The organism is Cobetia sp. BMC6 (assembly GCF_029991385.1).
Taxonomy (GTDB): Bacteria; Pseudomonadota; Gammaproteobacteria; order Pseudomonadales; family Halomonadaceae; genus Cobetia.
The window spans coordinates 1-57,103 of sequence record NZ_JAKUMF010000002.1 but is presented as its reverse complement, the minus strand read 5'-3'; the positions used below and the strand labels follow the sequence as shown (position 1 = coordinate 57,103).

Annotated in this window: 50 protein-coding genes and 2 rRNA genes (1 of these 52 cut by a window edge); 27 read left to right on the top strand and 25 right to left on the bottom strand. The window is 63.3% G+C overall.

Annotation, left to right across the window (positions count from 1 at the left end):
- The 4 genes from MKZ40_RS04450 to MKZ40_RS04435 all read left to right on the top strand — a co-directional run.
- Positions 1-1,006: the 3' portion of a sn-glycerol-3-phosphate import ATP-binding protein UgpC gene (locus tag MKZ40_RS04450; protein ID WP_175090579.1), read on the top strand. It extends 110 nt beyond the left edge of the window; the window shows 1,006 of its 1,116 coding nt (coding positions 111-1,116); its start codon lies off the left edge, out of view; it ends in the stop codon at positions 1,004-1,006.
- 213 nt (positions 1,007-1,219) lie between these two features.
- Positions 1,220-2,047, top strand: coding sequence for a glycerophosphoryl diester phosphodiesterase (locus MKZ40_RS04445; RefSeq protein WP_175090580.1), 828 nt, complete (start codon positions 1,220-1,222; stop codon positions 2,045-2,047).
- Positions 2,044-2,865: a DeoR/GlpR family DNA-binding transcription regulator gene (locus MKZ40_RS04440; RefSeq protein ID WP_175090581.1), complete on the top strand. Its 822-nt coding sequence runs from the start codon at positions 2,044-2,046 to the stop codon at positions 2,863-2,865. Before MKZ40_RS04445 ends, MKZ40_RS04440 begins: the two co-directional genes overlap by 4 nt.
- A 105-nt stretch (positions 2,866-2,970) precedes the next feature.
- On the top strand, positions 2,971-3,789 hold the full coding sequence (locus MKZ40_RS04435; RefSeq protein ID WP_175090582.1) for an HAD-IIB family hydrolase: 819 nt from the start codon (positions 2,971-2,973) through the stop codon (positions 3,787-3,789).
- 154 nt (positions 3,790-3,943) lie between these two features.
- Here MKZ40_RS04435 and trpC read toward each other — a convergent pair whose 3' ends face one another.
- From trpC to MKZ40_RS04410, 5 genes are all read right to left on the bottom strand, one after another.
- A complete protein-coding gene (gene trpC / locus MKZ40_RS04430; RefSeq protein WP_175090583.1) occupies positions 3,944-4,768 on the bottom strand; it encodes an indole-3-glycerol phosphate synthase TrpC in 825 nt (274 codons plus the stop codon).
- Positions 4,768-5,814: an anthranilate phosphoribosyltransferase gene (gene trpD / locus MKZ40_RS04425; RefSeq protein ID WP_175090584.1), complete on the bottom strand. Its 1,047-nt coding sequence runs from the start codon at positions 5,812-5,814 to the stop codon at positions 4,768-4,770. The genes trpC and trpD overlap by 1 nt, the downstream gene beginning before the upstream one ends.
- Positions 5,815-5,891: 77 nt before the next feature.
- On the bottom strand, positions 5,892-6,527 hold the full coding sequence (locus tag MKZ40_RS04420) for an aminodeoxychorismate/anthranilate synthase component II (protein ID WP_254627205.1): 636 nt from the start codon (positions 6,525-6,527) through the stop codon (positions 5,892-5,894).
- Between the two features lie 323 nt (positions 6,528-6,850).
- The gene (gene trpE / locus MKZ40_RS04415) at positions 6,851-8,338 is read right to left on the bottom strand and encodes an anthranilate synthase component I (RefSeq protein ID WP_175090614.1); all 1,488 of its coding nucleotides are present in this window, start codon (positions 8,336-8,338) and stop codon (positions 6,851-6,853) included.
- Positions 8,339-8,446: 108 nt separating this feature from the next.
- The gene (locus tag MKZ40_RS04410) at positions 8,447-9,094 is read right to left on the bottom strand and encodes a phosphoglycolate phosphatase (protein WP_175090615.1); all 648 of its coding nucleotides are present in this window, start codon (positions 9,092-9,094) and stop codon (positions 8,447-8,449) included.
- 466 nt (positions 9,095-9,560) lie between these two features.
- On the opposite strand from MKZ40_RS04410, the gene MKZ40_RS04405 reads away from it, so the two are divergent.
- The gene (locus MKZ40_RS04405) at positions 9,561-10,862 is read left to right on the top strand and encodes an NAD(P)/FAD-dependent oxidoreductase (RefSeq protein ID WP_175090585.1); all 1,302 of its coding nucleotides are present in this window, start codon (positions 9,561-9,563) and stop codon (positions 10,860-10,862) included.
- Positions 10,863-10,961: 99 nt separating this feature from the next.
- Here the strand turns inward: MKZ40_RS04405 and MKZ40_RS04400 are convergent, their stop codons facing one another.
- Entirely contained in the window at positions 10,962-11,297 is a 336-nt protein-coding gene (locus MKZ40_RS04400; RefSeq protein ID WP_348994684.1) for a GIY-YIG nuclease family protein, read from the bottom strand.
- Between the two features lie 4 nt (positions 11,298-11,301).
- Complete coding sequence (gene rpe / locus MKZ40_RS04395) at positions 11,302-12,009, bottom strand: ribulose-phosphate 3-epimerase (RefSeq protein ID WP_043335268.1); 708 nt, start codon at positions 12,007-12,009, stop codon at positions 11,302-11,304.
- A 350-nt stretch (positions 12,010-12,359) separates the two neighbouring features.
- Here rpe and ggt point away from each other — a divergent pair, with 350 nt between their 5' ends.
- The 3 genes from ggt (at position 12,360) to MKZ40_RS04380 (ending at position 16,371) form a co-directional block, all read left to right on the top strand.
- A complete protein-coding gene (ggt, locus tag MKZ40_RS04390) occupies positions 12,360-14,120 on the top strand; it encodes a gamma-glutamyltransferase (protein ID WP_175090587.1) in 1,761 nt (586 codons plus the stop codon).
- Between the two features lie 183 nt (positions 14,121-14,303).
- Positions 14,304-15,587: an MFS transporter gene (locus MKZ40_RS04385; RefSeq protein ID WP_282627796.1), complete on the top strand. Its 1,284-nt coding sequence runs from the start codon at positions 14,304-14,306 to the stop codon at positions 15,585-15,587.
- A gap of 178 nt (positions 15,588-15,765) precedes the next feature.
- Complete coding sequence (locus tag MKZ40_RS04380) at positions 15,766-16,371, top strand: YajG family lipoprotein (RefSeq protein WP_175090589.1); 606 nt, start codon at positions 15,766-15,768, stop codon at positions 16,369-16,371.
- A gap of 137 nt (positions 16,372-16,508) precedes the next feature.
- Here MKZ40_RS04380 and tmpT read toward each other — a convergent pair whose 3' ends face one another.
- Both tmpT and MKZ40_RS04370 read right to left on the bottom strand, forming a co-directional pair.
- Entirely contained in the window at positions 16,509-17,180 is a 672-nt protein-coding gene (tmpT, locus tag MKZ40_RS04375; protein WP_254627206.1) for a thiopurine S-methyltransferase, read from the bottom strand.
- Between the two features lie 40 nt (positions 17,181-17,220).
- Positions 17,221-17,919 (bottom strand): TIGR04211 family SH3 domain-containing protein, encoded by a 699-nt coding sequence (locus MKZ40_RS04370; RefSeq protein ID WP_175090590.1) that lies wholly within the window; start codon positions 17,917-17,919, stop codon positions 17,221-17,223.
- Positions 17,920-18,753: 834 nt separating this feature from the next.
- On the opposite strand from MKZ40_RS04370, the gene miaB reads away from it, so the two are divergent.
- The 6 genes from miaB to MKZ40_RS04340 all read left to right on the top strand — a co-directional run bounded on the left by miaB (position 18,754) and on the right by MKZ40_RS04340 (position 25,778).
- Entirely contained in the window at positions 18,754-20,103 is a 1,350-nt protein-coding gene (gene miaB, locus MKZ40_RS04365; RefSeq protein WP_175090591.1) for a tRNA (N6-isopentenyl adenosine(37)-C2)-methylthiotransferase MiaB, read from the top strand.
- Between the two features lie 261 nt (positions 20,104-20,364).
- Positions 20,365-21,474 carry a PhoH family protein gene (locus MKZ40_RS04360; RefSeq protein WP_175090592.1) on the top strand — a complete coding sequence of 370 codons (1,110 nt, stop codon included), beginning with the start codon at positions 20,365-20,367 and terminating at the stop codon, positions 21,472-21,474.
- Positions 21,475-21,587: 113 nt separating this feature from the next.
- Positions 21,588-22,265: an rRNA maturation RNase YbeY gene (ybeY, locus tag MKZ40_RS04355; RefSeq protein ID WP_348994694.1), complete on the top strand. Its 678-nt coding sequence runs from the start codon at positions 21,588-21,590 to the stop codon at positions 22,263-22,265.
- 128 nt (positions 22,266-22,393) lie between these two features.
- On the top strand, positions 22,394-23,302 hold the full coding sequence (locus MKZ40_RS04350; protein ID WP_175090593.1) for a transporter associated domain-containing protein: 909 nt from the start codon (positions 22,394-22,396) through the stop codon (positions 23,300-23,302).
- An 86-nt stretch (positions 23,303-23,388) separates the two neighbouring features.
- The gene (gene lnt / locus MKZ40_RS04345; protein WP_175090594.1) at positions 23,389-24,906 is read left to right on the top strand and encodes an apolipoprotein N-acyltransferase; all 1,518 of its coding nucleotides are present in this window, start codon (positions 23,389-23,391) and stop codon (positions 24,904-24,906) included.
- 119 nt (positions 24,907-25,025) lie between these two features.
- Positions 25,026-25,778 carry a YdcF family protein gene (locus MKZ40_RS04340; RefSeq protein WP_043335281.1) on the top strand — a complete coding sequence of 251 codons (753 nt, stop codon included), beginning with the start codon at positions 25,026-25,028 and terminating at the stop codon, positions 25,776-25,778.
- A gap of 128 nt (positions 25,779-25,906) precedes the next feature.
- Here the strand turns inward: MKZ40_RS04340 and MKZ40_RS04335 are convergent, their stop codons facing one another.
- The gene (locus MKZ40_RS04335; RefSeq protein WP_175090595.1) at positions 25,907-27,121 is read right to left on the bottom strand and encodes a tetratricopeptide repeat protein; all 1,215 of its coding nucleotides are present in this window, start codon (positions 27,119-27,121) and stop codon (positions 25,907-25,909) included.
- Entirely contained in the window at positions 27,121-27,801 is a 681-nt protein-coding gene (locus MKZ40_RS04330) for a hypothetical protein (RefSeq protein ID WP_348994683.1), read from the bottom strand. The genes MKZ40_RS04335 and MKZ40_RS04330 overlap by 1 nt, the downstream gene beginning before the upstream one ends.
- Before the next feature lie 11 nt (positions 27,802-27,812).
- Between MKZ40_RS04330 and MKZ40_RS04325 the strand changes: the two genes are divergently transcribed.
- The 5 genes from MKZ40_RS04325 to MKZ40_RS04305 all read left to right on the top strand — a co-directional run bounded on the left by MKZ40_RS04325 (position 27,813) and on the right by MKZ40_RS04305 (position 33,201).
- Positions 27,813-27,944, top strand: a complete 132-nt coding sequence (locus MKZ40_RS04325) for a hypothetical protein (protein WP_282627795.1) — start codon at positions 27,813-27,815, stop codon at positions 27,942-27,944.
- 176 nt (positions 27,945-28,120) lie between these two features.
- Positions 28,121-30,721, top strand: coding sequence for a leucine--tRNA ligase (gene leuS / locus MKZ40_RS04320; RefSeq protein ID WP_175090596.1), 2,601 nt, complete (start codon positions 28,121-28,123; stop codon positions 30,719-30,721).
- A 184-nt stretch (positions 30,722-30,905) separates the two neighbouring features.
- The gene (gene lptE / locus MKZ40_RS04315; RefSeq protein ID WP_175090597.1) at positions 30,906-31,451 is read left to right on the top strand and encodes an LPS assembly lipoprotein LptE; all 546 of its coding nucleotides are present in this window, start codon (positions 30,906-30,908) and stop codon (positions 31,449-31,451) included.
- Positions 31,452-31,770: 319 nt separating this feature from the next.
- Positions 31,771-32,829, top strand: coding sequence for a DNA polymerase III subunit delta (gene holA / locus MKZ40_RS04310; protein ID WP_043335288.1), 1,059 nt, complete (start codon positions 31,771-31,773; stop codon positions 32,827-32,829).
- Between the two features lie 21 nt (positions 32,830-32,850).
- A complete protein-coding gene (locus MKZ40_RS04305) occupies positions 32,851-33,201 on the top strand; it encodes a hypothetical protein (RefSeq protein WP_175090598.1) in 351 nt (116 codons plus the stop codon).
- A 174-nt stretch (positions 33,202-33,375) separates the two neighbouring features.
- Here the strand turns inward: MKZ40_RS04305 and MKZ40_RS04300 are convergent, their stop codons facing one another.
- The 3 genes from MKZ40_RS04300 to fadB all read right to left on the bottom strand — a co-directional run bounded on the left by MKZ40_RS04300 (position 33,376) and on the right by fadB (position 37,934).
- A complete protein-coding gene (locus MKZ40_RS04300) occupies positions 33,376-34,308 on the bottom strand; it encodes an amidohydrolase family protein (RefSeq protein WP_175090599.1) in 933 nt (310 codons plus the stop codon).
- A gap of 204 nt (positions 34,309-34,512) precedes the next feature.
- Positions 34,513-35,691 (bottom strand): acetyl-CoA C-acyltransferase FadA, encoded by a 1,179-nt coding sequence (fadA, locus tag MKZ40_RS04295; protein WP_175090600.1) that lies wholly within the window; start codon positions 35,689-35,691, stop codon positions 34,513-34,515.
- A gap of 92 nt (positions 35,692-35,783) precedes the next feature.
- Positions 35,784-37,934: a fatty acid oxidation complex subunit alpha FadB gene (gene fadB, locus MKZ40_RS04290; protein ID WP_175090601.1), complete on the bottom strand. Its 2,151-nt coding sequence runs from the start codon at positions 37,932-37,934 to the stop codon at positions 35,784-35,786.
- 426 nt (positions 37,935-38,360) lie between these two features.
- On the opposite strand from fadB, the gene MKZ40_RS04285 reads away from it, so the two are divergent.
- Both MKZ40_RS04285 and slyA read left to right on the top strand, forming a co-directional pair.
- Positions 38,361-39,473: a DUF5924 family protein gene (locus tag MKZ40_RS04285; protein WP_175090602.1), complete on the top strand. Its 1,113-nt coding sequence runs from the start codon at positions 38,361-38,363 to the stop codon at positions 39,471-39,473.
- 217 nt (positions 39,474-39,690) lie between these two features.
- The gene (gene slyA, locus MKZ40_RS04280) at positions 39,691-40,137 is read left to right on the top strand and encodes a transcriptional regulator SlyA (protein WP_043335305.1); all 447 of its coding nucleotides are present in this window, start codon (positions 39,691-39,693) and stop codon (positions 40,135-40,137) included.
- Between the two features lie 124 nt (positions 40,138-40,261).
- Here the strand turns inward: slyA and MKZ40_RS04275 are convergent, their stop codons facing one another.
- Positions 40,262-40,810, bottom strand: coding sequence for a preprotein translocase subunit YajC (locus MKZ40_RS04275; RefSeq protein WP_175090603.1), 549 nt, complete (start codon positions 40,808-40,810; stop codon positions 40,262-40,264).
- 209 nt (positions 40,811-41,019) lie between these two features.
- Between MKZ40_RS04275 and MKZ40_RS04270 the strand changes: the two genes are divergently transcribed.
- Positions 41,020-41,472 (top strand): universal stress protein, encoded by a 453-nt coding sequence (locus tag MKZ40_RS04270; protein ID WP_175090604.1) that lies wholly within the window; start codon positions 41,020-41,022, stop codon positions 41,470-41,472.
- Positions 41,473-41,681: 209 nt separating this feature from the next.
- Here the strand turns inward: MKZ40_RS04270 and MKZ40_RS04265 are convergent, their stop codons facing one another.
- The gene (locus MKZ40_RS04265) at positions 41,682-43,619 is read right to left on the bottom strand and encodes an ATP-binding cassette domain-containing protein (protein WP_175090605.1); all 1,938 of its coding nucleotides are present in this window, start codon (positions 43,617-43,619) and stop codon (positions 41,682-41,684) included.
- 326 nt (positions 43,620-43,945) lie between these two features.
- Between MKZ40_RS04265 and MKZ40_RS04260 the strand changes: the two genes are divergently transcribed.
- Together MKZ40_RS04260 and MKZ40_RS04255 are read left to right on the top strand one after the other, a co-directional pair.
- The gene (locus MKZ40_RS04260; RefSeq protein ID WP_175090606.1) at positions 43,946-44,896 is read left to right on the top strand and encodes a TatD family hydrolase; all 951 of its coding nucleotides are present in this window, start codon (positions 43,946-43,948) and stop codon (positions 44,894-44,896) included.
- 48 nt (positions 44,897-44,944) lie between these two features.
- Positions 44,945-45,511 carry a hypothetical protein gene (locus MKZ40_RS04255; protein WP_240916687.1) on the top strand — a complete coding sequence of 189 codons (567 nt, stop codon included), beginning with the start codon at positions 44,945-44,947 and terminating at the stop codon, positions 45,509-45,511.
- Between the two features lie 91 nt (positions 45,512-45,602).
- Here the strand turns inward: MKZ40_RS04255 and MKZ40_RS04250 are convergent, their stop codons facing one another.
- From MKZ40_RS04250 to MKZ40_RS04230, 5 genes are all read right to left on the bottom strand, one after another.
- A complete protein-coding gene (locus MKZ40_RS04250; RefSeq protein ID WP_175090607.1) occupies positions 45,603-47,180 on the bottom strand; it encodes a DEAD/DEAH box helicase in 1,578 nt (525 codons plus the stop codon).
- A 216-nt stretch (positions 47,181-47,396) separates the two neighbouring features.
- A complete protein-coding gene (locus MKZ40_RS04245) occupies positions 47,397-47,933 on the bottom strand; it encodes an HPP family protein (RefSeq protein ID WP_175090608.1) in 537 nt (178 codons plus the stop codon).
- Between the two features lie 113 nt (positions 47,934-48,046).
- The gene (locus tag MKZ40_RS04240; RefSeq protein WP_254627207.1) at positions 48,047-49,855 is read right to left on the bottom strand and encodes an iron ABC transporter permease; all 1,809 of its coding nucleotides are present in this window, start codon (positions 49,853-49,855) and stop codon (positions 48,047-48,049) included.
- Positions 49,856-49,996: 141 nt separating this feature from the next.
- Positions 49,997-51,043 (bottom strand): Fe(3+) ABC transporter substrate-binding protein, encoded by a 1,047-nt coding sequence (locus MKZ40_RS04235; RefSeq protein WP_254627208.1) that lies wholly within the window; start codon positions 51,041-51,043, stop codon positions 49,997-49,999.
- Positions 51,044-51,278: 235 nt separating this feature from the next.
- On the bottom strand, positions 51,279-51,851 hold the full coding sequence (locus MKZ40_RS04230) for an elongation factor P hydroxylase (protein WP_175090609.1): 573 nt from the start codon (positions 51,849-51,851) through the stop codon (positions 51,279-51,281).
- Between the two features lie 342 nt (positions 51,852-52,193).
- Between MKZ40_RS04230 and MKZ40_RS04225 the strand changes: the two genes are divergently transcribed.
- Positions 52,194-53,669, top strand: a complete 1,476-nt coding sequence (locus MKZ40_RS04225; protein WP_175090621.1) for an MATE family efflux transporter — start codon at positions 52,194-52,196, stop codon at positions 53,667-53,669.
- Positions 53,670-53,962: 293 nt separating this feature from the next.
- Positions 53,963-54,697: a hypothetical protein gene (locus tag MKZ40_RS04220; protein WP_175090610.1), complete on the top strand. Its 735-nt coding sequence runs from the start codon at positions 53,963-53,965 to the stop codon at positions 54,695-54,697.
- Between the two features lie 40 nt (positions 54,698-54,737).
- Here MKZ40_RS04220 and tusA read toward each other — a convergent pair whose 3' ends face one another.
- Complete coding sequence (tusA, locus tag MKZ40_RS04215; protein ID WP_054555155.1) at positions 54,738-54,983, bottom strand: sulfurtransferase TusA; 246 nt, start codon at positions 54,981-54,983, stop codon at positions 54,738-54,740.
- Positions 54,984-55,044: 61 nt separating this feature from the next.
- Here tusA and MKZ40_RS04210 point away from each other — a divergent pair, with 61 nt between their 5' ends.
- Entirely contained in the window at positions 55,045-55,329 is a 285-nt protein-coding gene (locus tag MKZ40_RS04210; RefSeq protein ID WP_175090611.1) for an antibiotic biosynthesis monooxygenase, read from the top strand.
- Between the two features lie 129 nt (positions 55,330-55,458).
- Here the strand turns inward: MKZ40_RS04210 and rlmM are convergent, their stop codons facing one another.
- The 3 genes from rlmM to MKZ40_RS04195 all read right to left on the bottom strand — a co-directional run.
- The gene (rlmM, locus tag MKZ40_RS04205; protein ID WP_175090612.1) at positions 55,459-56,532 is read right to left on the bottom strand and encodes a 23S rRNA (cytidine(2498)-2'-O)-methyltransferase RlmM; all 1,074 of its coding nucleotides are present in this window, start codon (positions 56,530-56,532) and stop codon (positions 55,459-55,461) included.
- Between the two features lie 210 nt (positions 56,533-56,742).
- A 5S ribosomal RNA gene (gene rrf / locus MKZ40_RS04200) occupies positions 56,743-56,858 on the bottom strand.
- Positions 56,859-56,996: 138 nt separating this feature from the next.
- Positions 56,997-57,103: ribosomal RNA gene (locus tag MKZ40_RS04195) — 23S ribosomal RNA — on the bottom strand; the annotation flags it as partial.

Genomic DNA, 57,103 nt, shown 5'->3' with positions numbered 1-57,103 from the left:
CCCGTCCGGCTGTGGCAAGTCGACCCTGCTGCGCACCCTGGCGGGTCTGGAAGACATCTCCGAGGGCGATCTGGAGATCAACGGCAAGCGCGTCAATGACCTGGAACCCGCCGAGCGCGATATCGCGATGGTGTTCCAGAACTACGCGCTCTACCCGCACATGAGCGTGTTCGACAACATGGCCTACGGCCTCAGGAATCGGCGCACGCCCAAGGACGAGATCCAGCAGCGCGTCAGCGAGGCCGCCGAGCTGCTGGGCCTGACCGAACTGCTCGATCGCCGCCCCAAGCAGCTCTCCGGCGGCCAGCGTCAACGTGTCGCCATGGGGCGCGCCATCGTGCGCAAGCCGCAGGTCTTCCTGTTCGATGAGCCACTCTCGAATCTGGACGCCAAGCTGCGCGTGCAGATGCGTCTCGAGATCCGCCGCCTGCAGAAGCGCCTCAAGGTCACTTCCGTCTACGTGACCCATGATCAGACCGAAGCCATGACCCTGGCGGATCGCCTGGTGGTGATGAACGGCGGCCATGTCGAGCAGTTCGGTACGCCGATGGCGCTCTATGATCAGCCCGCCAGTCAGTTCGTCGCCGGCTTCATCGGTTCCCCGGCGATGAACTTCCTGAGCGCCACCCAGGTACAGGCAGGCCTCGTACTGCCGTGTGGCGCAACCATTGCCCTGCAGGGCGAAGGCCTGACCATGGGGGATGAGCTGACCCTCGGCGTTCGTCCCGAGCACCTGCAGATGCTGGAGACAGACGATGCCCTGCCCGCAGGGGCCGCGGAGCTTGAGGCGCGCATCGAGCTGGTCGAACCGCTGGGTGCCGACACCCTCGCGTACTGCCGACTGCATGGCCAGAGCGAGCCGCTGGTAGTGAGACTGGATGGCGAGCACGCCGTCACGGAAGAACAGACGCTGCGCCTGGCCATCCTTCCGGCGCGTGCCCACCTGTTCGGCGCCGACGGCAAGCGGCTGGCAACCCGCGAGCAGGTGACAGCGGCCATCAAATGACCGCTGTCGTCGTAAAGCGCTGTCATCAAGCAGGCGCGGCCATCCCGTCGCGGGCCAACTGAACCCCTTGCCCTGATAACGTCATCATTGGATGGTAATGCTTGGGACCTGCCCTGATCAGTCTCGCGCCTGTGCCTCAGTGCCCCGTCTCGACTGATCGATGCCGCAGCTGCGTAGCGGGCAGACATGCCATTCTTTCTGTGAGGATTCACCATGGCTTCATCGTCACATTCAGCTGACTCATCACGCTCAACCGACAACGCTCTGTCCCTGCCCCTGGCGATCGCGCATCGCGGTCTGTCGGCCTATGCGCCGGAAAACACCCTGGCCGCCATTCAGGCAGCGCATGAGGCCGGCTTTCAATGGGTGGAGCTGGACGTGCAGTTGCTGGGCGACGGCACACCGGTCATCTGGCACGATGCCGGCGTGAATCGCTGCTCGGATGGGCGTGGCAAGCTCAAGAATCTCGATTGGGACAGCGTGCAGACCTTCGATGTCGGCAGCTGGTTCAATGCGTGCTTTGCCGGTGAGCGGATGGCCTCGCTCAAGCAGGCGCTGGAGCTGATCGCACGCCTGGACATGCGTCTGAATCTGGAGCTCAAGCTCAGTCCCGGCCACGATGCCCAGGCGCTGGTCGATGCCGCCATTCCGATGGCCAGCGCCCATCTACCCGCCTCACACCTGATCATCTCGTCGTTTGATCCCCAGGCGCTGCGCCTGACGCGTCAACGCGACCCACAGGTGCATATCGGCCTGCTCTTCGATGACATCCCCGATGACTGGCAGAGCCTGGCCGATGAGCTGAACGCAAGCTCCGTGCATGCCGACTGGCGCGCCCTGACGCGGGCCGCGGCCAGTGCCGTCACCAGCCGAGGCCACAAGCTGCTCTGCTACACGCCCAATGATGCGGCGGCCTTCGCACCCCGCTGGGCCTGGGGTGTGGATGCCGTCATCAGCGATGACCCGGCCATCTTCAGCGAGGAGGATCGCGAGCCCACTCTGCCGAATGACACCACTACGCAAGGGCTATCCCGGACATGAGCCCGGGCATCGAGCGCGACAGTCGCAGCGTCGAACACGCGAGCAATGACGCACTGACGACGCGCCAGCAACAGATTCTCGAGCGACTGGCCCGCGAGGGCCAACTGGCGGTCGACCCGCTGGCCCATGCCTTCGACGTCACGCCCCAGACCATCCGGCGTGATCTTGCCGTGCTGTGTGAGCGCGGGCTGGCGCGTCGACGCCACGGCGGCATCGAGCGCCCACCGGGCGGTTACAACCTGGGTCATACCCAGCGCATCATGCTGGCACGAACCGCCAAGCAGGCCATGGCCGCCAGCGTGGTCGCCGAGATTCCCGATGGCGCCACCCTGGCACTGGGCATCGGCACCAGCGTGGTGGCGGTCGCCGAAGCCTTGCTTGCCCGGCGCGGCCTGCGCGTGATCACCAACAATCTGCAGGTGGCGCAGGCGCTCTCGACCCATCCGGATGTCGCCGTCCAGTTGGCGGAAGGACAACTGCGCCCACAGGATCTCGACGTGGTCGGCAGTGCCACCGTGGCCTTCTTCGCGCGTCATCAGGTCGATATCGCGGTCCTCGGCTGTGGCGGCCTCGATACCGGTGGGCTGCTCGATTTCGACCCGGAGGAAGCTGCGGTCAGTCGTACACTGATCGGCCACGCCCAGCGCAGGATTCTGGTCGCCGACGCCAGCAAATGGGGGCGCGCCGCCATGTGCCGCATCGCCCCGCTCGAGGAGATCGACCTGCTGGTCACCGATGAGCTGCCCCATCAGCCCGATTATCGCAGCGCGCTGGAGGCTGCCAGCCAGCAGAGCCTGTCGGTGCGCTTCACCGCCTGAACCGAGGCGCGTCGCGCAAGCCGTCACGCATCGACGATACTGAAGGGACACGCGACGGATGACAGCCGCGCTCCCGCTTACCTTCTGAGGACTCCTGGAATCACCATGCAAGCCTTCGCCCACTGTCCCGCCAGCACCCTGTCGGATATCCGGTATCTGTTGACCGATATCGATGACACCCTCACCCATGAAGGGCGTCTCGCGGCATCGACGCTGGCGGCGCTGGAGTGTCTGGATGCCGCCGGCATCAAGGTCATTCCCGTCACGGGCGGCTGTGCGGGCTGGTGTGATCACATCGCGCGCGCCTGGCCGGTCGCCAGCGTGATCGGTGAGAACGGCGCCTTTGCCTTCCGCCGCCAGGGGCAGCGCGTTCTCACCACCTGGTGGGAAGACGAGCAGCGCCTGCGCGCTCGCCAGCGCCACGTCATGACCGTCGCCCGCCAGCTGCTGCTCAACCATCCGTGCGCAGCACTGGCCCAGGACCAGCCCTTCCGCTTCGCCGATGTCGCGGTGGACCACTGTCAGGCTGTCGGCCCGCTGGCCCATAGCGAGATTCGTGCCATCATCGCCGGCTTCACGGCCGCTGGCATTCAGGCGCGCGCCAGCTCCATCCACATCAATGCGTGGCAGGGCGAGTTCGACAAGGCGCGCATGGCGGTGCGGGTCCTCACCGAGACCTTCGGGCTGGACCGCATGCAGCTGGAGCAGGAGGTGATGTACGTCGGCGATGCGCCCAATGATGCGCCGATGTTCGCGACCTTCCGTCACACCGTAGGCGTGGCCAATATCATCCAGCACCGCGCGGCACTGGGTTGGGAGCCCAGCTGGGTGACACGCCACAGTCATGGCGCCGGGGTCGAGGAAATCGCCGAGGCTCTTCTTACGGCACGCAAGGGAGTCGGGAGCGTCAAGACAGACGCCTGACCCTGTGACTGATGGCGGGTATAGACCTCCAGCAGGATGACGGCCCCAGGCTTTTTATACATAAGTCAGCAGACAGGCATGAAAAAGCCCGCATGGCATCACCATGCGGGCTTTTGTTATCCATAAGATAACAAATAACACAAACTACCGGCTATCAATCCGCGAAGAACAATCCCCGCAGACCTTCACCCGGATCATCAAAGCGCATGAAGGCTTCTCCCACCAGGAAGCCATGGACACCACCGTCGCGCATCTTCGCCACATCGTCACGGGTATGGATGCCGGATTCGGTGACCACACGCACGCCTTGCGGCATGTCGGCCAGCAGGTCCAGCGTCGTCTCCAGCGACGTCTCGAAGGTGCGCAGGTCACGGTTGTTGATGCCGACCAGCTCGATGCCCAGCGCCAGTGCACGCTTGAGCTCTTCGCCGTCATGCACCTCGACCAGCACATCCATGCCCAGCTCACGCGCCTGATCATGCAGAGCGCTCAAGCGCGCATCGTCCAGCGCCGCAACGATCAACAGAATGCAGTCGGCGCCGATGGCACGCGCTTCCAGCACCTGATACGGGTGGATGATGAAGTCCTTGCGAATCACCGGAATCGAGACGGCGTCGCGCGCCTCGATCATGAAGTCCTCATGCCCCTGGAAGAAGTCGGCATCGGTGAGCACCGACAGGCAGGCAGCGCCGGCCTGCTCGTAGGCCACGGCGATCTCGGCGGGCGCGAAGTCTTCACGGATCACGCCCTTGGAGGGAGACGCCTTCTTCACTTCGGCGATGATGGCCGGCTCGCCACGATCGATGCGTGACGTCAACGCCTCGATGAAGCCGCGCGGCGCGCTCTGCTTCTCGATCAGAGCCTGCAGATCCGCCTCGCTCACCGCGGCGCTGCGCTCGGCGATCTCTTCTTCCTTGCGCGCCAGAATCCTGGCGAGGATAGTCGGCAATGCCTTGTCAGTCGTCTGCTCGGTGCTCATCAGCGGGTCGCTCCTTCATCATTGACCTGGGCGTAGACACGGGTGAAATCTGCCAACTCCTTCATCTTCTCGAACGGCAGCTTGCTGGCCTGCACGTCCTCGGCAATGCTGACCCCCTCCTTGAGACTGTCCGCGATGCCCGCCACGTAAAGAGCCGCGCCGGCATTGAGCGCCACGATGTCGCTGGCCGGGCCTTCATCACCGCGCAGCGCCTGCTGCACCAGCTTGAGGCTGGCATCCGAGGTCTCCACCGCCAGACTTTCCAGCGACTGGCGCGCGATACCGAAGTCTTCCGGCGCGATGCGGTATTCGCGGATCTCGCCATCCTTGAGTTCATTGACCAGCGTCGATGCCGCCAGCGAGATCTCGTCCAGACCATCATCGCTGTGCACCACCAGCACATGCTCGGCCCCGAGGCGCTTGAGCACCTCGGCCATCAGCGGTACCAGCGCCGGGTCATAGACCCCCAGCACCTGACGGGTGGCGCCGGCCGGATTGGTCAGCGGACCGAGAATGTTGAACATGGTACGCACACCCATCTCGCGGCGCGGGCCGATCACGTGCTTCATGGCTGCGTGATGATTGGGCGCGAACATGAAGCCGACCCCGATATCATCGATGCAGCGTGCGACCTGCTCGACGTCCAGCGCCAGATTGATGCCAGCCGATTCAAGCAGGTCGGCACTGCCGGACGATGACGACACACTGCGGTTGCCATGCTTGGCCACATGGCCACCCGCGGCCGCCACCACGAAACTTGCCGCCGTGGAGACATTGAACAGGTTGGCACCATCACCGCCGGTGCCGACGATATCCACTGCATCGGTGGCACGCACCGTGACACGCGTCATCAGCTCACGCATCACCTGGGCGGCGGCGGCCAGCTCATCGACGGTCTCGCCCTTCATCGACAGCGCCATCAGCAAGGCCCCGATCTGCGCCTGGGTCGCCTCGCCGGTCATGATGGCCGTCATGACCGCATGAGTGTCGTCGTAGCTCAGGTGCTGGCGGCGCATCACGGCGCCAATCGCCTCACGCATCTGCATGTTGTGTCTCCGCAGGCGCCAGCCTCAGCGACTGACGCATGAAAAAATAGGATGTGACTCTTGCGATCAACGCCCGCTCAAGCGGCTTTCGCAGCCTCGCCACGGCGCAGGAAGTTAGCCAGAAGCTCATGCCCCTGCAATGTCAGGATCGACTCGGGGTGGAACTGGACGCCTTCGACATCCAGCTCGCGATGACGCAGGCCCATGATCAACTGAGGCGTGACATCCTCGTCATCCGTCCAGCTGGTGACGATCAGACACTCGGGCAGGCTCTCGCGATCGACCACCAGCGAGTGATAACGCGTGACTTCCAGCGGCTCGGCCAGCGCGGCGAAGACACCGCTGTTGTCGTGACGCACGGCGGAGGTCTTGCCGTGCATCACCTGGGGGGCACGTACCACCTTGCCGCCATAGACCTGACCGATGGCCTGGTGACCGAGGCACACGCCCAGAATCGGCAGCTTGCCGGCGAAGTGATGAATGGTTTCCAGCGTGATGCCGGCCTCGTTGGGCGTACACGGCCCCGGGCCCAGCACCAGATGTGAAGCGCCGAGCGCCTCGATCTGCTCGAGGGTGATGGCGTCATTGCGCACGGTCAGCACTTCCGCGCCCAGCTCACTCAGATACTGGACGATGTTGTAGGTGAAGCTGTCAAAGTTGTCGATCATCAGCACGCGTGGCGTGCTGGCGTCCTGCGAAGTGAATGTCTGCATGGTCAGTGTCCATTCTCGGGAGCGGATCATGCGCCGTGATTCACCGGCCTGCCCGCTCTCCTGTGGTGTCGTTCCCGCCGTCCAGCAACAAAAATGCCGCCCTGGTCGGCGGCATTCTTCTGGTCGTACGTCCTCGAACTTCAGACATGCGAAAGCCGCCCCCTTGTCAGGAGCGCCACCACTGCTGGCTGAGGTCGTGCGGGTCACGTAGCGTCATGGGATCAATAGTGCGTTGAGCTGCCAGGAGTGTCAATCACATGCGCCGTTGCAGGGAGCGACCCGCGAACACTGGCGAGTCACTCCCGAAATGCGTGGCGCGCCGTTCAGTCCAGGTTGTCCAGACCGCGCTCCGCCATCGCCACGGCACGGAACAGTGCACGCCCCTTGTTGAGGGTCTCATCCCACTCGGACTGCGGCACGGAATCGGCCACGATTCCGGCGCCAGCCTGGACGTGCAGCACCTTGTCCTTGAGCACCGCGGTGCGGATCGCGATGGCGGTATCCATGTTGCCGTGCCAGGAGAGATAGCCCACCGCGCCGGAATAGATACCGCGCTTGACCGGCTCCACCTCGTCGATGATCTCCATGGCGCGAATCTTCGGCGCGCCGGACAGGGTACCGGCCGGGAAGGTGGCCCGCAGCACATCCATCGGCCCCAGGCCTTCCTTCAGCTTGCCGGTGACGTTGGAGACGATGTGCATGACGTGGGAATAGCGCTCCACCACCATCTGGTCCGTCACCTTGACGCTGCCGGTCTGACTGATGCGACCGGCATCATTGCGGCCCAGGTCGATCAGCATCAGGTGCTCGGCGACTTCCTTGGGGTCTGACAGCAGGTCCTTCTCCAGCGCCAGGTCTTCCTCTTCGGTGGCGCCGCGCACGCGAGTCCCGGCGATCGGACGCACCGCGACCTCGCCATCCTCGAGACGCGAGAGAATCTCCGGCGACGAGCCGATGACGTGGTGGTCATCCAAATTGAAGAAGAACATGTATGGCGAGGGATTCAGACTGCGCAGTGCGCGGTAGAGATCCAGCGGCGCGGCACGATAGGGAATCGACATGCGTTGAGACGGCACGCACTGCATGACATCACCGGCCAGCACGTATTCCTTGATCTTATCCACTGCACCCTTGAAGCCTTCCTCGGTGAAGCCGGAGGTGAAGTCGGTCTCCTTGACCGGCTCGCCGCCGGTACCGGGGCTGACGGTATTCAGCGTCGCGCTGCGCAGCTGGATCTCGAGACGTTCGAGACGCTCGCAGGCGGCCTCGTAGGCGTTCGGCGTTGCCGGGTCGGCGTGGGTCAACAGCGTCAGACGCCCGGACAGATTGTCGAAGATCACCAGCTCATCGGCGACCATCAGCAGGATGTCCGGCACGCCCAGCGGGTCCGGCTTCTCGACACCACGCAGGCGCGGTTCGATATAACGCACGGTGTCATAGCCGAAGTAGCCGACCAGACCGCCATTGAAGCGCGGCGCACCTTCGATGACCGGCACACGGAAACGGGTCTGGAACTGCTCGATCCAGTCGAGGGGGTCCTCGACCTCGGTCATGCCGGTCTGCTCGCCATTGATCAGGTGCGAGACCACCTGGCCACGCACCTCGATGCGCTCGCGACACGGAAGGCCAATGATGGAGTAGCGCCCCCACTTCTCGCCACCCTGCACGGACTCCAGCAGGAAGGTCCACGGCATGTCGGCCAGCTTGAGATAGGTAGACAGTGGCGTGTCGAGGTCCGCCAGCACGTCACGGGTGACGGGAATGCGGTTGTAACCGGCTTCGGCCAGTTCAGCGAAGTGTTGTGGGGTCATCATGACCTGCAGTTCCTTCCACGGAGGGTGCGTTGCCGGCACGAGGCCGGCTTGTCTGGGGCTCAGTCTATCATCGCGTGTCGCTGGCGGCAGCGCTGTCTGGCAGGCTCAGTCAGCCACGACAAACTCGGCAAGCGAGTCGACGATGTGATCCGGATGGCTGCGCGAGATCGGCTCGCCATGGTTGTAGCCGTAAGGCACCGCCAGGGTGCGGAAGCCGGCGGCGCGGCCTGCCGCGATATCGTGACGCGAGTCACCGACCATCAAGGCCTGACGCGGCGGCACTCCCAGCCGCTCGGCGGCGAACAGCAGGGGCGCGGGGTCCGGCTTGCGCGTCGGCAGACTGTCGCCGCCCAGCGCCAGCGCGAAGTGCTCGCTCAGCGCGAAGTGCGAAAGCAACGGTTCGATGAAGGCCTCCGGCTTGTTGGTGATCAGCACCAGCGGGATCCCGGCCTGGCGCAGGCCTTCCAGACACTCACGCGCACCGGGGTAGAGCCGTGTCCGTGAGCTGGGATCGGCGGCGTAATGTGCCAGGAAACTCTGATGCGCCTGCTCGACCCGTGACAGGTCATCGGTCGCCAGGCCATGTGCTGCCAGGGCGCGCTCCACCAGCACCCGCGATCCATTGCCGACGAAGTCGCGCACGCGGCCTTCCCCGAGTACCGTCAGGCCTGCATCGATCAGCATCCTGTCGATCGCATGGGCGAGATCCGGCACCGAGTCGATGAGGGTGCCATCCAGATCGAAGGCCACCATCCCGATGCCCCGCAACGCCGGATGCGCCAGTCCGTGATCGAGGCCCTGTGCCTGCTCGGGCCGGGCCCCGAGAGCACCCCCGCCATGCGCGGTATCGCAAGGTGTGGAAGCTGAATGAGGCGCAATCTGGACAGGCGCCTCTTCAAAAGTCTGCATCACCGTCTTTTCGCTCACCTGGCCTCCTGAGACCACCCGCTGAATCCGGCTGTCACGGGATGAGAATCGTCCGTCATTCATCCACGCAACGCATGGTTTCATCTGTTTTGTTGGAAAAATCCGTAAAAAAATTACATTCCTTCACCTTGCCACTATTAGCACGCCAGTGGCCACGTTACCATAGCGCCATTCCGTCGACCGTCCCTCCGGGTGTGGCGCCAGTGACAACGAAAAAATGCGCGACCCGACGCTCCGGCGACAGCCAGTTTCTGCTTGTCCTTTTCGACCTTGTCACTCTCAGGAGCACTCAATGGCCATTCCCCGCATCGTAGTCGTTGGCGGAGGCGCCGGCGGTCTGGAACTCGTCACCAAACTGGGCCACAAGCTGGGCCGCAAGAAGAAAGCCGAGATCATTCTGATCGACCGCAATTCCACGCACATCTGGAAACCGCTGCTGCACGAAGTGGCCACCGGCGTGCTGGATTCCGGTCTCGATGAAGTCTCCTACCAGGGCCATTCCAAGGCCCACGGCTACAAGTTCCAGCGCGGCACTCTGGAAAGCCTGGAGCGTGAAGAGAAGCAGCTGACTCTGGCCGCCATCCATGACGCCAAGGGCAACGTGCTGCTGCCTGCCCGCCAGCTCAGCTATGACTATCTGGTACTGTCACTGGGCAGCGTGTCCAATGATTTCGGCACCGAAGGCGTCGCCGAGCATTGCCACTTCCTGGACAGCCCGCAGCAGGCCGAGAAATTCCGCCGCGACATGCTCGACACCTTCCTGCGCTTCAGCGCCAACGGCAAGGAATGCGAGCGCCAGCAGCTCAACGTCGCCATCATCGGCGCCGGCGCCACCGGGGTCGAACTCTCCGCCGAGCTGTTCGACGCCTCCAAGATGCTGCACAGCTACGGTTTCTCCTCGCTGGAAGACCGCCAGGTCAAGGTCCACCTGATCGAGGCTGCACCGCGTATCCTGCCCGCCCTGCCGGAACGCATCGGCAAGCCGGTTGCCAAGGAGCTGACCAGGCTGGGCGTCGATATCCACGTCGATACCCGGGTGACCTGCGCCGACTCACGCGGCATCACCACTGCCGATGGCACCCTGATCGAAGCCGACCTGAGCGTCTGGGCCGCCGGTATCCGGGCGCCCGCCTTCCTGTCCGAGCTGGGCCTGTCCACCGAGCGCAACAACCAGGTCAAGGTGCACCAGACCATGCAGAGCATCGATGATGAGTTCATCTTCGCGCTCGGTGACTGCGCCAGCTGCCCGCAGCCGGATGACAAGCGCGTTCCGCCGCGTGCCCAGGCCGCTCACCAGCAGGCCAGCCTGATGGTCAAGAACCTGCGCGCCGCGATGGCCAACAAGCCGCTCAAGGACTTCGTGTTCAAGGACCACGGCTCGCTGATCTCGCTGGCGCACTTCGACGCCGTCGGCTCGCTGATGCGCGGTGCGTCGGCGCGTTCACTGTTCATCGAAGGTCGCCTGGCCAAGTTCTTCTACGCCTCGCTGTATCGCATGCACCAGATGGCGATCCACGGCGTGGTCAAGACCGGCATGACAGTGGTGGTCGATGGCCTGAACCGTTACCTGCGTCCGAAGATGAAACTGCACTGAGACTGAGACAGCCTGCCCGGCAGGGTCGCCAGTCGACAAAACGCCCCCAGCGGAGACCGCTGGGGGCGTTTTCGTTTCAAGCATGCAATCAGCAGACCGTCAGTCGAGCAGGCTGTCCAGTGTCATCTCACCGGCGATCAGCCGGCGCTTGGCCGCCACACTCAGCTGCTTGACGCGATATTCGAGCTTGAGCGCCCGCGAGCGATCGCCGACCAACTGTTGATAACACAGCATCAAAGGCCCCTTGCCGCGCAGCGCTCGTGCACCGCGCTTGCCGCACTCATGCTCGCTCACACGGCGCGCCACATCGGTACTGATACCGGTGTAGAGGCGCCCCTGGGCCGTCTCGAGTACGTACAGCGACCACTCGCTGAGCGTCCCGGCGTGAGCCGAGCCGTCGGCTGCTTCGCAAGCCCGCGTGCTGTCATCCGCCACGCGATCAGCTGCGCACGCTGGCAAGCTCGGCACGCAGCTTCGCCAATACGCTGTCGTAGCGGTTGGCATCGCTGTCGCTGCGCGCATTGAAGATGGCGGAACCGGCCACGAAGGTATCGGCACCGGCACGCGCGATCTCGGCGATATTGTCGACCTTGACGCCACCATCGATCTCGAGACGGATGTTGTAGCCGGAGGCATCGATGCGACGACGCGCTTCACGCAGCTTGTCGAGGGTGCCGGGGATGAACGACTGGCCGCCGAAGCCCGGGTTGACGCTCATCAACAGGATCATGTCGACCTTGTCCATCACGTAGTCGAGGTAGGACAGCGGCGTGGCCGGATTGAATACCAGACCGGACTTGCAGCCCGCATCACGGATCAGCTGCAGCGAGCGGTCGACGTGGTCGGAGGCTTCCGGATGGAAGGTGATGTAGCTGGCACCGGCCTCGGCGAAGTCACCGATCATGCGGTCGACCGGCGTGACCATCAGGTGGGCGTCTATCTCGGCACTGATGCCGTAATCACGCAGCGCCTTGCACACCATCGGCCCGATGGTCAGGTTGGGCACGTAATGATTGTCCATCACGTCGAAGTGGACGATATCGGCCCCGGAGGCCAGCACATCCTCGACCTCCTGCCCCAGACGGGCGAAGTCGGCAGACAGGATCGACGGGGCAATCTTGAAGTCATTCGGCAGTAGTTCAGACATGTCATCAGGCGCCAGCGAGAAGTGGAAGGGGCATTTTACGCCACCCTCTCACAAAAGACAGGCGCTGTGTGAATGTGCACCGCCAGCCTGCCGGTCCCTCGCTACCGATCCGTCGCCGCCCCCATCTGTCTCCCTACCAACAGCCACTCCCTTCAAGTCGCCACATCCCTCTTCCAGATCAGACACCCACAAGAATATTGCCGTACAAAGTTGAAATTGGTGCATTAGCAACTGATAGTTAAGCTGTTCTCTCGGCCCAGTGAGCAGTTCGCTGGCCATTCTGCGCATGTCCCTCGCACGCACGCGTCATGTCGCATCTCATATAACGATAACAGGAACCGATACCTCTCATGTTCGACAACCCTCTCGCAAACCGCAGACACCTGAAAGCGCTGGCCGCCGCCACACTGTTGCCGCTGGCCGGCCTGCTGCCGACGGCGATTCCCGCTGCCTTCGCCGAGTCTTCCGCGATTCTGGAAGGCGAGCGCTTCCACCCCCAGGAAGGCAAGCACGGCATGGTCGCGACCAGCCACTATCTGGCCTCCCAGGTCGCACGCGATGTGCTGGCCGATGGCGGCAACGCCGTCGACGCTGCCGTGGTGGCAGGCTTCGCATTGGCCGTGACCCAGCCGCGTTCCGGCAATATCGGTGGCGGCGGCTTCATGCTGGTGTCCGATGAGAAGACCGGCGAAGTGGTGGCCATCGACTACCGCGAGAAGGCCCCGGCGGCGGCCAGCGAGACGATGTTCCAGGATGAGAATGGCGAGGCGGTCTCCGAGTGGTCACGCTTCACCCACCGTGCGGCAGGCGTGCCCGGCACCGTCGCAGGCCTTGCAAAGGCGCTGGAAGACTACGGCACCCTGAGCCTCGAGCAGGCCCTCGCCCCGGCCATCAAGCTGGCCGAAGACGGCTTCGTGATTCCGACGCGCTTCGCCAAGGGCTTGAGCGATGCCAAGGACCGTCTGGCCAAGTGGGACAGCACCGCCAAGGTGTTCTACAAGCCGGATGGCAGCAACTATCAAGCCGGTGAGCTGTTCAAGCAGCCGGAACTGGCCGCGACACTCAAGCGCATCGCCGCCGATGGCCCGCGCGAGTTCTATGAAGGCGAGACCGCAAAGCTGATCGTCGCCGAGATGGAGCGTCACGACGGCATCATGACGCTGGATGACCTGAAGGCCTACGAGCCGGCCATCCGCGAGCCGGTCCACGGCACCTATCGTGGCTATGACATCTTCTCGATGAGCCCGCCCTCCTCCGGCGGCGCGCACATCGTCGAGATTCTCAACATGCTCGAAGGCGATGACATCCAGGCGATGGGCTTCAATTCCGCCGCCACCATCCATGTGATGGCGGAAGCGATGCGCCGCGCCTACGCCGACCGCTCCGAGTATCTGGGGGATACCGACTTCGTCGATGTGCCGCTGTCGGGCATCATCTCCAAGGACTACGCCAAGGAGCTGCGCGGCCAGTTCGACATGAACAAGGCAACGCCCTCCAGTGAGGTCAAGCCCGGCAAGCCGCAGCCGTATGAGTCGAACCAGACCACCCACTTCTCGATTGCCGATGGCAATGGTCTGGCCGTCTCCAATACCTACACCATCAACTTCAGCTATGGCTCCGGCATCGTGGTCGATGGCGCAGGTTTCCTGCTCAACAACGAGATGGATGATTTCTCCGCCAAGCCGGGCGTGCCGAATGCCTATGGCCTGATCGGCGGCATCGCCAACAAGATCGAGCCGAACAAGCGCATGCTGTCTTCCATGAGCCCGACCATCGTGATGAAGGATGGCAAGAACTTCCTCGTCACCGGTAGCCCCGGCGGCTCGCGCATCATCACCACCACCCTGCAGGTGATCATGAACGTGATCGACCACGGCATGAACATCCAGTCGGCGGTCAGCGCACCGCGTATCCACCACCAGTGGCTGCCGGACGAGATTCGCATCGAGGCGGGCATCAGCAAGGACACCATCCGTCTGCTCGAGGCGATGGGCCACAAGGTAGTGACCAAGGACGCCATGGGCGCCATCCAGTCGATCATGATCGACGACGGCACCTTCTACGGCGGTGCTGACCCGCGCCGTTCCACTTCCTCGGCGATGGGGCTTTGATCGACACGCTGTTCTGGCTGTCTCACGCGATTGCCTGCGGAAATTGTTAACAGACTAATTATATGCCATATTATTAGTCTTGACCCCATTGATGGGGCGGGCTATCTGTGACGGGCGACACTTCGGTGTCGCCCGTTCGCGTCTTGCTGCGCCATCATGCCCTCTGCCCTACAAGGTGCCCTCGTGTCCTCCACCAAGTCACTCACGCCGCCCATCTCTGGCTGGCGGCAATGGGCCAACCGCTATCCGGTCGCCTTGATCGCACTGGCACAGCTGTTCGGCACCAGCCTGTGGTTTACCCCCAATGCCGTACTCGCCCCCATGCTGGAAAGCTGGAGTTTCACGAGCGACAGCGCAGCGGCACTCGGACAACTGACCTCCTCGGTACAGGGCGGCTTCATCGTCGGCACCCTGGCGCTGGGACTTGCAGGCCTTGCAGATCGCTTCGCCGCGCGCCATCTGTTCATGGTCTCCTGCGTACTGGGCGCGCTGACCAATCTGGCACTGTTGATCGCGCCGGGGCTGCTCAGCGCCTCAAGCCTGCGCGTGCTGACGGGGCTGGCACTGGCCGGCATCTACCCCATCGGCTTGAAGCTGATGTTGCAGAGCGCCCCTGACCGAGCCGGCGCGGCACTTGCCTGGCTGGTCGGCATGCTGGTGCTGGGCACGTCGCTACCGCATGCACTGGCGGCGCTGCAACAGAGCGGCGGGCTCTCATTGTCATGGGGCACGGCCATCGTCATGGCCTCACTTCTGGCGCTCACGGGCGCTGGCCTGATCGCGCTACTGGCACCACCCCCCGTGGCGCAGACAGCGAATCCCCCACCATCCAGCGGCATCACTCCCGGCAGCAGCACCTTTCTTGCGCGCGCCACCCGCGGGATGGCGGCCTGGCAATACCCGGGTTTCGTGCGCGGCGCACTGGGTTACTTCGGTCATATGTGGGAGCTATACACGCTATGGGCACTGGTCCCCTGGCTGTTGTCGCGGATGGCAAGCGCAACGGGCATGACGCTGACACCCGCGACTCTGGCCCTGCATAGTTTCATCGTGATCGCGGTCGGTGCACCGGGCTGCATCGCCGGTGGCTGGGTATCACGCAAACGCGGCAGCCTGTGGGTCGCGCGCCTTGGTCTGGCGGGTTCCGTCACCCTGACACTGTGCTTCGTTGCCGCCATGCAACTGGAGGCAGGTTACGGACTTCTGTTCTGCCTGCTCGCACTCTGGAGCCTGTTGGCCGCCATCGATTCCCCACAGTTCTCGGCACTCGCGGCGGGCGGTACCCCAGTGGAGTTGCAGGCCAGTGCACTGGCCCTGATGAATGCCTGCGGCTTCAGTCTGTCACTGGTCTCGATCGCGCTGCTCACTCCATTGATCGCCAGTCACGGCACGCTTCTTTTGCTGACGTTGCTGCCCGGCCCCCTGCTGGGATTGCTGGCATTGGCGCGCCGTGTCGATCCCGCATGAACTCTCGAGAATGTCGCCATCAAGTGACATGCGTGAGCATGAATTTCCACTACGCCACGGATGATTCTGCCCCTATACTCGCGCCATCCAGTCTCCGGGCTCCCGCATCACGCCACTCATTGGCAGCGGATGACCGAGACGACTTCCACGATTACCGGCCCAAGGCCAAGGATTTTTGATGATGATGCGTCAATTGCGTACCACCTGCATGAGCGTGGCCCTGATCGCCACTGCGGCAGTTCTCAGCGCTTGCGGCACCAGCCCGCAGCGCCTGTACGTCAATCCACAAGTCGGTGAGATGGGCGTGGTCGGCCATGGTCAGCAGGTCGTGGTAGAGGTGATGGATGAACGCCCGTCCGAGCGCATCGGCTCTCGCGATGGCGCCACCAACGCTTCAAGCTATCTGGTCGTGCCGACCGGTGACCTGACGCCCAAGCTTGAGGCCCAGACCATCAGCGCCTTGCGCCGCATGGGCTTCGTGCCGGTGTCCGCCGAACAGGCCAACCAAGGTGCTGCTGAGCTGACCATCTCGTTGACCGAGCTGGCCTATGGCGTGAAGCGCGGCGGCCTGATCACCGACACCGCGACACTCAATGGCGTGATCAAGGCCGTCGCCGTGTCCGGCAAGCAGCGCTATACCGGCAGCTACACCGCGACGCGTGACCAGGGCTATGCCCTCAAGCCGAGTCAGGAGAAGAATACCGAGATGGTCTCTGAGGTGATCGGCGATGCGCTGACTCGCACCTTCCAGGACACCACGCTGATCCGCCAGCTCGACCAGTAAGTCCAATCAGCAAGCTCAATCAGCAGCTCGCCACCAACGAAAACGCCACCGCCGCCCATTGGGCGGCGGTGGCGTTTTTCATGAGGACTGGGCCCTCAAGAAGACTGGACCTGACTGACAAGATCCCCCCTGAGTCGTCAGCGACGCGGTCCCTTGCGCACCAGACTCCACACCGTCTCACGCAGGCCGCGATCATCCGGGGCGCGACGCTCCAGCACCTCAAGCGTGAAGTTGGCGCTCAACAGCTGACGAATCTCGTCTTCGGCGACATGGAACGGCGGGCCCTGATGCTGCTCCGTCTGCCGCTCGAGACTGATCAACAGGCCACGCGCGCCCGGGGGCAGCAGCTGCGCCAGATGGAAGGCATAGCGCTGCCGGGTGGCCGGCGGCAAGGCGATCAGCGCGGCGCGATCATAGAAGGCGTCCAGATGATCGACATGGTCGATATGGAAGTGGAAGAAGTCTCCGCACCACAACTCGACCATGCCCTGGCGGAAGCATTCGAAGTGCTCCAGCCGATAGCGCGAGACATCCCCGGCGCCTTCGGCGACGAACTGCTCGCAGGCCTGGCGGGCAAGCTCGATGCCCAGCACCGGATAGCCCTGCGCCGCCAGCCAGCGCATGTCGAGACTCTTGCCACACAACGGCACCAGCACCTTGGCGCCCGCCGCGATCTCAAGTCGCGGCCACCAGCGCTCCAGCGCCGAATGTGTGGCAGGCAGATGAAAGCCGATCCGCCCTTCCTGCCATCGCGCCAGCCAGGGGTCACTGGCCGGCGTCGCGTCCATCGTCGTATCTTCTGCCGACATGAGCTGGCTCACTCCCTCTGCTATCGGTTACCAGAATGCCTTACAGGAAGCCGTGACGCTTCTTCTTGCGACGCGGCAGATGCGGCACGATCAGGCCGACCAGCAGGCCGACACCCGCCACGCCACCGCCGTACATGAAGTAGCGCATCAGCAGGTCCTGCTTCTTGGTATCGAGCTTGGTTTCCATGTCCTGCATCTTGCTGCGCGCCTGGGCAAGCTCGGCTGACTGGCTGTTGCTGGCCTGCTCAAGCTCTTCGATACGCGCCTGACGCGTCTCGAGGCCGGTCTTCATGTCCTCGACACGGGTTTCCCACTCTTCATTGATGCCGTCGAGCCTGGCTGTCAATTCCTTGACCCTGGCGCTCAGCTCGGGCACCCGGGCATTGACGCTCTGGGTGTCCTGCAGGTCAGCGGAGGGAATCCACACCACGTCGCCGCTGGCGGTGCGGATCTTGCTGTAGTCATTCTTGACCTCGAGCAGCTCGACCGGCTGGCCGGCTTTCACCGTACCCACGATGCGGTAGCCATCCGTCGGGCCACTGCGCACGAAGGTGGTGAGGTCATCGGCGACCCAACGGTCGGTGGCCGCATTGGCCAGCGGTGCGCCCAACAGCAGGCTGCCGGCGACGCCAGCCCCCAGCACCACACGGCGCAGTGAGCGCGCAAGCGACGAACACGGCGATCGGGGTGACAGGAGACCGAAAGATGAAGGGGTGCTGGTAATGGAGAATCGCGTCATATCGTGTTCTTCATGGCTGTCTAAGGGCGTAAGCCGACCGTGTCAGGCGTGTGGAGACGCGGAGGAAACACGCTGAACCCTGCGTCCCCACATGCCGAACATGATCGACCGCTTTTGGGCGAAGGGAAGCTCGCCCTGTCTGCCCATGCGGTGTCTGCCAGGTTGCGCAATGCAAGGCGTCCTGCCTGGCATCGCTGTCGCGCTTGGACGTACGGTAACGAAATTGCCGCGAGAAAAATCCGAGACTGTCATTTCAGTGTCTTCAGACATCCACACTTTCTGTGGATAAGTCTTGGGACAACCTCAAAGGGGCAGGTCTGCGCACGGCGAAATGCCTGCTCCGCCAACAAATCGATCAAATTTTAACCAGCTCAGGCAGCCGGGCTATCGGCATGAAAACCTCAACAAATCAAGCCATTGACAGCCTGATGTGCGTTGCGCAACACCTGCCTGATAACTATGAAACATGCCAAGCCCCTGTTGTAGCGTCAGGGCATGCGCGGACTATCTCGTGAGGATACCACAGCCACCATCAGGCTGAACCGGTGGTTGGCAGGCATCCTCCTCATTGCTGACAGCGATGCGACAGGGCTGGCCGCATGGCCGGCAGACTCCTATACTGTGCCGTCCCGATTTTGGCCTCGACCCGATCAGCGTGCCGCTTGGCACGGTATCGTCGCGCCCTCGATTCCCGGCCAGCCATCGGCGCCGGGGCTCATTCATTACAAGTCGCGCCCGCTTCTCCTGACCGCTGACGCTGCCCGCCGCCACCAGGTGCCCGGGCGCGAGGCGCACGAAGCCCGGGTGCGCAGCTCAGAGCGTTCACACAAGGCAATGGCGAAGAAACTCTTCATCAAGACTCACGGCTGCCAGATGAACGAGTATGACTCCGCGCGCATGGCGGATCTGCTCGGCGAATCGCATCAGATGGAAGTCACCAGCGACGAATCCGAAGCAGACGTCATCCTGCTCAATACCTGCTCCATCCGCGAGAAGGCGCAGGAGAAGGTGTTCCACCAGCTGGGACGCTGGAAGAAGCTCAAGGAAAAGAACCCGGAGCTGGTGATCGGCGTCGGCGGCTGCGTGGCCAGTCAGGAAGGCGACAACCTGCGCAAGCGTGCCCCGCATGTGGACATGGTGTTCGGCCCGCAGACACTGCACCGCGTGCCGAAGATGCTCGATACCCGCCGCGACAGCCTCAAGCAGATTTCCGTCGTCGACGTGACCTTTCCCGAGATCGAGAAGTTCGACAACCTGCCCGCACCCAAGAGCGACGGTGCCAGCGCCTTCGTCTCGGTCATGGAAGGCTGCTCCAAGTACTGCACCTTCTGCGTGGTGCCCTACACCCGCGGTGAGGAAGTCTCGCGTCCCTTCGAGAAGGTGATGGATGAAGTCATCCACCTGGCCGACCAGGGCGTGCGCGAGATCAACCTGCTGGGCCAGAACGTCAACGCCTACGCCGGTCTCAACCAGCTGGGCGAGGAGATCGACCTCGCCGAGCTGATCAGCTGCGTGGCGCAGGTCGAGGGCATCGACCGTATCCGCTTCACTACCTCGCACCCGCTGGAGTTCAAGGACTCGCTGATCGAGGCCTTCGGTGAAATCCCGGAGCTGGTCAGCCACCTGCACCTGCCGGTGCAGTCAGGCTCCAACCGCATTCTGGCGGCGATGAAGCGCGGCCACGAGCGTGACCTCTACATCGACAAGCTCGAACGCATCCGCGCACTGCGCCCGGACATCAGCTTCTCCTCCGACTTCATCGTCGGCTTCCCGGGCGAGACCGATCAGGACTTCATGGACACCATGGACCTGATCGGCCAGATCGGCTTCGATCACTCCTTCAGCTTCATCTACTCCGCACGCCCGGGCACTCCGGCGGCGAATCTCGAAGACGACACCCCGGAAGAGGTGAAGAAGGAGCGCCTGCTCATCCTGCAGGATCGCATCAACCAGCAGGCGATGCAGATCGGTCGCAAGATGGTCGGCACCACCCAGCGCATCCTGGTCTCCGGCTTCTCGCCACGTGATCCGGGCCTGCTGTCAGGGCGCACCGAGAACAATCGGGTGGTCAACTTCCGCGCTGCCAACCCGACCGAGCTGATCGGCTACCTGGTGGATGTCGAGATCACCGAGGCCTATCCCAACTCCCTGCGCGGTGAGCTCAGCTCACCCTACCGCTATTGATCGCACGTCGCTCCCGGCATTGACGAGGCGCCATCAGCCCCCGCTATCAAGCAGATAGCCACGCTGGCCGTACAGGACAATTGCCCTGTACGGCCATCGCGCATTAAGCTCTCTTGAGACTTCGGCAACGCGTCACCATTGACACTGAAATGGCGCCGTCATGCGCCGCGGCGGGCAGAGCGCTCCGTGCATCACGCCATCGCGGCTGCCCCTCATCGCCAAGCATCATCGTCACTCATCACTATCAGGATATTCGACGCCTTGAGCCACCAGTCACAGCAAGCCAATCGCATTCTCAACATGACGCTTGAGCCGGCAGACCCGCAGCGTCTGGCCAGCCTGACCGGCCAGCGCGACGAGCATCTCAAGCTGATCGAATCCCGGCTCGGTGTCACCCTGCGCAACCGCGGCAACGACTTCCAGGTCGCAGGCCCCGCGGCGGCCGTGAAGGCGACCGCCAACGTGCTGGAGCATCTGTATCGCGAGACCGGCGCCGGCGACGTCGATGCCGAGACCGTCCATCTGTTCCTGCAGGAATCCGGCGTCGAGGCGCTGGTCGAAGCCGCCGAGGACCAGGGCGCCACCTACGGTGATGTGGTGATCCGCACGCCCAAGGTGCTGGTGCGCCCACGCGGCTTCAACCAGCAGGGCTATGTCACCGAGATGCGCAATCACGACATCAACTTCGGCATCGGCCCGGCCGGTACCGGCAAGACCTATCTTGCCGTCGCCGCTGCCGTGGAAGCGCTCAACAACAACGAAGTGCGACGCATCCTGCTGGTGCGTCCGGCGGTCGAGGCCGGCGAGAAACTCGGCTTCCTGCCGGGGGACCTGGCCCAGAAGATCGACCCCTACCTGCGCCCGCTCTACGACGCCCTGTACGAGATGCTCGGCTTCGAACACGTCAACAAGATGATCGAGCGCCAGATCATCGAGATCGCGCCGCTGGCCTACATGCGCGGCCGGACGCTCAACAACGCCTACATCATTCTCGATGAATCCCAGAACACCACGCGCGAGCAGATGAAGATGTTCCTGACGCGCATCGGTTTCGGCTCCACCGCCGTCATCACCGGTGACGTCTCGCAGGTCGATCTGCCACGTGGCACCCAGTCCGGCCTTGCCCATGTGCTGGAAGTGCTCAAGGACACCCCGGGGATCAGCATCACGCGCTTCTTGGCCAAGGACGTCGTGCGTCACCCGCTGGTGCAGCGCATCGTCGAGGCCTACGACTCCTTCGAAGCCGCGGAAGAGCAGCAGGAAGGCGAGCGTCGCGAGCAGCGTCAGGCCGAGCGCGAAGCACGCATGGCGGCGCTGAATGCCCAGAGCAACGTGCCGCCTGCCAACACCCCGACGGGAGGTAGCCAGTGAGCGAAGCCCCTGCGGTCGTCGTGGACCTGCAACTGGCCATCGGCGAGAGTGAATTCGACGGCCAGCCGCTGCCGGCCAGCCATCAATTGGAAGCCTGGGTGGCGGCTGCACTGCTGGCCGCTGCGGAAGATGGCGCACTCGAGCACGATGCCAGCGCCGCCGCCGCGCCTCACGAGCTGACCGTGCGTCTGGTGGAAGAAGCAGAGAGTCAGGGCCTCAATCGCGATTATCGTGGCAAGGATTCCCCGACCAACGTGCTGTCCTTCCCGCACGAGCCGCTGGATCTGGACGACTTCGCCCTGCCGCCGGAACTGGCCGCGCGCTTCGCCGAGGAAGGCGAGGACGACAGTCTGCCGCTTGCGGGCATGCCGGAGGGCGATCTGGACGCCGGCGAAGAGGAAGGTCTCGACGGCCACAACAGCGACGATGTCATGCTGGCGTCAGACACCATGAGCGAAGCTGACGAGTCAGATGCCTCTGATACCGCGTCTGCGGCTCCCGAGACCGCAGCTGAGCAGGCCTTGGGTGAACAGGCCCTTGATGAGCAAGGCCAGGATGAGCAGCGCTTTCTGGGCGACCTGATCATCAGCGTGCATGTCGTCGCCCGCGAAGCGCGGGAACAGGGCAAGACGCTGGAAAATCATTTCGCCCACATGCTGGTCCATGGCACCTTGCACTTGCTCGGCTATGACCATATCGAGGACGATGAAGCCGAACGCATGGAAGCGCTCGAGCGTCATGTGCTGGCAGGGCTCGGCATCGCCGACCCCTACCGGGAAGAGAATCACTGATGCCGGTGCCGTTGCGCATCGGCAGCCCCCGCCGTCGGGTGACTCGGGGCTTGTCCCCGGGTCGCTCGGCTGCCCCGATACCACCACGACGATGGGGTATCGCCACCGAGGAAAAGAGAAACTAACGCATGAGCGAAGACCGATCGGGAAGCCATTCGAAAACCTGGCTCGATAAGCTGTTCGGCGCCTTCTCAAGCGACACCGACGAACCCAGCTCCCGTAGCGAGCTGCTCCAGTTTCTGGCTGAGGTAGGCCCACGCCTCAACCTCGATCAGGACGCCATCGCCATCATCGAAGGCGCGCTGGAAATCAGCGACCAGCAGGTGCGCGAGGTGATGATCCCCCGCTCCCAGGTGCAGGCCATTCAGGTCGATCAGCGCCCGGAGGAATACCTGCCGCTGATTCTCGAATCGGCTCACTCCCGCTATCCCGTCATCGACGAGAACCTCGACGAGGTGCTCGGCATTCTGCTGGCCAAGGACCTTTTGCCGCTGATTCTGCAAAATGACAGCGAGCGCAAGCGCTTCGATCTGCGCGAAGCGATCCGTCCGGCGATGTTCATCCCCGAATCCAAGCGCCTCAACAGCCTGCTCAAGGAATTCCGCGAGACCCGCAATCACATGGCGGTGGTCATCGACGAGTACGGCGGTACGGCAGGCCTTGTCACCATCGAGGATATTCTCGAGCAGATCGTCGGGGATATCGAGGATGAGCACGACACCGATGAGGATGAGGACATCCGCGAGCTGGGCGATGGTCAATTCGCCGTCAGCGCGTTGACCACCATCGATGACTTCAATGAGCACTTCGATACCGACTTCTCCGATGAGGAATTCGACACCATCGGCGGTCTGATGATCCAGCGCTTCGGCCACATGCCACGCCGTCAGGAATCCACCGATTTCGCCGGCTGGCGTTTCACGGTGCTCAATGCGGACAATCGTCGCATTCGTCAGGTACAGGTATGCCGTCTGGAAGATGCCACCGGTGACGCGCCGCCCTCGGCCGAGCATCGTGCGCACATCAGCGGCGAGTGATTCATGGCCTGATCACAGGCTGACCCGATAGAGGACAATGCCAGACACATCCGCCGATGTGTCTGGCATTTTACAAGGAGAGCGGCATGTCAGATTCCCCCCGCGCGAGGAGCTTCCCGGGCGCCTCGTTGCTGGCCAATGTACTGGCGATCATTGCCGGGGTACTGGTCACCCTGAGCTTTGCCCCCTTCGAGCAGTGGTGGCTGGGCCCGATCGGCGCAGGCCTGCTCTACGGGGCGCTGCGCATGGAAGGCGGTGGCTTCCTGCGCGCCTGGTGGTTCGGGGTCGGCCTGTTCGGCAGCGGGGCCAGCTGGGTCTACGTCTCGATCCATGATTACGGCTATACCGGCATGCCGCTGGCGGTGCTGCTGACGATGCTGTTCGTGGCCTGCATGGCGCTGTTCCCGATGCTGTGGATGGGCCTGTGGCAACGCTTCTGCTCACGCAAGCTCGATGTGCTGTCATTCGCCGCGGTGTTCGTGCTCAGCGAGCTGTTCCGCACCTGGGCCTTCACCGGCTTCCCGTGGCTGCTGCTGGGCAACAGTGCCGTGGGCTCGCCGCTGGCCAGCTGGGTGCCGGTGCTTGGTGTCTACGGTATCTCGCTGATCATCGCCCTGTCCGGGGCGCTGCTGTGGAATCTGGCCCTGCGTCGCCGCTGGTGGGCGATCGCGCCGCTGATCGTGCTGTGGAGCGCGGGGCTGCTGCTGCCAACCAGCTGGACACAGTCCGGCGGCCAGCCGGCGCGCGTCGCCCTGCTGCAAGGCAACCTGCCGCAGTTGATCAAGTGGAGCGCCGAAGGTCAGCGCCGTGCGGCCAATACCTACGCCGCGATGACGCGCGCCGTGCAGGACGATGCCGACCTGATCGTCTGGCCGGAGACGGCACTGCCGATGCTGCGCGACCAGGCCGAGCCCTTCCTCGAGCGCATCCAGGCAACTCTGCCGCCCAAGACCGGTCTGATCACCGGGATCGTCGAGCGTGACGCCGACAATCGCTTCTACAACAGCGTGATTCCCATCGATGACCCGTCGGCCCAGTATCGCAAGGAGCACCTGGTGCCCTTCGGCGAGTATGTACCGCTGGAAAGCTGGCTGCGGGGCATCATCGGCTTCCTGGACCTGCCGATGTCGAGCATGCAGTCAGGCGACAGCCAGCAGCCTCCGCTGATGGTCAGCGGTCTGCGTATCGGCGTGGCGATCTGCTACGAGATCGTCTACCCGGAGCTGGTCCGCCAGCGCGCCTTGAGCTCTACCGTGCTGCTGACCGTCTCCAATGACACCTGGTTCGGTCACTCCATCGGCCCGCTGCAGCATCTGCAGATGGCCCAGCTGCGCGCGCTGGAAAACGGCCGCTATCTGCTGCGAGCCACCAGCAATGGCGTCACGGCGATCATCTCGCCGCAGGGTGAGATCATCGCCCAGGCCCCCCAGTTCGAGGAGGCCACCGTCACTGGCGATATCCGGCTGCAACTGGGCATGACGCCCTGGATGCACTACGGCCTGCTGCCGGTGTGGATCCTGATCGCGCTGCTGCTGGCGCCGGGCCTCGTGCTTGGCATCAACGAATGCTTCAAGGCGCGCCGTCAGCGCCCGCAGGACGCCTGAGCCCCAGAACGCCTGAGCCCCAGAACGCCTGAGCCTCCGGGGCCTCAGATGCTTGAACGCTCAACCTTATCCGCTGCCGGGCCGATGCCCGGCACTGCCTCTGCACAAGCGAGACCACAATGGGCATCACCGAGTTACTCGGCATCATCAAGGACCTGGTATTGCCGCCCGGCGGGCCTCTCCTGCTGCTGTTCCTGGCCATGCTCGTCCTCAAGCGCTGGCCGGGCCTGGCACGCGCCATGATGGTCGTGGCCATTCTGGGCATGTGGCTGCTGTCCTCTCCGGTCGTCTCCACGCGGCTGATGTCAGGGCTGGAGCGCATCCAGCCCAGTGAACCGGCAGAGTGGATCCAGGCGCAGGCCGTGGTAGTGCTTTCCGGCGGACGCTACTACGACGCCCCGGAGCTGCAGGGCCGTGATCGCATCAATGGCGAGACGCTCAGCCGTCTGGACGAAGGCGTACGCGTGGCACGCAACGCGGAGCTGCCGATTCTGCTCACCGGTGGCAAGGTATCATCCTCCGATGACGGCACCCTCGCCGAGTTGATGCAGCGCTCGCTGATCGATGAATTCGACTACCCGGCGCGCTGGCTGGAAAACCGCAGCGAGAACACCCAGCAGAATGCGCTCTTCACGCGCGAGATGCTCGAGCAGGACGACATCAACAAGATCGTGCTGGTGACCAGCGCCTGGCACATGCCGCGCGCGATGCGCAACTTCCAGAACCAGGGCTTCCGCACCATCATCCCGGCGCCGGTGGGCTACACCACGGTGTCGGGACTGGGCATCGATGCCTGGATCCCCAACAGCTCCGCGCTGACCCAGTCACGTTGGGCACTGCATGAATGGATCGGCTGGCTGGTGGGTCGCTAGCCCCGACAGCACTGCTGGCAAGACAAGCGAAGGACTGCTGGCAAAACACACGAAGGGCTGCCCATGGGCAGCCCTTCGTGTGTCTTTATAACCCGCTCATCAGTCGATTATCGCAGGATTGATTGTGCTCATTCGCTGCCACGCATCCAGCTGGCCTCCTTGAGCCATGGCCCCAGCTGGCGGCGCTGGAAGGCGCGATCGCGCGTCCACTCGTCACTGCCGACATGCGCCGTGCCGCCAGGCGCTTCTCCCAGCACGTCGTCCGGGAACTTCAGGCTGTCGCGGCCCTTGATCTGCAGCGAGTAACACCGGTCGTGGCTGACCAGACTTTCGCGCAGATAACGCCACACGCATTCCTTCATGAACCACTGATCGATATTCGGCGTCTCGACATGTTGTGGCTGCCACCGGGCCAGCAATGTCTCGAGTGGCGGCAGGACTCCGGCCACCCCGCCCCACAGCCCCGCCAGCACCAGATCAGTATGACTCCACCAGTCACGCATGACATGGAAGAAGCGCCCGGACGTCAGCCACATCTGCACCGCGCGCACTTCGCGCAGGCTGATGACGCTGTCGCAGTCGCGAACCACGAAGTAGCCCACCGTCGGGTCATCGGCGACCGCGAAGCGCCAACACAGCCGCTGCCTCAAGGTATCACTGGAGGGACGCTCGATCAGCTCGGCGTCCAGTTCCCGCGCCAGAGCCAGAAAGTCGTCGGGCACACTGTCATCGTGATAGAGCCGAACCCGCCACCCCGGATACAGCACCGGTGCCAACAGCAGGTTATGCAGCATGCCGTTCAAGTAGCGCGGCCCCTTGCCCCAGAGACCGAAGGCCAGCACTCGCGTCTTGCCGGCCGCGACTGCCGAGGGGGGGGCAGCGGGCAGTCGCCAGCCCTTCGCCAACGGCAGGCTCCCATGCTGCTCGTCCTTGAGCGCCAGGGCGCGACTGCCATGCTCGCGTGCCTCATCGTGGCGCTTGAGCCTGGCCGCGCTGCTGGCCAGCGAGTCGAACAGCACCGGATTGAGACAGCCCCGTGCGGCCAATGCCTCACCGGCCGCCAGCGAGCCAGCGGCATCATTGGCACGCGACAGACACACCACCTGGTTGAGCGCGATCTCTTCATCGGCCGGACACTCCACATGCCCCTGGGCCAGAATCTGGCTGGCCGAGCGATAATCCGCGAGCAGAAAGAGGTAATAGGAGATCTGCTTGAAGAGGCCCGCATCACGTGGACGCGGGCGCTGGTTGAAGTGCTCGATCAGCTGTTGCAACGCCTTGTGGCGCTGACCGGCGCTCCAGGTGGCGTGCGCCGGGGCGAACCAGTCTGACGGTGTCGCCATCAGCTCTGATCACTCTCGTCGGTCGTGGGGGGCTGACGAGTAACGGGCGGCGCGCCACGCGAGAAGAAACGATGTCCACAGGCATGGCAGGGTTCCAGCACGCTGGGCCGCGTGAGCGTGGTGGTCGACTCACAGTGCACGCAATGCAATAGCCCCGGCGCGATGACCTCGCCGCTGGTGTAGTCGGCGCGCGCGGCCTCGAGGTCTTCCTCGAAGTGGGCGCGGTCCACCACGGTACGGTCCGCGATCGACATCAGCGCGGAACTGACACTGCGCGACAGCACCGAGAGATCGATCCCCAGCCAGCTGGCGATCCCTTCTCCACCGGTCGCCAGGTGGCGGCGGAATTCACGCATGTCACGCTCGACCCAGGCACGCAGCAGCGCCAGCTCGTCGAGCGTGAATTCCTCGACCTCGGCCTCGAACTTGACCGCCTCATCCAGCTCGGCCTTGAGGCCATCCCACGACAGCTCACCACTGCTGTCTTCCAGCCGCGTCAGGATTCGCCCATAGGCATCGCCGAAACGTCTTTCACCTTCGCCCTGCGGCTGACTGGCGGCTGAACGCGAAGGCATCGGCGTATCTTCAAAGCCACTGTCGTGCGAGGACGTGGCAGCCGTATCACGCTCCGTGGCGCTGATCGGCTCATGGGGATCGCGGGGTTCACGTGGTTGGCTCATGGACTCTCCTTGTGTCTTCACCTTCTCCCGTACTGCGGGAGGGCATGGCGCTCTACCTTCAGCATGGTGGCGTTGGCGTTGCGACACAAGCCACACGCTTCCACTCCCTGACACGCATCAAGCGCGTGGCACTGGCAGCATGAAGCGCATTCGCCTGGCGCCACAGGGCTCGCCTCCCCTACCTGAGTCCTGGCGTCTGGGGTAGACTTGACCCCATCGCAGACAGTGGCGGCCCATCCCGATGTGACCGCCCACCTCTTCACGCCCTGCCTGTCCCTGGTGACGGGTAGCGGCCAATGCCAAGGTAGTGACGGACCCGATGGATTCACAGGATACTTCTCAACAGTACGCTCCCGATCAGATCGAACAGGCTGCCCAGCAGTACTGGGAGAAAAATCAGTGTTTCAAGGCGGTGGAAGACGCCAACCGCGAGAAGTTCTACTGCCTGTCGATGTTCCCCTACCCCAGTGGCAAGCTGCACATGGGTCACGTGCGCAACTACACCATCGGTGACGTGATCTCGCGCTTCCAGCGCATGCAGGGCAAGAACGTCATGCAGCCGATGGGCTGGGACGCCTTCGGCCTGCCGGCGGAAAACGCCGCGATGAAGAACAACGTCGCGCCGGGCAAGTGGACCCACGAGAACATCGCCTACATGCGCGATCAGCTCAAGGCGCTGGGCTTCGCCTACGACTGGAGCCGTGAGTTCGCCACCTGCGACCTGGAATACTATCGCTGGGAGCAGTGGTTCTTCGCCAAGCTGGTCGAGAAGGGTGTCGTCTACAAGAAGAGTTCCATCGTCAACTGGGACCCGGCTGACCAGACCGTGCTCGCCAATGAGCAGGTCATCGACGGCCGTGGCTGGCGTTCCGGCGCACTGATCGAGCGCAAGGAAATCCCGCAGTGGTTCCTGCGCATCACCGATTACGCCGAAGAGTTGCTGGCCGACCTCGACAAGGTCGAGTGGCCGGAGCAGGTCAAGACCATGCAGCGCAACTGGATCGGCAAGTCGCGCGGTGTCGAGCTGAGCTTCGGCCTCGATGCCAAGGCAAGCCAGGTGCAGGAATCCCTGACCGTCTTCACCACCCGTCCGGACACCCTGATGGGCGTGACCTACGTCGGTGTCGCCGCTGCTCACCCGCTGGCCAAGGCCGCGGCGGAGCACAATGCGGAGCTTGCCGAGTTCAACGCCGAATGCGCGCGTGGCGGTACCAGCGAAGCCGACATGGCGACCATGGAAAAGCGCGGCATGGATACCGGCTTCAAGGCCATCCACCCGCTGACCGGCCGTGAAGTGCCGGTCTACGTCGCCAACTTCGTGCTGATGGAATACGGCACCGGTGCCGTGATGGCCGTGCCGGCCCACGACGAGCGTGACCATGAATTCGCCACCAAGTACGACCTGCCGATCGAAGCCGTGATCGCCGATGCCGACGGCAATGCGCCCGACGTCAGCGACGCCGCCTTCACCGAGCACGGCGTGCTGATCAACTCCGGTGACTTCAATGGCCTCGACTTCGAGAGTGCCTTCGATGCCATCGCCGCGCGCCTGGTCGAGCAGGGCCGTGGTGAGGTCAAGACCAACTTCCGCCTGCGCGACTGGGGCGTCTCGCGTCAGCGCTACTGGGGTGCGCCGATTCCGGTCAAGAATGGCCCGAACGGTGAATCCATCCCGCTGACCGACGACGAGCTGCCGGTCGCTCTGCCGCTGGAAGTCGAATTCGACGCCTCCGGTGGCTCGCCGATCAAGAAGATGCCGTCCTTCAGTGACCTGGGCGATGGCTGGCAGCGCGAGACCGATACCTTCGACACCTTCATGGAGTCCTCCTGGTACTACGCGCGCTTCTGCTGTGCGGACAACGCCGATGCCATGCTGGACGAACGCGCCAACTACTGGCTGCCGGTCGATTACTACATCGGCGGCATCGAGCACGCCATCCTGCACCTGCTCTACTCGCGCTTCTTCCACAAGCTGATGCGTGACTTCGGCCTGGTCGACAGCGACGAACCGTTCAAGCAGCTGCTGACCCAGGGCATGGTGGTCGCGGATACCTATTACCGCATCAATGAGAAAGGCGGCCGCGACTGGTTCAACCCGCTGGACGTGGACGTCGAGACCGACGACAAGGGCCGCGCCGTCAAGGCCGTGTTGAAGTCCGATGGTCTGCCGGTGGAAATCGGTGGCACCGAGAAGATGTCCAAGTCAAAGAACAACGGCGTGGACCCGCAGTCGATGATCGACCGTTTCGGTGCCGACACCGTGCGCCTGTTCATGATGTTCGCCGCGCCGCCCGAGCAGTCGCTGGAATGGTCCGATTCCGGTGTCGAGGGCGCGCATCGCTTCGTCAAGCGCGTCTGGCGTCTGGTTCACGAGCACGTCGCTGCCGGCACTCCGGGTGCGCTGGACGTGGCAGCACTTAACGATGATCAGAAGGCACTGCGTCGCAAGACACACGAGACCATCGCCAAGTGCAGCGACGACATCGGCCGCCGCACCACCTTCAACACCGCCATCGCGGCCGTGATGGAGCTGGTCAACGCCATCAGCCGCTTCGAGGACACCTCCGAGCAGGGCCTGGCCGTCAGCCGTGAAGCCGTCGAGGCCTGCGTGCTGCTGCTGTCGCCGATCATCCCGCATGCCAGCCACTCGCTGTGGGCGACACTGGGTCACGACGAAGCCGTGATCGACGCCAGTTGGCCGGTCGCTGATGCCGACGCGATGAAGAAGGACAGCATCGAGCTGGTCGTACAGGTCAACGGCAAGCTGCGTGCGCGTCTTTCCTTCGCCGCCGATGCCGATCGCGATGCCATCGAAGCCGCGGCGCTGGCAGATGCCAATGTCACCAAGCACACCGATGGCAAGACAGTGCGCAAGGTGATCGTGGTACCGGGCAAGCTGGTCAATATCGTCGCCAACTGATAGTGACCCGACCAGGCAGTGCAAGATACCGGCGGCCCGAGTCGCCGGTTCCGTCAGAGACCGACAGGCAAGTAGAGGATGTCGGTCTCTGACGGCCATATTCCGTGCGCTGCGTGATGCTGACAGGCACCACGCAGCGCTCTCGCAAGATAATCATGACACTCGTTCATGACAGGAGGTCACGGTGACGCAAGCGAAGTCTTCCAGTGTTTCAGCAGACACATCAGAGCGTGCATCCCGCGGCCTCGGCCGCCGTCGTGTGCTGGCCGCCCTCGGCGTCGGCCTGGCGCTGACACTGAGCGGCTGCGGCTTCCAGCTGCGCGGCGTGGATGATGCGCCGATGGCCATCACCGAGCTGGACGTCCAGGCACCGATCACCAAGACCCATGACGCCCTGCGCGACGCCCTCGAGCGTGCCGACATCCAGTTGAGCGACAGCGCCCCGCTGACCCTCAACCTGGGCAAGGTCCGTGAGAACGTGCAGCAGATCACCTACGGCGATGCCGGCAGCATCAAGCGTGAACTGACTTACCGCCTGACCTACTCGCTGCAGCGCAAGTCCGATGGGGCCTATCTGGCCAACCAGCAGGAACTGCAGGCCAGCAGCCTCTACTACACCAACGATGACGACCTGCTCAACACCGATGACCTGCGTGAGCGTGCGGCCAGGGAAGTCAATCGTGACCTGAGCCGTCAGTTGCTGGAGCGCCTGCGCGCGATCAAGCCCTGAGCTCCACGCTCCCGCACTGAGTCGCCCCGTTCGTGAGTCATGAGTCATGATCCATGAGTTCTGAAAGGCCAGACGATTGACGCCAAGGCGATTGACGACAGGCAAGCCAAGAGAAGTGGAAGACAACTGGCAGCAGTTGGTAGAGATTGGAAATCGCAACGTTCGCCAGGCACGGCTCCACGATATCGGGCAACCGATCATCATGGGGCCGTGCCTGTTCAGGGCCACCATCACGCCGAGGCTATCCCCTGCTCGTGAATGACCGCCCAAGCCTTGGGCGCACTTGCCCACCAGACCCGCGCAGTATCGAAGGACATTCATGAAGGTCTATCCCGACAAGCTCGACGAGCAGCTCAACAAGCGCCTGTCCCCCGTCTATATCGTGGCCGGTGATGAGCCGCTGATTCACCAGGAAAGCTGCGACGCCATCCGGCGTGCGGCACGCGCTGCCGGTGTCGAGGAGCGCGAGGTACTGCATGTCGAGAACGGCTTTCAGTGGGGGCGCCTGACCGAGTCTGCCGCCAGCATGTCTCTGTTCGCCTCGCGCAAGCTGATCGAGCTGCGCATGGGCACCCAGAGTGCCGGCCAGGAAGGCAGCAAGGTCCTCAAGGCCTACGCCGAGCGCATCGAGAAGGATGGCGACATCCTGCTGATCACCGCGGCGCGTCTCGATCGCAAGGTGCAGCAGACGGCGTGGTTCAAGGCATTGGAGAAGGTCGGCGTCTTCATCGCGGTGTGGCCGGTGGACCATTCCCGCCTCGGCTTCTGGATTCGCGACCGCGCCCGTCGTCACGGCCTCGAGCTGAATCAGGACGCCGCCCGCCTGCTGGCCGAGCGCATCGAGGGCAACCTGCTGGCCGCAGATCAAGAGCTGCAGAAGCTGGCGCTACTGCATCCGCCGGGCGCACGCCTGGATGGCAATGCCATCGTCCAGGGCGTCGAGGACAATGCGCGCTATGATGTCTTCACGCTGGCCGATGCGTGTCTGAAGGGGGAAGTCGAGCGCAGTGGTCGCATCGTGCTCGGGCTCAGGGGAGAAGGCGTCGAGCCGCCGGTGATCCTGTGGGCGCTGACCCGCGAGCTGCGCACTCTGCTTTCGCTGCGCCAGCACCTCGATCAAGGCCAGAGCTTCGAGCATGCCTGCAAGGCGCAGAAGCCGATGATCTTCGACAAGCGTCGCCCCTTCTATCAACAGGCGCTCAACCGCCTGCCCCACAAGCGCCTGCACAAGCTGCTGCTGTTCTCGCAGCGACTCGACATGGCGATCAAGGGGGGGATGACGCTGCCCATCTGGGACGGGATGGTCGATCTCGCCCTGACGCTCGCCGGCGGACGCGGCCCACTGGCCGAACTGCCTCACGCCTACAAGGTGGTATGATTCAGACACTCGGGAGAACGCATGCAGACTTCCTCCAGTACGCTTGGCGAAGCCGTCGACATCGAGACCCTGAGTCTGTGGCTTGCCGAAGGCAATACCTTGACAGTGGAAGTGCAGACGCTGGATCAAGGGCTTCATATGGTGCGCCTGCACCACGCTGCTGGCATCAGTCGTCTGGCCGATGACAACGGCCAGTCCCTGCGTTTCACCGGCACCCAATGGGTAAGCCGCCTGCTGTTGCCGCTGGGGCTGACCCACGGCGTGCAGACCTGGGCGGAAGTACAGAATGAGATGATCGGCCTGCCCACGACGCCGATCGACAATGCCAGCCTGCTGGCCCATGGCACGCGCGTGGCCTTCCAGACCCGCTAGAGCTGCGCGCCACGCCTCTCCTCGCTTGTCTTTCTCTTCGGCTCCCCTCTTGTCTTTCTCCGGCTCCCCTCGCCAATCATCAAGACGCCCCCACCAGCAGGCTGATGGGGGCGTCTTGCCATTCGGCTTGTCTGCCTTATGCGGCTTTTCGGCTTGTAAGCGTGGCAACTTCGCTTAATGCGCCGCATCCGCCTTGGACTTCACGAACGCCTTGTAGCCGTACAGCTTGCGCGGGTTGTCGCGGAAGATCTTCTCGCGCATCTCGCGCTCCGGCAACCAGCGCTGCATCAGCTCGGCCAGGGTGTCTTCTTCCGGCATCTCGACACCGATATAGGGATGCGGCCAGTCACTGCCCCACACGACGCGCTCCGGATTGGCCGCCACCAGCGCCCGCACCAGCGCCGTGACATCGGAATAAGGCAAGCGACCGCGAGTGGTCAGTCGGTAAGGCGCCGACAGCTTGACCCAGGTGCGCCCCTGCTTGAGCAGTCGACACAGCGCGGCAAAGCCGGGGCACTCCGGGCCACGCGTGGCCGCCAGATGGCCCATGTGGTCGATCACCACCGGCACCGGCAAGCTGCCGAGGCGCGCTTCCATGTCACGGAAGGTCGAGACATCGATCAGACATTCCAGGTGCCACTTGAAGCGTGCCAGGCGATCCGCCAGCAGCATCACATCACGCCAGCGCAACCCGCCGGCGAAGATCAGGTTGAGGCGAACGCCACACACTCCCAGCTCGGAGAGTCGCTCAAGCTCGGCATCACTGATGTCGGGCGTGACAACCGCCACGCCACGGTAGTCCAGCCCACGCTCGCGACAGCTCTGCAGGCTGTCGCACAGCAGGCGATTGTCATAGCCATAGACACTGGGCTGTATCAGCACGCCGTGGCTGGCGCCCAATGCATGATGCATCTCGAGTGCTTCACTGAGCCCCACAGGCGCCGGGTCATAGGTTCTGTCCGCCGCCAATGGGTAACGCACCGGGTCACCAAACAGGTGGAGGTGACAATCAATACTGCCCGCCGGCAACCGGAAGGTCAGGGGGTGTGGCAAGGGTCTGGGCGGCGTGGCGCGCGGCAGATCCTGCTCGACATGATTCCAGTCCATCGATGCGACTCCCTCGCGTAACCTCAATCATCAAGCCCGGGGCGACGTCACGCTCAATCGCCCACTGCCACGATACTGCGCCGCCCCTCTCGTTTCCAGACAAAAGCCTGCCGACAAAAAAGCGGCATGTCCGAAGACATGCCGCTTTTGGTATCAGCCGTGGCCTGATCGCTTATCGAAGACGCTGACCGAAGGTGCTGATGTTCAGTCGAGTCGCTCGAAGACGGTCGCGACACCCTGGCCCATGCCGATGCACATGGTCGCCAGACCCAGGCGAGTGTTCTGCTGCTTCATGACGTTGAGCAGCGTGGTGCAGATACGCGAACCGGAACAGCCCAGCGGGTGACCCAGTGCGATGGCGCCACCGTTGAGGTTGACCGCCGTGTCGACACGCTCCAGGAGGCCGAGGTCCTTGAGCACCGGAATCGACTGCGCCGCGAAGGCCTCATTCAATTCGACGGTCTGGATGTCCTCGATGGTCAGGCCTGCGGCCTTGAGCGCCTGCTTGGAGGCCGGCACCGGCCCGTAGCCCATGATGGAGGCGTCACAGCCTGCCACGCCAGTGGACAGCACTCGAGCGATGGGCTTGAGGCCCAGCGCTTCGGCTCGCTCGGCGCTCATCACCGCCATGCCCGAGGCGCCCACCGACAGCGCGGAAGAGGTGCCCGCTGTCACGGTACCGCCCTTGGGATCGAACACCGGCTTGAGATTGCCCATGGACTCCATGCTGGCATCGCCACGGATGACCTCATCGCGGGTCACCAGGACACGCCGACCCTCGGCATCATGGCCCTCGACGCCGATGATCTCATCATCGAAGCGGCCTTCATCGGCGGCGGCCTGGGCACGCTGATGAGAGCGCACGCCGAACTCATCCTGCTGCTCACGACTCACGCCATGCATCTTGCCGAGCAGTTCCGCGGTCAGGCCCATCATCATTGCCGCCTTGGCCGCATGCTTGCTGGCCGCCGGATTGACGTCGACCCCATGCGCCATCGGCACGTGCTCCATGTGCTCGACACCGCCGATGATATAGAAGTCGCCCATGCCGGCCTTGATGTTGGCGGTGGCGATATGCAGGGCACTCATCGAGGAACCGCACAGGCGGTTGACCGTCTGCGCCGGCACGGTACGCGGAATGCCGGTCATGATGGCGGCATTGCGCGCGATGTTCATTGACTGCTCCAGGGTCTGGTTGACGCAGCCCCAGATGATGTCGTCGACCTCGGCCGGCACCAGGCCGGGATTGCGATCGAACAGCGCCTGCATTACCGCGGCGGACAGGTTCTCGGCACGCACGTGTCGGAAGGCGCCGTTCTTGGCCTTGGCCATGGCGGTACGCACGCCATCGACGATTACCACATCTCTCGGATTCGGATTCATTGTCTGGCTCCCTCATGGCCCTCGCTGTCGCGAGGGCCGAAAATTCTGGTCGGATAGTGCTGGCGGCCACTCGGGCGCTCAGCCATCAAGGCTCAGGAGTAGAAGGCGTCGCCACGCTTGGCGCGCTCGCGCAGCGCCTCGGTCGGGCGATACAGCGGCCCCAGCTCATCGGCCAGGCTGTCGGCCAGCGCGACGAACTCGGCCACCCCCATGGCATCGACGTAGCGCAGCGCACCACCACGGAATGGCGGGAAACCGATGCCGTAGATCAGGGCCATGTCGGCCTCGGCCGGGCTGCCGACGATGTCGTCTTCCAGGCAGCGGATGGTTTCCATGCACAGCGGCACCATCATGCGCGCGATGATGTCGTCATCGGAGAACTCGCGCGTCTCGCTGACGACCTGTGCCACCAGCGCCTGAGCCTCATCATCCGCCAGCTTCTTCGGCTTGCCCTTGCGGTCTTCCTCGTAGCGGTAGAAGCCCAGAGCGTTCTTCTGGCCGAGGCGCTTGTTGTCATACATCACCTGGATGGCGGTCTTGCCGTCACGCGCCATGCGGTCCGGGAAGCCTTCCGCCATCACCGCATTGGCGTGCACCGCGGTATCCATGCCGACCACATCCAACAGGTAGGCCGGGCCCATCGGCCAGCCGAACTTTTCCATCACCTTGTCGACGCGCTGATAGTCGGCGCCTTTCTCGACCAGCAGGCTGAAGCCACCGAAGTAGGGGAACAGCACGCGGTTGACCAGAAAGCCGGGGCAGTCGTTGACGACGATCGGCGTCTTGCCCATCTGACGGGCATAGGCGACGGTCGCGGCGATGGCAGCATCGCTGGACTTCTCGCCACGGATGACCTCGACCAGCGGCATGCGGTGCACCGGGTTGAAGAAGTGCATGCCGCAGAAGTTCTCGGGACGCTTGAGCGATTCGGCCAGTCGCGTGATGGAGATGGTCGAGGTGTTGGAGGTCAGAATGGCGTCTTCGGCGACGTTGTCCTCGAGCTCGGCCAGCACCGAGGCCTTGACCTTGGGATTCTCGACCACCGCCTCGACGACCAGGTCCACATTGCCGAAGTCACCGTAGGACAGCGTCGGGCGAATGTTGGACAGGCCCTGCGCCATCTTCTCGGTGGTCAGCTTGCCGCGCTCGACACCCTTGCCGAACAGCTTGCGTGCTTCCTTCAGACCCAGTTCGATGGCCTCGCCATTGATGTCCTTCATCAGGATCGGCGTGCCCTTGCTGGCGCTCTGGTAGGCGATGCCGCCCCCCATGATACCGGCACCCAGCACGGCGGCCTGCTTGATCTCGCTGGCCTGCTTCTCGTAACCCTTGGCCTTCTTCTTGACCACCTGATCGTTCATGAACAGGCCAACCAGATTGAAGGCCACATCGGTCAGCGCCATCCTGGCGAAGGTCTTGGCCTCAATGGCCTGGGCGCGCTCACGCGATTCCCCCGCGCCCTTCTGGATGACCTTGATGGCTTCCACGGGTGCCGGATAGTGCGGACCGGCCTTGCCGGCCACGAAGCCCTTGGCGGTCTCGAAGGCCATCATCTGCTCGATGGCATTGAGCTTGAGCGGCGAGGTCTTCTCGAGACGACGCGCCTGATAGTCCAGCTCGCCGGCATTGGCACGCGCCAGAATATCGAGTGCCGCCGCGTCCAGCTCGGCCACCGGCAGGACGGCATCGACGGCGCCCACTGCCAGCGCCTTGTCGGCACGGTTCTCGGTGCCACCACAGATCCACTCGATGGCGTTGTCAGCCCCGATCAGACGCGGCAGACGCACACAGCCCGCCCAGCCCGGGATGATGCCGAGCTTGGTCTCCGGCAGGCCGATCCTGGCGCTGTCGGCCATGACCCGGAAATCGGTGGTCAGGGTAATCTCGCAGCCCCCGCCCAGCGCCAGCCCATTGATGGCAGTGACGGTGGGGAACGGCAGGTCTTCGATGGCGTTGAAGATGCCATGGATATTCATGTTCATGTCGATGAGGAAGGCTTCATCCTTCTCGAACATCTGGTGGAACTCGGTGATGTCGGCACCGACCACGAACGCTTCCTTGGCGGAGCGGATGACCAGCCCCTTGAGATCGGCCGTCGCCTTGATGGCCTCGACTGCCTCTCCCAACTCCTTGAGTACGTAGCTGGCCAGCTTGTTGACCGATTCGCCTTCAAGGTCGAGGGTCAACAGGGCGATGGCGTCCTGATTGGCCTCGACGGTTAGCATTTTGCCTGAATAGATCATCCACGGATCTCCACAAGAGAAAGAGGTGAAGGGGCTGCCGGGCGCTCGATGGTCACTGCCATTTGGGCGTTGGCCATGAGGGCGTTGGCAACCGGCCTCGCCGGACTCGCCGCTGGCTGAGGCACCACGTGAGAGTCATCTCTCATCACAGCGCTTCATACAAGCGTTTGAATACAGCCAGCTTGGGCCAGTGACGGGCAAAGATCAAGCCTGCTGACATTAGCGAAAGGTCGGGGGTCACAGCGCGTCTGTATACTGGACTGAGCTGACTGGCGCACGCTATCGACAGCCGATGTAGGCAAAGATCGACGCTACACCGCACAAGGCAGCCGCGTTACCCTGAACACTTTCCCAACCCGCAGGCTGACCGCGACACCTCCTCGCGCGCCAGCAGGCTTTCAAAGGCCTCATCGATATCATGCTTTCATGAGCAGCACTCTCACCGCCCTGTATCTACGCCTGACCGGCCTTGTCGAACGCACCAAGCGCTGGCACTGGCTATGGCCGCCCATCGGCTTCGCCGCCGGCATCTGCAGTTTCTTTCTCGTCAACCGTCAGCAATGGCTGGGCGGCCTGCTGGCGCTGGGCATGATGCTGGCCTGGTTGATCCTGATCGCCGAAGGCCTGTGGAGCCGCCTGCGCCGCCATCGCGGTCAGAATGCCCTGCCCCGCAAGCTGGCGACCTTCGTGGCCCAGCTGATCCAGCAGGAGACACTGTGTTTCACGCTGCCGTTCTTCCTGGCGACCACCGACTGGGCCAGCGGCCAGGCAGGCTTCACGCTGCTGCTGTGCGGCGCGACCCTGCTGTCGATTCTCGACCCCTTCTACTACCGGCTGGCCGAGCGTCATCGCTGGCTGTACTTCGGCTTCCACGCCCTGTGCGTGTTCGTCGTGGTGCTGGTCACCCTGCCCCTGCTGCTGGAACTGACCACGGGCGAGAGCCTGCTGGCCGCCTGTGCCGCCATGAGTCTGTTCGCGCTGCCCAGCGTCGCCAACCTGCGCATCGCGCGCGGTCTGGTCGGCGGTCTGGCGATGATCGGCATCAGCGTGATGCTCGGGGTGGGTGCCTGGGGGGCACGTGCCTGGATTCCGCCTGCCACGCTGTGGATCAATGCCAGCAGCCTGTCGCCGGACTTCGATGCCGCGGCGCGCGCACCGCGCGGCGAGATGCAGCTGACACCTGCGCAACTCTCCGCCCGAGGCCTCTACGCCTACACGGCCATTCGCGCGCCGCGCGGTCTGTCGGAGAAGGTCTATCACGTCTGGCGTCATGATGGCGAAGTCGTCGATCGCATCGCCCTGAACATCAACGGCGGACGCAGCGAAGGCTACCGCGCCTGGACCCACAAGACGGCCTTCCCGCAGGGCAGCGAGGGCGAGTGGCGCATCGATGTCGAGACGATGAACGGACAGCGCATCGGCAGTCTGCGCTTCTTGGTCAGCGATGATCCGCAGCAGGCGACCCTGGCGGACAGCACCATCAGCCAGCCCCCCGGCATCCCCGGCTGGCGTATCACCAACCTGATTCCGGGTTTGTGACAGTCGCCACCACGAGTCACTCCGCAAGCGGGAACGCTGAGTTACTCGACCATGGACGTAAAATTCGTTCGCAGGCTTGTAATTATCCAGACTGCCTAGCATGCTGATGTGAAGGGCGGCGCAGATAAGGAATCAGTCTCATTCACTTTTGAGTGATGCTGGACGCGCGCCAATGACAAAAGCCCCTTCACCTTTGCACTCAGCGGACGACCTATCCATGCATGAAGATATCGGACTCAAGCTTTCCCGCCTGCCGCGCCTGTGGCGCGCCATTCTGGACCAGCGACTGTCCCCACTAGGCCTGACCCAGACTCGTTGGATGACGCTGGTACACCTGTGGCGCATGGGCGATGGTCAGCCCCAATGTGATCTGGCTCGCTCCATCGGTATCGAAGCCCCGTCGCTGGTTCGCACCCTGGACCAACTGACCGAACAGGGCCTGGTCGAGCGCCGTGCCTGTGAGGAAGACCGCCGCACCAAGCGCATCTTCCTGACCCGCAAGGCGCTGCCATTGATCGAGAAGATCGATGCCATCGCCGAGCAGACTCGCATCGAGATGCTCGAGGGCCTGAGCGAGGCGCAGGTCGATCAATTCTGCGAATGCCTGCGTGTCATGGAGCGCAATGGCCTGGAAATCTCCGAGAAGGTGCCGGAAAGCGCCTGACCCGACATGCCGACCGGAAATGGCCGGCCGTGCCAGCAGGACATGAACGCAAGCGGGATATGAAAAAGCCCCCATCGAGTCACTCGATGGGGGCTTTTTTCTACAGGCGGGAAGGCTGCCCGTGTCAGGCGTCCGGCATCTTCGGTTCGGTGCCCACCAGCGGACGACGCTTGTGCGAGATAGGCGCCTTGTCGATCAACAGCGCATGCAGGACCTCGAATTCGCGCCGCCAGTCGTGGCAGCTCTCCACATCCAGACTCTCGCCCCACCACAGCGTCAGACCGGAGAGTGACGACTCCAGCATCAAGGCGTCCTCCGGCAGCGTGCGCGTAAAGCGCAGCAGCGCCGCAGCGACGTCCGGGTCATCCGCCAGGCGACTCTCTTCGCGCCAGCGATAGCCCGGCACCGCCTCACGCAGAGCGTCACTGGCCCATTCATCCTGCACGAGGATGAAGGGCGTGACATCGCGTTCGGTCGGCCAGGGACGGCGATAGCCGACGATGCCCTTGGGCGCGTCAGAAAGAGGCGGCGCCTTGAGGTCCACCCGCATGCCATCGGCGATCACCGCCTTGCGGACCAGTGAAGTGCGCGTCTCGCGTTTGCTGGGGCGTAGCCAGGTCAGTGGCGACAGCATCGCCAGCACGACAAAAATGATGATCAGCGCAGTCGTCATCGTCTATCCAACGGTTGTCTATTCAAGGGTTTCATCAAGCAGGACATGGCGTAAAGGCGCAAGATAGGCTATGCAGCCCCGAGGGGTTGCGTATCACGCACTGTCATTACGTTGATGTAAGTCATTGTGTTCAAGGGGGCGGCAAGCCTAGCATGGAAGCAGGTGCACGACGCCACTCGAATGGCCAACCTCTGCGGGAGGACCTCAGGATGAGCAACGAATACAAGCATGTACTGGTCGCTGTCGACCTGACCAAGGATTCCCATCTGGTGCTGGAGCGGGCACTGCCGATCGCCAAGCGCAACGGCGCCAAGATTTCCATCATCCATACGCTGGAACCGCTGGGCTTTGCCTATGGCGGTGATATCCCGATGGACCTGACCAGCATCCAGGACCAGCTGGATTCCCACGCCCGTGAACGACTCAGCGAGATCGCCACGCCTCATGATATCGCCGCCGAAGACCAGTACGTGGTGGTCGGCATGCCGGATAGCGAGATTCATCGCTTCGCGGCCGAACACGACGTGGACCTGATCGTGGTCGGCTCGCATGGTCGCCATGGCTTTGCGCTGCTGCTGGGCTCCACCTCCACGGGTGTCCTGCACGGCGCCCAGTGCGACGTGCTGGCGGTGCGCGTCGGCGCGGATGACAGCGAGGAATGATGGCGACCGGCTAGACGACACCTCCTGCCAGACGACACCTCACGTCGACGACATGTGAGGGACGACAAGAGGGCTGCCCATGGGCAGCCCTCTTGTGTATTCAGCTGACGGACTTTCTGCACGGCACGGCCATCAAGCATCGTCACTCATGGCCGTAATCCATGACCGTAGTCCATGACCGTACGTGTGCATGACCGTCACTTGCGGCTTCAGCCTTCCTGCATGGCCTCAAGCTCCATCCAGCGTTCCATCGTCTCTTCCAGCACCTGCTGCTTGTGGCTGAGCTTCTCCAGCGTGTTCTTCACCACCTTGGCATCCCCGGTGTAGAACTCCGGCGCCGCGATCTCGGCTTCCAGTGTCGCGACCTCCGCCTCCAGCTTCTCGATGGTCGCCGGAATCAGATCCAGCTCGCGCTGGAGCTTGTAAGGCAGCTTGACCTTCTTGTTGGCCTGCTGCGCCTGGGCGGCCTCACGCTTGCGACGCTCGTCTTCTGCCTGGGCATCACGACGGTGCTTTTCCTCGCGCTCACGCTCGACTTCCCACGGCGCCGGCGGCAGATGCCCGCCCTGACGTATCCAGTCGCTGTAGCCCCCGATATACGGCTTGACGACCCCGTCGCCCTCGAAGGCGAGGATGTTGGTGACCACGTTGTCCATGAAGGCACGGTCGTGGGAAACCAGCAGCACGGTGCCGTCAAAGTCGAGCAACAGCTCCTCGAGCAGCTCCAGCGTCTCGACATCCAGGTCGTTGGTCGGCTCATCGAGCACCAGCACGTTGGCAGGCATGGTGAAAAGACGTGCCAGCAGCAGACGGTTGGACTCGCCCCCTGACAGGGAGCGTACCGGCTGACGCGCGCGGTCCGGCGTGAACAGGAAGTTCTGCAGGTAACTCATCACGTGCATGTCACGTCCGCCGACCGTGACACGGTCGCTGCCGCGCGCCACGTTGTCATAGACGGTGGCTTCCATGTCGAGGCCCTTGCGCAGCTGATCGAAGTAGGCGATCTGCAGCTTGGTGCCTTCGATACGCTTGCCTTCGCTGGCTTCCAGCTGACCGAGCAGGATGTGCAGCAGCGTGGTCTTGCCCGCACCGTTGCGTCCCAGCAGACCAACCTTGTCGCCACGCTGGATCTCGATACTCAGGTCACGGATGACCCACTGCTCCTGCGCCTCGTCGTAGCGATAGCTGACGTTTTCCAGCTCCACGACCCGCTTGCCGCTGCGCTCGGCGGAGTCGACGGCGATACGCGCACGGCCCTGCACTTCACGCCGCTGGCCACGCTCGGCACGCATCTTCTCCAGCGCACGTACACGGCCTTCATTGCGGGTACGACGCGCCTTGACCCCCTGGCGGATCCAGGTCTCTTCCTGGGCCAGTTTCTTGTCGAACTCGGAATTCTCCTTGGCCTCGACGTCCATCTCGTGCTGCTTCTGGGCCTGGTAGGCCGCGTAGTCGCCCGGATAACGACCGAGACGACCACGGTCCAGCTCCAGAATCTGGGTCGCGAGGCGTTTCAGGAAAGCCCTGTCGTGGGTGATGAACAGTACAGCGCCAGAGAAGGCCGCGACCTGCTCTTCCAGCCACGCAATGGTATCGAGATCCAGATGGTTGGTCGGCTCATCGAGCAGCAGCAGGTCCGGGTCGGACACCAGCGCACGCGCCAGCGCGACACGACGACGCCAGCCGCCGGACAGGTCTTCCATCATGGTGTCTTCCGGCAGACCCAGACGGGTCAGCACGGTATCGATACGCTGCTGGAACTGCCAGCCATCGACGCTTTCCAGCGCGACCTGCACGTGCTCGAGACGCTTGAGATCCGGCTCGGGATCGCTGATCAGATGATGGTACTCCGCCAGCAGCGCGCCCGCCTTCGGCAGGCCTTCAGCGACGATATCGAAGATGGTGCGTCCTTCGGCGGCCGGCAGGTCCTGCGAGAGCACGCCGATCTTGAGGCCCGGCGCCTTCCACAGCTCACCGGCATCTGCCTGGAATTCGCCGGTGATCAGCTTGAGCAGGGTCGACTTGCCGGTGCCGTTGCGGCCGACGAGCGCCAGACGCTCGCCGCGCTCGACGACAAGGTCCGCCCCGTTGAGCAGGACGTGATGGCCGTAGGCCAGCTGAAGATTTTCCAGTCGTAACAATGCCATGTGCAGCAGCAACTCGTGACGGGTCCACGGCCGGGAAGGCCACGGAGGAAGTGGGAGTCAGGCGGACAGGCCGCCGCCAGCGACGCGCGCCGGAGAATGCTGCCATTCTACCCGAGGCACAGCGTGCAGGCGATGGAAGACGCCGCAAGGGCTGAAAGACGCCGGCGCCTTGGGTAGAATGGCCGACCGCTTGAAATCACGTCACGTGCCCTGCGCTGCCAAGGTCCGCCTGTCATGCAGCGCTATCGAGTGCCAGACCGACAGGCTGTTGTCAGGCCTTGCGCTGTCACGTGTCTCCTCCCTCCTCGCGATCCCAAGGGTGTCCGATGTCCGCGCTTCCCCCGCATGCCGATCCTGCCTCCCTGCCCTACTATGATAGCGAGCGGCTGTCCGACGAGACGCTTGCCGCCTTGTGTGACGACCTTGAGCTCGGCGAGGCCGAAATCGCGGCCGCGCTGACGCTACTGGCACCGGAGCTGCGTTTCGCAAGCCCCTCTGCGCTGGTCGACATCGGCGTCAACCTGACGCATGAGAGCTACGCGCGCGATATCGAGGGTACCTTGCTGCGAGCACGCGCGGCGGGCGTCAGCCAGCAGATCCTGACCGGCACCAGCCTGGATGCCTCGCGTGAGGCCCAGGCACTGGCGGCACGCTATCGCGGCCTTTCTGCCACCGCCGGCGTGCATCCGCATGATGCCAGCCAGTGGAACGACGGCGTCGAACGCGGCATCCGGGAGCTACTGGCGCAGCCGGAGGTCGTCGCAGTGGGGGAATGTGGCCTCGACTTCAATCGCAACTTCTCGACGCCCGCCGAACAGGCCCGAGCGTTTGAAGCGCAGCTGACACTGGCCGCCGAGACAGGCCTGCCGCTGTTTCTGCATGAACGCGACGCCGGTCGCCAGATGCTCGAGATGCTCAAGCACTGGCGCGACGATATCAGTCACGCCGTCGTGCACTGCTTCACCGGGGAGCGCGAGACGCTCTACGGCTACCTGGATCTCGACCTGCACATCGGCCTGACCGGCTGGCTGTGTGATGAGCGCCGAGGCGAACACCTGCGCAGCCTGTGCCGCGAGATTCCCCTCGAACGCCTGATGCTGGAAACCGATTGTCCCTATCTGGTACCGCGCAATCTGCCCGCCAAGCTCAAGGGACGGCGTCATGAACCCTCGCTGCTGGTGTGGATCATGGCGGAGGTCGCGGCGCTGCGCGGTATCGACATGGAAGAACTCGCACAGGCCACCACCGCCACTGCCACCCGCTTCTTCCGCCTGTAATCGGCATACACGACTTTCCCTGCACGCTTCCCTGCTCTGGACATCACCATGCACGAATATGAACCCGAAACAGGGGACTTCCCCGCCTTCATCGCCGTCGAGACCGGCGAGGACTCCAGTCTGCCGCTGGCCATCGCCTGGGCGCTGCCTGATGGCCAGATGAAGCATGTGCTGATCCAGCCGGATGACGAATGGCTGGATGGCGAGATGCTGGAGCTGGGTGACTACAGCCTGGATGACCTGCGCAGCTTCGGTGTCAGCCCCCTCGATGTGCTCAAGGAGCTGGAGCAGGACTACTACCAGACCACGCTCTATACCACCGGCGTCATGGATGACGAGCAGGCACTGGCCCGCCTGTTCGACGCCTACAACATGGACCCGTTCGTCGAGTTCGCGCCGGCGGAAGGCCTCTACCCTGAACTTGCTCCGGGCGACTGGGCGCGAGAGCGCAACAACATGCTGTTCGAACAGGGCCTGCAGCCCTTCCGCCCAGACAACGAGGTGCTGGTGATGCTGGCCATCCATACCCGCCTGCGCGGTGATGGCGTGCGTGGCGAGCAAGACATCCAGGGCACTGGCCCGGATTACGAGATCGACTGGGAAGAAGACGTCTGATCAGTCGTTCTCGCCCCTGACACGCAAACGCCCCGACAACCGCAAGGTTGTCGGGGCGTTCCTGTTCAAGCCTTGGCCTCTACGGCGCGGCTCAGCCGTTGGAGCGGCCACCACCGTTGCCACCGCTGGAGCGGTTGCGACCACCGCGTGAGCGGCGGCGCGGACGCTCATCATTGCTCGGCGCACGGTTGCCGTTCACCTCCGGCTGCGGCGCGATGCGATTGCCATCGACTTCACGCTGCACCGGCGCACGGTTGCCGCGGTTGTCATCATCGACACGCGCGGTCTGCTGAGACTGGCCGCCAGTGCGTTGGCCTTCAGAGCGCTGGCCGCCAGTGCGCTGGCCGCCCGATCGCTGGCCGCCCGAGCGCGGGCCGCCATTGCCACGACCTTCAGCGGCAGGCTTGCCACCTGTGCGCTGACCGCCAGAGCGCTGGCCGCCAGAACGCTGGCCGCCAGAACGCTGGCCGCCACGCGGCTGACGCGGTTCACGTTCCGGCTCGACATCGACTTCCGGCACGAAACCTTCCACCTCGACCCGCTTGAGCTTGCCCTTGAGCAGACGCTCAATCCCGCCCAGTTCCTTGCGCTCATCGCTGGAAACCAGCGAGATGGCACGCCCGCTGGCACCAGCACGGCCGGTACGCCCGATACGGTGCACGTAGTCTTCCGGCACGTTGGGCAGTTCGTAGTTCACGACCTGCGGCAGCTGCTCGATATCCAGGCCACGCGCTGCAATATCCGTCGCGACCAGCACTCGCACTTCGCCGTTCTTGAAGCCGGCCAGCGCCTTGGTACGCGCATTCTGACTCTTGTTGCCATGAATCGCTGCAGCACTGATACCAGACTTCTCGAGCTTGGTCGCCAGTCGGTTGGCACCGTGCTTGGTACGGGTGAAGACCAGCACCTGGTGCCAGTTTTCCTTGATGATCAGGTGCTTGAGCAGCGAAGGCTTGTGGCTCTTCTCTACGGTGTGGATATGCTGCTCGACCTTCTCGGCCGTGGTATTGCGCGGGCTGGCTTCCACCGCCGCCGGGTCATTCAGCAGCTTGTTGGCCATGCCGCGAATCTCATCGGAGAAGGTCGCGGAGAACAGCAGCGTCTGACGCTTGGTCGGCAGCAGCTTGAGCAGACGGCGGATGTCGTGGATGAAGCCCATGTCCAGCATGCGGTCCGCTTCATCCAGCACCAGCGTCTCGAGATCGGAAAAGTCGATGGCCTTCTGGGAGTGCAGGTCCAGCAGGCGGCCCGGCGTGGCGGTCAGGATCTCGACGCCAGAGGACAGGCGGCTGATCTGCGGGTTGATCTTCACGCCACCGAATACCACTGCATTGCGCAGCTTCAGGTGACGTGAATAGGCGGTGACGTTCTCGTCGATCTGCGCGGCCAGCTCACGCGTAGGCGTGACGATCAGGGCCTTGATCTTGCGGGCACCCGCGGGAGCGCTCTGTGCGAGGCGCTCGACCAGCGGCAGGGCGAAACCGGCGGTCTTGCCGGTACCGGTGCGCGCGGCAGCCATCACATCGCGGCCTTCCAGCACGGCAGGAATCGCACCTGCCTGGACGGGAGACGGCGTGGAATAGCCCATCTCGGCGATCGCTTTCAGGACAGGAGCGGACAGCCCCAGGGAGGCAAACGCCGGGACGGAATTGGCAGTAGTCTCAGTCATCAATATCTCTTCGGCTGACCGGCCACGTGCTGGTCGATCATTAAGGAATGGCGCCTGGCCGGGCACGTGCCGGGAGAGGGAGCGAGGCGTATCAGGCGCAGAGAAAAAGGAGTCGGTCAGAGGGACCTCATCCGGCTGCTGCCAGTCGCTCGCGTCAGGCGATGGCCCAGTCTACCATCTTCCGCCGTCGCCTGCAGAAGCGCGCATCCGATGGGCTCAATGCCAGTGCAGCGGATAGCGGCGATGACGCGCCAGATTGTTGATCAACACCGCCAGCACCAGCATCGCCAAGCAGCCCAGCCCCACCGGCAACAGGGCGTACCAGTAGCCCAGCTCATGCAGCGGCTGACCGCCGATCACCGCGATCAGGGCGGTGGCGCCGCCCGGCGGGTGCAGGGTGTGCGTCAGCTGCATGACCAGCAGTGACACCGAGACCGCCATGGCCGCTGCCAGCCAGCCATCGCCCAGCCAGTGATAGCAGGCGACACCGACCAGTGCCGACAGCATGTTGCCGCCCAGCACATTGCGCGGCTGGGCCAGCGGGCTGTGCGGCGCGCCGTAGAGCAGCACCGAGGTCGCGCCGAAGGACCCCACCAGCAACAGCGAGCTGACTGCCAGATAGTGCGAGGACAACCAGCCGATCAGCGCCATGCCCAGAAAGGCTCCGAGCCATGACCACAGGGCATCGGCAACATGCGGCCTGCCCCGCTTCAGGGGGCCACCACGCATCTTGGCTACGTAAGGCTTGAACATCGTGCGAACCATCTCCGGCATTGTCCTGTCAGTGTCGAGCGCTGCACCCTAGGCGATCTCCACATGAGGAACAACTCCCGTTTGGCAATAAGCTGATACCAATGCTGTCGTCGTCATGACTCGCTGCGCGAGGCCACGATGGTGCGCGAGATCACGATCACCGGCAGGATACCGACCACCACGATCACCAGCGCCGGCAGCGCCGCCTGCTCGAGCATTTCATCCGAGGCGTACTGATAGACGTGGGTGGCGAGCGTGTCGAAGTTGAAGGGTCGCAGCAGCAAGGTGGCCGGCAGCTCCTTCATCGCATCAACGAAGACCACCAGCGCCGCGGTCAGCAGACCGGGGCGGATCAAGGGCAGGTGCACCCGGCGTAGTGTCGAGAGGGTGTTCTCGCCCAGCGAGCGCGCCGCCATGTCCATCGAAGGCGTGACCTTGTCGAGACTCGATTCGATGGAGCCCGCGGCGATGGCGAGGAAACGCACCACATAGGCGATGATGATCGCGCCCATCGTCCCCGTCAGCAGCAGACCGCTGGAGAACCCGAAGTTGGCGCGCAGGAAGCTGTCCAGCGCATTGTCGAACCCGGACAGCGGCACCAGCACGCCCAGCCCCAGCACGGCGCCCGGCATGGCATAACCGAGACTCGAGAGCTTGAGCGCCTGTTGTACGCTGGCGGTGCGATCCAGCCGCTTGGCGTAGGCCAGCAGCACCCCGATGATCAGCGTCAACACGGCAGCACTGACCGACAGCATCAGACTATTGAGCGCGTAACCGGTAAAGTCCGGCGTCCACGACTCCTCAAAATAACGAATGGCATGCCGCGTCAACAGGCCCACCGGCAACAGGAAACCGAACAGCAACGGCAGCAGGCAGGCCAGTGTCGCCAGTCCGGCGCGCCAGCCATGCAATGTCGGGCGACGATAGCGACGATAGCGATCGCCCTTGCCGAACTGACGCTGCCGACGCCGGGCATGTCGCTCCAGCCAGATCAGCGTGACCACGAAGATCATCAGACACAGCGCGATCTGGGCCGCGCCGCGCAGGCTGCCCATGTTGAGCCACACATTGAAGATGCCGGCAGTCAGCGAACGCACCGCGAAGTAATCGACGGTGCCGAAGTCATTGAGCGCCTCCATCATCGCCAGCGCCAGACCGACGGCGATCGCCGGGCGTGCACTGGGCAGTGCCACGCGCCAGAAGCTCTGCCAGCCATTGCAGCCCAGGGTGCGGCTGGCATCGCGCAGTGACGGTGATTGATCGAGAAACGCCGAGCGCGCCAGCATGAAGACATACGGAAACAGCACCAGCGACAGCATCAGGATGGCACCGCCCAGACTGCGTATCTCGGGGAAGTAGTAATCCTGCGGCGAGTCCCAGCCGAACAGCGCACGCAGCGCGCCCTGGAAGGGCCCGGCATACTCGAAGACATCGGTGTAGATGTAGGCGATGACATTGGCAGGAATCGCGAACGGCAGCAGCAACGACCACTCGAAGGTGCGCCGCAGCGGGAACTGATACATGGTGGTCAGCCACGCCGAGACCACGCCCATGCTGCCGCTGAGGACCGCCACGCCGGCCACCAGCGCCAGACTCGTCATGACATAGTCAGGCAACACGGTGGAGACGAGGTGCGGCCAGATGCCGTCACCGGCCTGGTCACTGCCATCATCGCCGAACAACGCCAGCCAGATGACGGCCAGCACCGGCATCACCACCAGCGCGGCGACCCCCCAGGCCGTCGCGAACCACCCCATGTGCGTGCCCAGACGCCGCTGACGGCGTCTTATCGCCGCATCTTCGTCGAATGACGTGCCGTGAGTCGCGTGCTCCAGGGCGAGCTCCGTCGCGCTGGTTGCCGTGCAGGCTTCCTCTTCAAGGCTCGCACCTCGCTTTGCCAACAGCCGCTTGCCTTGCGTCATCTGTTCTTCCTCACTGACCTGCCAACTGCAATTGCGTCTATTTTACATTGTTCACTCAAACGAAGAGGGGCTGTCGCATCGCGACAGCCCCTCTTCGTTCATGACATCCCACCCGATGGCTCATGCCAGCGGTGAGTGCCGTTACTGGTTGAAGCCGACTTCATTGACCATCTGAGCAGCACGCTTGCGGTATTTGGCGACCTCGGTCAGCGAGAGGTCATCCTGCTTGAACTCGCCCCAGGACGTCAGCAGCTCCGAGCTTTCGGCAGCCGGGTTGGCCGGATACTCGAAATTGACCTCGGCATACATGTGCTGGGCGGTCTTCTCGGTCAAGAAGCGCATCAGCTTGAGCGCATTCTCTTCGTGCGGCGCATACTTGGTCATCGCCATGCCGGAGATGTTCATGTGCGTACCGACACCGTTCTGGTCCGGGAATTCGATGCGTGCCTTCTCGGCCCACGGACGCTGCTCGTCATTGTCGAGCATCTTGCCGTAGTAGTAGCTGTTGCCGATGGCCACGTCACAGACGTTGTCACGAATCGCCTTGATCTGATCGCGGTCCCCGCCCTGCGGCTTACGCGCCAGGTTGTCCTTGAAGCCTTCCAGCCATTCGCGGGTCGCTTCCTCGCCGTTGTGGGCGATACGCGAGGCGATCAATGCCACGTTGTAGGGGTGATCACCGGCTCGTGAACAGACACGGCCCTTGAGGCTCGGATCCGCCAGGTCGTCATAGCTTGCGACCTGACCGGCCTCGAGGCGATCGACACTGGTGTAGAGCACGCGTGCACGGGTGGTGATACCGAACCACTGGTTGTCAGGGCCGTGATACTGCTCGGGCAGGTTGGCTTCGATGACGTCGTCATTGACGCTCTTGACCAGCTCTTCGTCGACCAATTCCTGCAGGCGACCGATATCCACCGTCAGCAGGACGTCAGCCGGCGTGTTGCGACCTTCACGCTTGAGACGCTCGGCCAGACCTTGCTTGGCGAATACCACGTTGACCTTGACGCCGGTCTCCTCGGTGAACTCCTTGAGAAACGGCTCGATCAGATAGGCCTGACGATAGGAGTAGACGTTCACCTCTTCCTGGGCTTGCGCCGGCATGGTCGTGACAGCCGTCACGCCGACCAGCGCACTCAACAACAGCTTGCGAGCGGAGGATGCAGAAATCATGGATACAGCAGTCATCGAATACCCCTGTTCAAGGTGTCCTGTCCTGACGAGGACTGCCATGGGCAGACCTGCAGGCCAGTAGAAGCGGAACCATTGTGTCAATGCGAATCATTCTAATCACAAAGCGCTGACGCCTGCAACGTGAGTGCAACGCTGATTTGCAGATAATGCAATCCCGCTTCAGGAGGCGGGTTCCGGGAGGCAAGCCCAGCCAGCGACGACACTGCTGCCTGCCATGCACAGGAAGGCTTCACTCCAGCCGGCCGTCCTCGCCCACTGCAGGCAACAGGGGCATGGCATGGGCGATGGCCTGCTCAAGCGGCATCCCCTGCTGCCAGACACCGGCGAGTGCATGGCGGAAGGCAGCGGCACGTGCGGGCAGGCCGCGCTGCTCGACATCGGCGGCACGCTGCATCACACGTTGCGTGAAGGCGTCTCGATCCACCTCCAGCTCAAGATTGTCGACGCTGACATGAAACGGCTTGCCCACCGCCCGGTGGAAAAGCAGCTCCAGCGCCTGGGGGGCAACCTCGACACTTTCGAAGGCGCGCTGCTGCTCGGCGTCGCGGCCATCCGGTGCATACCAGTAGCCGTAATCTTCCTCGAGCCGCCGTCTGGCGCCTGCGATGCACCAATGGCTGATCTCATGCAGTGCGCTGGAAAAGAAGCCACGTGCCAGATAGACACGGTGATAGCCAAGTTCTGATTCCGGGACTCGCCTGCCTTCTCCCTGCATGCCGGCCGGAAGATAGAGCGGCTCCTCGGGATCACAGCGCAGCAAGGTATTGAAGGTGCCACCGAACAGGCCGTCGAACAACGCCATCAAGGTGGCGAGGTCATGCGCACGACGAGGGCTCCCGCAGGCGGAATCAGAGGAATGGACAGCAGTTAGGGACTCATGGGACGACACGGCAATTCTCGGCAAGCGCTGGCAGTGTGGGAGCATTCGATGGCGGCAGGAAAACCTGCTCTGCCGGATGGCTCATTGTACGTGGCAAGCCTATAGCGCGTCATTTCAGCTGACAGTGTCACTCATAGCCGTGATAATTCATCAGCTTGCGTTCATGAAACCTGCTTATCTGCTAGGATGGCGCGCCAAGCAAGAATGATTCTCGATTACTAGCAGGAGCCTGCCGTGCCCCCCGCCGACCCATCCCCCTCCTCCATGCCTCAGACGGCCCCCGGTTCTCCGCCTCCGCCACTGATTCCCCGCGTCAGAGCGGAAACCTCACGCCTGGTCACTCTGGCGCTGCCGATATATGGCGCGCAGCTGGCTCAGGCAGGCATGAGTGCCGTGGACGTACTGATGACGGGACGTTCCTCAGCCACGGACCTGGCAGCCGTGTCGGTGGGCTCCAGCCTGTGGGTGCCCCTGCTGCTGCTGATGGCGGGCACCCTGATGGGCCTGACACCGGTAGTCGCGCAATTGATGGGGGGCAATCGCAGCGGTGAGGTACGTGGCAACGTGCATCAATCGCTGTGGATCTCGCTAGTACTCGGCAGCCTGTCCGGGCTTGCGCTGTGGTATCTGGCCGCGCCGATCTTCACGCTGATGGAAGTGCCTGAGGCCGTGGCAGAGCAGGCGACTCTCTACCTGATGGCCATTGCCTGGGGCATGCCGGGCGCAGCCTTCTATCAGGTTCTGCGCGCCTACTCGGACGGTATGAACCATACCCGCCCGGCACTGATCATCAGTCTGATCGGCCTGATATCGAACGTCCCGCTCAATTACGTGCTGATCTACGGTTCTGCGGGCGTGGATGACCTGCTGGGAATCACCCTGCCGGGACTGCTGGGCGACATTCCGGCCATGGGCGCCGCCGGCTGCGGTATCGCCACCGGCCTTGCGATGTGGATCATGTGCCTGAGCATGTTCGCCTACACGCGTTACAGCAGCGCGTATCACGCCGTGGCGTTGTGGTGCCAGCCCAGCGCTCCCCATTTCAAGCAGATGGGCGAACTGCTCAAGGTTGGCCTGCCGATCGGTATCGCGATCTTCTTCGAGGTCACGCTGTTCACGGTCATCGCCCTGTTCGTGGCCAGCTTCGGCGAGATCAAGGTTGCGGCCCACCAGGTCGCGCTCAACTTCACCTCGCTGCTGTTCATGCTGCCGCTGTCGATGGCGATGGCCCTGACCGTGCGCGTCGGCCACACCATCGGCCGTGGTGACATGCGTGAAGCACGTTTTGTGGCCTGGAATGGCGTGGCCTTCTCGTTGGTAGTGGCGCTGGTGAATGACATCGTGATCTGGGTACTGGCCGAGCCGGCCGTGGCGCTCTACACCAGCAACCTCAAGGTCCAGGCCCTGGCCATGTCGCTGATCACCCTGGCGATGCTCTATCAGGTCTCGGACTCTCTGCAGGTCGCCATGGCAGGCGCACTGCGCGGTTTCAAGGACACGCGCATCATCATGCTGATCACCATGTTCGCCTACTGGGTGGTCGGGCTGGGAGGCGGACACCTGCTGGGTGTCGGCAGTGAGGCCTTCCCGATCTCGCCCTGGCCCATCGAACAGATGGGCGTCTATGGCTACTGGATCGGCATGGTGGCAGGCCTGACCGTGGCAGCGCTGCTGCTGGGCTGGCGCCTGTGGATCATCGCGCGCCGTGGCGTACGTGACGAGGTATTGGCGAGCCAGTGACGCCTGGCAAATAACGTGCGCATCTCAGCCAGGAGACTGGTCTGACAGCCACCTGAAACGCCTTGATGAGAAAGCCCCGCGACACCCGACAAGGTGACGCGGGGCTTTTGCGTTTAAACACGACAAAGCCGATAGACGGTCATTTCGTCCAAGGAGGGGTTACCGTCAAGGCGCTGGCTGTGCTAATGGTTATTCAAGGCAGTGCTCTCTCGCTGACGACACACATGGCAGAAGCGAGAGAACGCACCAGCACACGCCGAGGACGATCGACAAGCTGCTGAGGAGGGTTCGTCATGGGCGTACCAGTTTCTTCCCCCCGCTCCGCCAAGGTCATCGACCTGAGTGTCATGCGTGACAGGATGCGTGCACGACGTCGTATTCTCCGGCTGGCGCCGGAACACGACGGGTTGGAAATGCTCTATCAGCTCGACAGCGACCCGGACAGCTATTACAGCATTCCGGTACTGGCCTGGGGGCTACGCGAGGATGGTGAGGTCGTCGGCATGGTGCCGTGGATGGAGGGCCTGATGCCCTGCCACGAGCTGGAAGACCCGCAACAGGGGCATTTCGTCGGCTATCGCGACCCGGAAACCGACGAAGTCTTCATGCTGGCGCCTGACCACAAGGTGTTCGAGCTCGAACATGCCGCGGCCTATTACGACTATGAAGTCTCGGACAGGACGACACTGCTGCAGCAACTGCCGGACACGCTGGGTACCCATGCGCTGTGCATGACCAACGGCGAGTCACAGTGGCAGCTCAAGCAGGTCTTCGGTTGGCGTCTCTACAGCGATGGCAACATCGAGGCCTTGCTGGTCGATGAAACTCGCGTCACCCAGACACCGGTGCTGGCCGGCGACGACTGCCTGTACCCGGGGCGCAGTCGGCATGATGTGGTCTATTTCTTCCAGCGCGCCATCGCCAATCAGATTCGCGAGCAGGACCCGGCGACGCTGGAGGCTCTCGCGCTGATGATGACCGGCGAGAGCGACCAGGTCTGCGTCGAGGTCCATGACCGCGAAGCCTGAGGATCAGCCATGACCCACGACTCAGCGGTGCGGGCAGGCCTCAACTGATGCGGATGTAATACAGGAACTGTTCCGGCGTCTCGTGGCTCAGTTCCAGGGTGTGGCCAAGAAAGGCGCAGAACTTGGGCACATCACGGGTGGTGGCAGGGTCGGTCGCCACCACCCGCAACAGGTCACCCGAGGCAAGCTCACGCACCTTGTTGTGCAGCATCATGATAGGCTCCGGGCAATACAGGCCACTGGTTTCCAGCTCGGCATCGGCCTCGGGCAATGTGATATCGGTCATCGAAGACTCCTGACAATCCTGCCGCCCTGGCTGGCGGCACGTACAAAAAGGGGAGACAGGCATGATCAAGGTTCTGATCGAACGGCATATCATGCCGGGACTGGAACAGGATTACGAACAGGCCTCGCGTGAAGTCGTACGCGAGGCTACGCATGTCCCGGGCTTCATCTCGGGCGAGAACCTGATGGAAACCGGCCGCGCGGGCCACCGCATCCTGATCACCTCATGGCGCGATGCGCGAGCGTGGCAGGAATGGTCGGTCAGCCCGGCCAGAAATCGCATGATGGCGCGCCTGGCGCCCATGCTATCCCAACCGGAGCGGATAATCCTGCTGGAGCATACCTGAACGCGCCTCTCCGGCGAGCGAAGGCAGCAGGCGCCCCCATCCCCATACAAGAACCCCACGGCCTGTACTGGCCGTGGGGTTCTTGTATGGGGCATGCCGCCCGTGCGTGCTGATCGAGCCTACAGCCAATCAGTGCGTGATACGCACGTGCACAGTAACCTCTTCACGGTCGTGATACAGATGACGACAGCGAATCTCGGCACCGACGTTGGAGCGCTCGAGACTGGCGGCCAGATAGTCGAGGCAGCGAGAGACTTCCTTCCAGCGCTGCTTCATCGGCAGCTTGAGATTGAAGACGGCCTCGTTGCACCAGCGCTTCTTCAGCCAGCGCTCGACCATCTCGGTCACACGAATCGGCTTGTCGACGATATCGCAGACCAGCCAATCCAGACGCAGCGGCGGCTCCCAGGTGAAACCATCTTCCTTGAGATGCTCGACCTGCCCTGTCGCCATCAGGTCCTTGTTCATCGGACCGTTGTCGATCGCGAACACGAACATGCCCTTCTCGACCAGCTGGAAGGTCCAGCCACCCGGGGCGGCACCAAGATCCGCTGCCTGCATGCCAGTGGCGATGCGACGCTCCCACTGATCGCGCGGCACGAATTCGTGCCACGCCTCTTCCAGCTTGAGCGTGGAACGGCTGGGCGCACGACTCGGCGAACGCAGGTGACGAATGCCATTGGCATATTCGCTGCGGTTACCCGGGAAGCTCATGCCCAGCTGGACTTCATCGCCATCCGTCCAGAAGACGTGCAACGCCCGACCACCGGCCTTGCGGCGCAGGGCGCCCCGCTTCTTGAGCGCGGACTCCAGCGGGCGACCGACGGCCTTGCCCAGCCCCGATAGCGCCTTGCCATCATTGGTATCCGGCATCTCGTGGCGGATCTCCTCGAAGCTCCAGCCGGCGTCGACCACCTGCTGCAGAATCGGCGAGACACGATTCTCCCGCGACATGCCGACCAGTGGCTCCAGTGCCACCAGGGTCTGACGAGCGAAGACCAACGCCTGTAGCGGCATGTCACGATGCAGGGCGTTGGCGGGCTCATCACTCGTCACCACATAACGCACGAAGCCACTGTCGCGGGCCGCAATCGGATAACCCGGCGTGCCGATATACGCCGCTTTCTCGCTGACTTCTGCGGCTAGGTCGGCCTCGAAGCCAGGGCGGCAATACAGCAACAGTTCTTGAGGTTGCATCATCATCTCCAATACAGAAGGCTCGGGAGTCTAGCCTCTCGCCTCTGCCTTCTACAAGCGTGCATGTACGTGATGGGGCTGTGACAACGCTCAGGCCGTCATCATGGGCGCGACAGGCACCTCGCGAAGCGCGTACGCCTCTTGCCGTGCGCAATTTTCCTGAGCACAAAGAGAACCGCCCCTGCAGCAAGGCTACAGGGGCGGTTCAGTATAAGTGCCTGACGATGACCTACTCTCACATGGAGAAACTCCACACTACCATCGGCGCTAAGCGGTTTCACTTCCGAGTTCGGCATGGGATCGGGTGGTTCACGCTCGCTATGGTCGTCAGGCGAAACGGTGGCATCTTGCGATGCCTGAGTCTCGAGGCTTGTGGCCTCGGGACTCGCAATATGAATCATGCTGACCGATATGTCGTCGATCCTGTCGCAATCCCGGCGGTTTGCCTGGGCAAACCCCTTGGGTGTTATATGGTCAAGCCTCACGGGCAATTAGTACTGGTTAGCTCAACACATTGCTGTGCTTCCACACCCAGCCTATCAACCTTGTAGTCTTCAAGGGCCCTTCAGGAGGCGCA

What these genes read in the sequence shown, in the direction of transcription:
- MKZ40_RS04440 (WP_175090581.1), top strand. Translation starts at nt 2,044, where the DNA reads ATGAGCCCGGGCATCGAGCGCGACAGTCGCAGCGTCGAACACGCGAGC.
- MKZ40_RS04270 (WP_175090604.1), top strand. Translation starts at nt 41,020, where the DNA reads ATGAGCAACGAATACAAGCATGTACTGGTCGCTGTCGACCTGACCAAG.
- trpD (WP_175090584.1), bottom strand. Translation starts at nt 5,814, where the DNA reads ATGCAGATGCGTGAGGCGATTGGCGCCGTGATGCGCCGCCAGCACCTG.
- MKZ40_RS04260 (WP_175090606.1), top strand. Translation starts at nt 43,946, where the DNA reads ATGTCCGCGCTTCCCCCGCATGCCGATCCTGCCTCCCTGCCCTACTAT.
- fadA (WP_175090600.1), bottom strand. Translation starts at nt 35,691, where the DNA reads ATGAATCCGAATCCGAGAGATGTGGTAATCGTCGATGGCGTGCGTACC.
- trpE (WP_175090614.1), bottom strand. Translation starts at nt 8,338, where the DNA reads ATGACCCCACAACACTTCGCTGAACTGGCCGAAGCCGGTTACAACCGC.
- MKZ40_RS04410 (WP_175090615.1), bottom strand. Translation starts at nt 9,094, where the DNA reads ATGGTGGCCTTCGATCTGGATGGCACCCTCATCGACTCGGTGCCGGAT.
- MKZ40_RS04285 (WP_175090602.1), top strand. Translation starts at nt 38,361, where the DNA reads ATGAGCAGCACTCTCACCGCCCTGTATCTACGCCTGACCGGCCTTGTC.
- MKZ40_RS04225 (WP_175090621.1), top strand. Translation starts at nt 52,194, where the DNA reads ATGCCTCAGACGGCCCCCGGTTCTCCGCCTCCGCCACTGATTCCCCGC.
- miaB (WP_175090591.1), top strand. Translation starts at nt 18,754, where the DNA reads ATGGCGAAGAAACTCTTCATCAAGACTCACGGCTGCCAGATGAACGAG.
- MKZ40_RS04255 (WP_240916687.1), top strand. Translation starts at nt 44,945, where the DNA reads ATGCACGAATATGAACCCGAAACAGGGGACTTCCCCGCCTTCATCGCC.
- fadB (WP_175090601.1), bottom strand. Translation starts at nt 37,934, where the DNA reads ATGATCTATTCAGGCAAAATGCTAACCGTCGAGGCCAATCAGGACGCC.
- leuS (WP_175090596.1), top strand. Translation starts at nt 28,121, where the DNA reads ATGGATTCACAGGATACTTCTCAACAGTACGCTCCCGATCAGATCGAA.
- MKZ40_RS04250 (WP_175090607.1), bottom strand. Translation starts at nt 47,180, where the DNA reads ATGACTGAGACTACTGCCAATTCCGTCCCGGCGTTTGCCTCCCTGGGG.
- MKZ40_RS04230 (WP_175090609.1), bottom strand. Translation starts at nt 51,851, where the DNA reads ATGGCGTTGTTCGACGGCCTGTTCGGTGGCACCTTCAATACCTTGCTG.
- MKZ40_RS04330 (WP_348994683.1), bottom strand. Translation starts at nt 27,801, where the DNA reads ATGAGCCAACCACGTGAACCCCGCGATCCCCATGAGCCGATCAGCGCC.
- rlmM (WP_175090612.1), bottom strand. Translation starts at nt 56,532, where the DNA reads ATGATGATGCAACCTCAAGAACTGTTGCTGTATTGCCGCCCTGGCTTC.
- MKZ40_RS04305 (WP_175090598.1), top strand. Translation starts at nt 32,851, where the DNA reads ATGCAGACTTCCTCCAGTACGCTTGGCGAAGCCGTCGACATCGAGACC.
- MKZ40_RS04240 (WP_254627207.1), bottom strand. Translation starts at nt 49,855, where the DNA reads ATGACGCAAGGCAAGCGGCTGTTGGCAAAGCGAGGTGCGAGCCTTGAA.
- MKZ40_RS04380 (WP_175090589.1), top strand. Translation starts at nt 15,766, where the DNA reads ATGATGATGCGTCAATTGCGTACCACCTGCATGAGCGTGGCCCTGATC.
- MKZ40_RS04420 (WP_254627205.1), bottom strand. Translation starts at nt 6,527, where the DNA reads ATGCAGACATTCACTTCGCAGGACGCCAGCACGCCACGCGTGCTGATG.
- MKZ40_RS04370 (WP_175090590.1), bottom strand. Translation starts at nt 17,919, where the DNA reads ATGACGCGATTCTCCATTACCAGCACCCCTTCATCTTTCGGTCTCCTG.
- tmpT (WP_254627206.1), bottom strand. Translation starts at nt 17,180, where the DNA reads ATGTCGGCAGAAGATACGACGATGGACGCGACGCCGGCCAGTGACCCC.
- MKZ40_RS04350 (WP_175090593.1), top strand. Translation starts at nt 22,394, where the DNA reads ATGAGCGAAGACCGATCGGGAAGCCATTCGAAAACCTGGCTCGATAAG.
- tusA (WP_054555155.1), bottom strand. Translation starts at nt 54,983, where the DNA reads ATGACCGATATCACATTGCCCGAGGCCGATGCCGAGCTGGAAACCAGT.
- slyA (WP_043335305.1), top strand. Translation starts at nt 39,691, where the DNA reads ATGCATGAAGATATCGGACTCAAGCTTTCCCGCCTGCCGCGCCTGTGG.
- rpe (WP_043335268.1), bottom strand. Translation starts at nt 12,009, where the DNA reads ATGTCTGAACTACTGCCGAATGACTTCAAGATTGCCCCGTCGATCCTG.
- MKZ40_RS04405 (WP_175090585.1), top strand. Translation starts at nt 9,561, where the DNA reads ATGGCCATTCCCCGCATCGTAGTCGTTGGCGGAGGCGCCGGCGGTCTG.
- MKZ40_RS04235 (WP_254627208.1), bottom strand. Translation starts at nt 51,043, where the DNA reads ATGACTGCTGTATCCATGATTTCTGCATCCTCCGCTCGCAAGCTGTTG.
- MKZ40_RS04340 (WP_043335281.1), top strand. Translation starts at nt 25,026, where the DNA reads ATGGGCATCACCGAGTTACTCGGCATCATCAAGGACCTGGTATTGCCG.
- trpC (WP_175090583.1), bottom strand. Translation starts at nt 4,768, where the DNA reads ATGAGCACCGAGCAGACGACTGACAAGGCATTGCCGACTATCCTCGCC.
- ggt (WP_175090587.1), top strand. Translation starts at nt 12,360, where the DNA reads ATGTTCGACAACCCTCTCGCAAACCGCAGACACCTGAAAGCGCTGGCC.
- holA (WP_043335288.1), top strand. Translation starts at nt 31,771, where the DNA reads ATGAAGGTCTATCCCGACAAGCTCGACGAGCAGCTCAACAAGCGCCTG.
- MKZ40_RS04435 (WP_175090582.1), top strand. Translation starts at nt 2,971, where the DNA reads ATGCAAGCCTTCGCCCACTGTCCCGCCAGCACCCTGTCGGATATCCGG.
- lnt (WP_175090594.1), top strand. Translation starts at nt 23,389, where the DNA reads ATGTCAGATTCCCCCCGCGCGAGGAGCTTCCCGGGCGCCTCGTTGCTG.
- MKZ40_RS04210 (WP_175090611.1), top strand. Translation starts at nt 55,045, where the DNA reads ATGATCAAGGTTCTGATCGAACGGCATATCATGCCGGGACTGGAACAG.
- MKZ40_RS04220 (WP_175090610.1), top strand. Translation starts at nt 53,963, where the DNA reads ATGGGCGTACCAGTTTCTTCCCCCCGCTCCGCCAAGGTCATCGACCTG.
- MKZ40_RS04445 (WP_175090580.1), top strand. Translation starts at nt 1,220, where the DNA reads ATGGCTTCATCGTCACATTCAGCTGACTCATCACGCTCAACCGACAAC.
- MKZ40_RS04335 (WP_175090595.1), bottom strand. Translation starts at nt 27,121, where the DNA reads ATGGCGACACCGTCAGACTGGTTCGCCCCGGCGCACGCCACCTGGAGC.
- MKZ40_RS04245 (WP_175090608.1), bottom strand. Translation starts at nt 47,933, where the DNA reads ATGTTCAAGCCTTACGTAGCCAAGATGCGTGGTGGCCCCCTGAAGCGG.
- MKZ40_RS04265 (WP_175090605.1), bottom strand. Translation starts at nt 43,619, where the DNA reads ATGGCATTGTTACGACTGGAAAATCTTCAGCTGGCCTACGGCCATCAC.
- MKZ40_RS04300 (WP_175090599.1), bottom strand. Translation starts at nt 34,308, where the DNA reads ATGGACTGGAATCATGTCGAGCAGGATCTGCCGCGCGCCACGCCGCCC.
- MKZ40_RS04275 (WP_175090603.1), bottom strand. Translation starts at nt 40,810, where the DNA reads ATGACGACTGCGCTGATCATCATTTTTGTCGTGCTGGCGATGCTGTCG.